This is a genomic window from Altericista sp. CCNU0014 (genome assembly GCF_044923475.1).
In the GTDB taxonomy this organism is placed as follows: domain Bacteria; phylum Cyanobacteriota; class Cyanobacteriia; order Thermosynechococcales; family Thermosynechococcaceae; genus JAAURS01.
Map to the genome: position 1 here is coordinate 507,501 of NZ_CP137338.1, position 56,115 is coordinate 563,615.

The following is a 56,115-nucleotide window of genomic DNA, read 5'->3' on the forward strand; positions in this document are numbered from 1 at the left end:
GGTTTCTCCCGCGAGAGGAACTCAACAAGTTTCCTGGTGTCCATGGCGTAGTGGCCCCACTCCGACCCATCTCGAACTCGGTTGTGAAACGCTACAGCGGCGACAATAGTTGGAGGGTAGCTTCCTGCAAAGATAGCTCGATGCCAGGTTTGTATTAACCATCAAAGCCCCGATTCTTTACTGAAGAATCGGGGCTTTGATGGTTGGGATAGTAGAGCTTACTCCGAACGCCAAGGTTCCTGCCAAGGACCGCCGCCCACCTCCACACAGCCCAGATCGCTTTGGGCGTCTACGATCGATTGCAGTGTTGGGCCAGTTTTTTGCCAAAGTTTAAGCTGCAGCTGTCCCCGAGTGGTATCTCGGCACACAAACGCCAGTCCTTCTGGGGTGGGCGCGCGCACCATCGTCCCAGGCTGATGGGGTGCTGTAGCTTCTATCGTTACGATGTGGCGATCGCTTTCGGCCTGCATCTGCCAATAGCCCCAGGGGTGGACCTCCCAACGCACCGTTGAATTCCAGGGCACGAACTCGTAAAACTGATGGTGGTAGTGGATGCCGATCGCCGCCGCTGACTCCATCCATCCCAAAACCTGCCGCCGACCGCCCCCTGCAGTGAGCGCGAGATCGGGCTGCAGGTCAAAGCTATTGCAGTTCATCCAAAACCACTTCTGGGGAAACGCTCCCCCCCAATTTTTCTCTGCGTAGGCAGGGACGCGATCGAAGCTGTACCGTTGTCCGTTCCAATCCACCCATCCCGTGGCTAAACCGTGGGCCATTAAAATCTGCCAGCCCGGTTCAAAAATTTGAAACTTCGATAGCCAGCCAGCGGTGGACTGTTGCGGGTGCTGGGGATGCCCCCACCCGTAGATGGGTTCTAGGGCAAACTGCCACCGCGCCGTCTTTGCCGAACCCGGATCCTGAAGGATGCCCTGATGCCAAGCGGCAGTTGCTTGATAGCCTTCTTGAACCTCTCGCTCGAACGCCTCAGGTTCTAGGAAACCAGCAGGCTGTTGAGGATGGGCTTTACGCCAGTGACCGTGCCCTAAAGCGTCCTTCCAGGCCCAGAACCGATCGACATCGGGAAACGTTCGACAGAGATATGCTTCGTCTAGCCCTAAAATCTGCGCTGCCCCGCCCCGGTTGGGTTCCCCGGCCACTGGGTTTTGAATGGAATACATAAACGCAAAGGTTTGTCTGACTTGGGGTAACGTGATGCGGTAGTACCACCCTTCAAAAAATTGGCGGTTTCCGGTCCAATGGAAGCCGCTGTGGGGAGTTTGGAGTGGGCTATTCAAAGGGTGCTGCTTTGACACGATTCAACTGCTCTGCTTCAATGGCCTCAAATAGCGCGCGAAAATTCCCCTCGCCGAAGCCCGTAGCCTGCGATCGCCGCTCGATCAGCTCAAAAAAAAAGTAGGTTCTTTGAAAATGGGCCGCGTAAAAATTTGTAGCAGCAAGGCAGCAGAGCCTTCTTGCCAATCCGCCAAAATCTGCTGGGCTTGAATCGCCTGCATTTCTTCTTGCAGTAATGGCATCCGACACCGGGCAAGGCGCGCTTTCATCTGGCTGTAGTAGGTTTTAGGGACGGACAAAAAAGACTGACCCATCTGTCGAAGTTGAGCGACAGTCTGGACAATGCGAGGCGTTCGCAGCGCAATGTGCTGAATGCCGGACCCGCCATTTGCCTCTAAAAATTCTTGAATTTGAGAGTTTGTCGATGTCGGTTCGTTGATGTTCAAGTATGTTTCTCCCCCCATTAAGGTCAAAACCTGGCTCTTCAACCCCGAGTTCTGGGTCTGAATGTCAAAGGTTTGGTGCGTTTGAAAGCCAAAGAGCTTGGTGTACCAGTCAACCGCCTGAGTCAGAGTGCCAGCCGCAACATTTAAGACAACGTGATCGATACCTGCAAAAACAGGCGTTGCGGCCATCGATCGATCCTCAGACAGAGAGGAAATATCTCGCACAATCGCACGATTCTGAGATGGATCGGTATCTCGATCGAGTAGGGTTTCGTAAAAAGGAGCTGAAGACCTGCGATCGATGAGCGTATGATTCAGAGACCCCCAGCCTTTAACTTTTGCCCACCTCAAATGTCCGGTAGAGTAGGTCGCGTCTTCAAGTGCATGAGACACTGGAATTGCTCGTGCAAACAGCTCCTCGAGATTTTCGACCCTGAACGCAATATCTGAAACGCCTGCTGGATGGGACTTTAAGTAGTCAGAGACCGGACTTTTGCACGTTAAGGGAGAAGACAAGACAAAATAAGTCTGTCCGTTCTGGACTGCTTCAATTTGGGTATGGCTGTTTGCAATGCTGAAAAGTCGTCGATACCCCAGTTTTTGGATAAACCAATCGCGCTGAGATGCTGCATCTTCAACATAAAAGTGGATGTGGTCGATTTCAATATTCAAAGTCACTTCACGAACTGATGCAAACGCGAGAGTACGATCGCGGACCGATGTAGCTTAACATTTATTATAGAACGACGGAATTTTAATCCCCAGCAAAACCAGGAAAACGACCTCAACCGCTTTCGCAATTGCGGTTGACGAACACATTAAAGTGCGATGATGCTCTGACGAAAGTGGGTAAAATAGCGCCCCTAGACCTTTTCAGGTTTTCCCGCACCCGGTCAGCTCGAAGCTTCTACAGACTCGACCGTGACGGACCCGGATGCATCAATCCATGCAATTCGTTGGATCTGGCGATGGCGAGCGTAAATGCGGGTTTGCTCTGGCGATCGCATCTCTAACTCAACCTCTACGCGAATCGGCTCGGCCGTATCCTCCTGGTGCCTCAACTGCTGAGCGTGACGGAACGCCGTTGCGATCGATTCAGCGGAATCGGGCACCACCAGCCAGTGACTGGCAGATGTCCGTTGGGGCAATTGACCCAAGAGCACCTGCTGCAAATCTTCCATATTGAGCGAAAATCCAATTCCCGGAATCATCTGGCCCTGGGGGTGGTATAGCTCCAACAGCCGATCGTAGCGCCCCCCTTGACCCAGAATGCGCTGACCGCTATGGCTATCGCTGACCACCTCGAATACCAACCCCGTATAGTAATCGAAGGTTTGAATGAGGCTGAGGTCTAGTGTGACAGATGGGTGCCCTTCAATTAAATTCACAGCGGATCTGAGCCGCCGAACGGCAGCGAGCTGGGTGGCATCCAACGACCATTGGCTGACCTGCTCCAGCACTGCAACGGGTTCGCCGCGCAGATCCATCAGTTTCAGGGCGCGGTTGCGTAGCGCGGGCTCCATGGGTAATTGCTCGAGCTCGACGCGGTTGAGCTGAGCGATCGCCTGTCGTACCTTTGCCCGCAGCGGCTTTGGAAAATCCCAAAGGAGCGACCGCGTCAGATCCGCATCTCCCAAGACCAGATGCCAGCGTTCCAATCCCAAACTAGAAAGCGCATCCGCCAACAGCAACAGTATCTCCGCATCGGCTGATACGCCCCCCGCCCCCAACAACTCCACCCCAGTCTGATAGAACTCGTGTTGCCCGTAGGTCTGCCCCGCCGGCTGACGTCGAAAAATATTAGCCGTATAGGAAAGCCGCTGAGGGTAGGTTTCCACCATGCGAGTTGCTGCTGCCCGAGCGATCGAAGCTGTCAGTTCGGGGCGCAGTCCCAAAATACCCTCGTCTGCATCCCACAGCTGAATGACCGTCTCCGGGCGCACCGCCTCCCCTGCTACGAGCGTGTCTAGGCGCTCTAGGGTAGGCGTGATGATAGGGTGATAGCTCCAGCCGCAAAATACGTCCTGAAGTTGACGATCGAGCCAATGCTTCTGCGCTACATCGATGGGCAATAAATCTCGAGCGCCAGTTGGAGGTTGATAAATCATAAATTGCTATTTCTTCGTACCGAACCATCCGAAAGGGCCCCGGCCTGGTATCTTAACGCCTGCTTGGGTCGCTTTAGTACCGGGTTGAGTTACCTTAGACACCGCAAGAGCTTCCTGCTTTTTCAGTTCGTTCATTAACTGCTGCAGCTCTGCGTTGGCAGGTTGACTCTTTTGCGCTTTTAGCAAGTATTCCTTGGCCATCTTAGGCTGTTTCAGGCGCAGATAGGTAGAACCCAGAAGTAAATTACCGCGAAAGTTTTGAGGATCGAGCTTCAGTGCCGCTCTTAATTCTTGAATCGCAGGCTGAGAAAGATTTTTTGAAATGTAGTCTTCTGCCCGCCGGATATACTGCCTAATGTACTCTTCCGAAGGCGAAACCACCGCTTGATCCATCGGCGTTTTGGTCGGCGTTTCGATCGACACATCGGGACTGCTCGGTTTTGCAACCACCGTATGAGGGGACTGCTCGGAGGAAGCTGGCTGGCTGCGAAGCGGTTGCATCAGTTCTCGCCGGAGCAAAAAAGCAAGATTTAGCTCGCTAATCTGCTCGATGACGTCTACAACTCGATCGAGCTGGCTGAATTGCGTCTGTGCTAATTCTTGAACCGTAGAGCGGTAAAAATCTTCATACCGATCGGATGTCAACAGATCTTTTGGAGTTTGGTAGCGAAATTTAGCAGAATCGAACTCCAAATTTGCGCGCTGCCCGACCAGCTTCAACAGCATGCCGTAATCCGCTCGCTCCTTCTCTTGCGATAAAAACTGGTAAGCCGGATTGACCAGCTTAGAGAGCACTTGACTTGCTTGCGCTTTGTTGAGGGATGCATCGCAGCTGTCGGGGTGAAGGATGCGCGCGAGCTTGAGATAGCGCTTGCGGATCTCTGCTGCGGAAGCGCTTACCTCTAAACCCAATACGGCAAAGTGGTCTGGGTACCCAAATTCGGCCAGTCCCCGTTTGATTTGAAAAGACATTGAGCTTATTCCACGGTCAGAATAGAAGGGTTCTTTAAATGCTAGTTTAATGGGTTAATTAATCTTGCGATAGGGCACCGCAAGAAAGTCATACAGAGGTCGTCATACAAGGGGGGTGTCATATAGAGGGCAATGGCATTGCCAAGGGCTTTACCTTGAGCAGCTCTGCGCTCAAAGCATCGTGCAGGTAACCGTTCGTGGCTAAAATGCGCCCCGATGCTAAATCTAAGGGCAGCCGATCGTAGGCGCTGACCCGACCGCCTGCTTCTTCCACTAAGACGATTCCGGCGGCTATATCCCAGGGAGAAAGTCCCCGTTCCCAATATCCATCTAGACGACCGCAGGCAACATAGGCTAGGTCCAGAGAAGCGGAACCGCCGCGCCGCACGCCCTGGGTGAGATGGGTGAGATGGCAAAATTCAGCGTAGTTGTTATCTGCAGTTTCTCGTCGATCGTAGGCAAATCCGGTGACGAGCAAGCTGTGAGAAAGAATCTTAGTCTGCGAAACGTGAATGGACTGACGATTGCGCGTAGCGCCTAACCCCCTTGCTGCGCGAAACAGCTCTTGATGAAAAGGATCGAAAATAACCCCGATTTGGGGAACTCCGTCTACCAGCAACGCAATGGAGGTGGCAGAAAACGGATATTGATGGGCGTAGTTTGTCGTGCCGTCTAGCGGATCGATCGCCCACAAAAATCGGCTGACTGTATCGCCCTGATGCCCTGACTCTTCGGCCAGAATTTGATGTTCGGGGAAGTGACGCTTGAGGATGGTAATGACGGCAGCTTCTGCGGCAGCATCGGCTTCTGTGACGAGATCGCCCGGTCGTCCTTTTTCTCGAACTGATTCTAGGTTGCCCCAAAACGACTGCAAGATCGCACCCGCGCTGAGGGCGGCTTCGGTGGCGATGTCTAGAAATTCTTCCAAGGGAGGGGTTTGGGGAGGCAAGGGTTCACTCTTCATCTAGGGGCAATCCACGACGCACGGGTCCTTTACCAAAGTAGCGGCCAAACTGTAGCTCGTAAACTTCATCTTCGTCTTGGGTTTCTACTACGAGGGGCGAGCGCGGGTAGCTCACGCACAGCAGGGCATAGCCCTGTCGCTGCAGGTGCGGGGATAAGCCCATGGCTTCAGGTTGGTAAAGCTCGCCTGCTATCACGCGCACGGCACAGGCGGTGCAGGCGCCATTGCGACAAGAGAAGGGGAGGCATGCGCCTTGATTCTCAGCCGTTTCGAGAATGTAGCGGTCTGCTGGAACCTCGACGATATGCTCGGTGTTGGTGCGGCGATCGCGGACGCGCACGGGAAAGGAGGGCACCATAACAGAATCTTTTTGGGGGAAGTTGTTTTTTTCAGCCTTGGATTCTGTTACCATATCTTACTTATGTGAACCAATTCCACAAGGAAAGTCACACCCACCTGGAGAGGTGGCCGAGCGGTTGAAGGCGCAGCACTGGAAATGCTGTTTAGGGCAACTTAACGAGGGTTCGAATCCCTCCCTCTCCGTTCCGTTAGGTTCTAAGATCGAAACCGCAGTGGGGCGACCTCCTGCGGTTTTTCGCGAGACAGAGGATTTTGTCGTGAAGGTTTTACCGCCGCTACCCCCTGCGATCGCTCTAGATCCCCTCTTGCAACAGTGGCTCTTGGAGGATTTGGGGCGGGGCGATCGCACCACGGATGCCATTTTGGTTGGGTCTGCCGCCATCGGATTGGCGGAGTTGCGGCTGAAGCAGACCGGAGTCGTGGCGGGGTTACCGTTGCTAGAGCGGGTCTTTCAACGGCTCGATCCCCACGTTGCTGTTAAATGTTTTGTCCGAGAAGGCGAGGCTGTAGATGCAGGCGCCACGGTAGCCACCATTGAGGGGTCTTTGGCGGCCCTTTTGACGGGAGAGCGAGTTGCACTCAATTTAGTCATGCGTCTGAGCGGGATTGCCACTCTAACGCGGCGCTACGCGGAGGCAATTGAAGATTTGCCCGCGCAGCTGGTGGACACGCGCAAAACTACTCCTGGCCTCCGATCTCTTGAAAAATATGCGACGGCCTTGGGTGGCGCTCGCAACCATCGCTTTGGCCTCGACGATGCTGTGATGATCAAAGATAACCACATTGCGGCTGCGGGAGGGATTGCGATCGCGATCCAACGGGTGCGTCAGATGTCTCCATTCCCGCTGGCGATCGAAGTCGAAACCGAAACCTTCGCCCAGGTAATGGAGGCCGTTACCCACGGTGCCGACATCATCATGCTGGACAATATGCCCGTCGAGCAGATGAAAGAAGCCGTCGAGTGGATTCGCGCTAAAAATCCGCTTATTAAAATTGAGGCTTCAGGGAATGTCACCTTGCACAACCTGCGACAGATTGCCCAAACAGGCGTTGATTTTGTCTCGACAAGTGCACCTATCACCCAAGCGACTTGGCTGGACTTTAGCTTGAGGATGGTCTAGGGAGTAAAGAGGAGCTTAAGCGGTTAAATTGCTTATTGGAATCAAGAATTTAGCTCTATCCTCAATATTTTCAAAATCTTAAAATCTTTGATACATAATAGTTTTAAAATTTTCTGCATTATTTAAGAATGTATTCCTTTTGAGTCTTGAAGTCTTTCAATCTATATGAAAATATGGATTGACAGTAATAGTAATTCAAAAATAAAGACTAATACACTGTGATTGGAATCGTAAAATAACGATCGCAGTTTTCGAATTAATTCAGGGGGAATATCGGACGAATGACTCAGAAAAAAGCCAAGCGCGCCCTGCAAGAGGAGGCTCTACACCTGAGTGAAATCATTCAGCTTCGGCGAGAGATTGCGCTAAAAAGTTCCAGCCTAGAGGAGACGATGGCCCTCATTGTGGAACGATCGCAGCAGCTCACCCATGCGGACGGAGCAGCTATTGAAATGCTCAATGGCGACGAACTCATTCGTCGATCCGCTAGCGGTAATGCTGCGCCTTCTGTTGGGCAGCAGTTGAGGGGGAAGGCGTGTTTATCTGGACACTGCCTCAAAATAGGTCAGGTTTTATATTGTCCAGATGTAGCCACCGATCCGCACGTCGATCTTGAAGCCTGTCGCCGCATTGGCATTCAGTCGATGATTGTGGTGCCAATTCAGACTCCCGAAGGGTGTCAGGGTGTGCTAAAGGTTTCTTCTTCAGCCCCACACACTTTCACAGAAAAAGATGTCCAGGCACTCCAGCTCATTGCTGACTTTTTGGCAACCTCGCTCAGGCTTGCGTCAGAGTTTGAGGCAAAAAATGCGCTGCTTCTGGCCTTGCGCGACACTGAGGAACGCTATCATTCCATCCTTGAGGCATTGGCTGAGGGCGTCACTCTACAAGATGCATCCTCTACCATTCTTGCCAGCAACACTAATGCTGCAACCATCTTAGGTCTATCCCCTGAGCAGATGATGGGACGCTCTTCCCTTGACCCTCAATGGCAGGCCATTCATGAAGACGGTTCACTTTTTCCGGGCGAACAGCACCCGACTGTAGTCACGCTTCGCACGGGTAAACCTTGCCGTAACGTTATCATGGGCATCCCTAAGCCCGATAACGATCTCACCTGGATTTCGGTCAACTCCCAGCCGCTATTTCGTCCTGACGAACAGAACCCCTATGGGGTGGTTGCCTCCTTCTCTGACATTACTGAGCAGAAGTGGGCAGAAGACGCGCTCAAAAAAAGTGAGGCAGAACTCCAAGCGCTCTTTGCCGCCATGACCGATGTTGTATTGGTGCGGGATGCGGAGGGTCGCTGCTTAAAGGTTGTTTCTACGAATACGCAGTACCTCTACAGACCCGTTGAAGAACTCGTGGGCAAAACGCTGCACGAAACCTTTCCTGCTGAACAGGCCGATGCGATCCTGGGCTACATTCAGCAGGCTCTAGCGCGGCAGCAAACCGTACAGGGCGAGTACAGCGTAGTAGATATTGAAGGTAGGAAGATTACTTTTTCAACCAACTTTTCGCCTATCTCCGCCGATGCGGTAGTGTTGGTGGTGCGGGATATTAGCGCCCAGAAACAGCTCGAGAAAGCTTTGTTTGAGGAAAAAGAGCTGGCTCAGGTTACACTCGCGTCTATTGGAGATGCGGTGATTACCACGGATGCGGAAGGCTGCATTGGTTACGTTAACCCTGCTGCCGAAAAATTGATGGGTTGGAACCCTCTGAATACGCTAGGTATTCCCTTTGATGAGGTCTTTAAGCTGCTTAATAAAGCGACGGGTAAACCTGTTGAAAATCTCTTGGAAAGGGCGCTTCAGAAAGACTATACGAATGATTTAGAGACCGTCTTAGTTGCAGCGGATGGTCGAGAGATTTCCATCAAAGAATCGGCTGCTCCCATTTGCGATCGCAGCGGTCAGAAAATTGGCGCGGTGATGATATTTCAGGACGTTACCCAAACGCGGCAGTTGTCCCAGCAGCTTGTTTGGGAAGCCAGCCACGATTCATTAACGCGCCTTGTCAATCGGCGTGAGTTTGAGCAGCGCGTGGAGGAAGCCCTTGCTGATGCCCAGTCACAGAATCAGGTTCACGCACTTTGCTATCTAGACCTCGATCAATTTAGAAGCATCAACGATAACTGCGGTCACGCGGGGGGTGACGAACTCCTTCTCCAACTCTCAGCAATCTTGCAAGTTCAAGTGCGCAGGAGCGATACTTTAGCGCGGCTGGGTGGTGATGAATTTGGCCTATTATTCAAGGAATGTACTCTAGAACAGGCTTTACGCATTGCGAATCAGATACGGGAATGTATCCAGAGTTTTCGATTTGTTTGGCAGGCCCAAGCCTTCAGTATTGGTGCAAGCATTGGCCTCACGGAAATTAATGCCGAGAGTACAAGCGTGTCTGACATTTTGAGCGTGGCGGATGCAGCCTGCTATACGGCCAAAAATAGAGGGCGCAATCGGGTTCATTTATTTCAAGCTAACGATCTAGCTGTGGTTCAGCAGCGCAATGATACTCAGTGGATCTCTCGGTTAAAGCGCGCGCTAGAAGAAGATCGATTCTGTCTCTACTATCAGCCGATTTTCGACGTTGCGGCAAGCTCTCAATCCGAACATTATGAAGTATTACTGCGCCTGCGAGATGAGACGGGTCAATTAGTACCACCAATGGCTTTTATCCCTGCGGCTGAGCGCTATAACCTCATGCATCTGATCGATCGCTGGGTCATCAAGACTCTGTTCAAGACCCAAGGCGCTCACTATCGAGACGTATGGCAGCGGCAGTGCCAACAAGAAGGGGACATCCCTAGCGCTCTGTACGCTATTAACCTTTCAGGCGATAGCATTAATGACGATCTGTTTATCAATTTTGTATACGAGCAGTTTGCCCTGCACAGCATTCCGACCCATCTGATCTGCTTTGAAATTACCGAAACGATGGCGATTGTAAACCTTACCAAAGCCAGCCAGTTTATTCGCGAACTTCAGGCAATGGGCTGTCGTTTTGCCCTAGATGATTTTGGCAGCGGTATGTCTTCCTTTGGCTATTTGAAAAACCTACCCGTAAACTACCTCAAAATTGACGGCAGCTTTATCCGCAATATCGTGACCGATCCCGTCGATGCTGCCATGGTCAAAGCCATGACGCAGATTGGGCAGGTGATGGGCATGAAGATCGTTGCGGAATTTGTAGAAAACGACGCGATTCTAGACTGCATCAAGGAATTGGGTATTGACTACGCTCAAGGCTATGGCATTGCAGCACCGCGTCCGTTGACTTAATGCAAGAGGTCTATTGCTTGGGCGGAAGTTTTTCAGGCGAGATCTGAGTCTGCTGCTGAAGCGATTCCGACCACTGTTTTGCCAGAGAAATAAAGTCTGATGGCATCATTAAGATCGTAGTGGTATTGTTCTCTGCTCCAATTTCGGTCAGCATTTGCAACCGCCGGAGTTCTAGCGCGGCTGGATTGGACATGATGCTTTTGGATGCCTCCCCAAGCTTGAGCGAGGATTCTTGCTCTGCTTCGGCTTTGATGATTCGGGCGCGTTTTTCGCGGATGGCTTCGGCTTCCTTTGCCATCGCCCGCTGCATCGTGGGCGGAATCTCTACGTCTTTGGTTTCGACTCGCTCTACGGCAATTCCCCAAGGTTCTGTCACTTCATCCACAATTTCCTGAATTTTGAAGTTGATCTTGTCTCGCTTTTGGAGAATATCGTCCAGAATGTTCTGGCCCACGACATTGCGCAACGTCGTCATTGCGGTTTGATAGACCGCCATTTGATAGTTTTCTACCCGCGTAATGGCTTTGCCAGGATCGATCACTCGATAATAGAGCACGGCATTGACGCGGATCGTCACGCTGTCTGCGGTGACCGTTTCCTGCGGCTCGATATCTACGGTTTTGGTGCGGATATCGACCTTTGCTTTCTGATCGACGGCTGGAATAATGCAGTACAGACCGGGACCTTTGACATCGCTCAGACGGCCTAGCCGGAAAATAACACCGCGCTCGTACTCGCGGTCTATCTTGATGCTGGAAAAGCTTAGGCCCAATAAGAAGAGAAGAGGAATGAGTAATTGTTCCATAGTAGTGAGAACGTTTTCCTCAGGGATGGTTCTATTCTATCCCAGGCTAAAAAACGCCTAAGCTAGAGATCCAACCATTTGGGAGTGAGGGTTTGATGAGACGACGAGATTTGTTGGTAGCTTCTGCGGGACTTTCGGCCACGGCTTTGGCTGTGTCGATCGGCTCGGTCTCAAGAACGTTGGCTGCGACGAACCGGATGCCGAAAGGTCGAAAGGTTCAACTCGATCGAGATTTGACGGGATATTACGTTACGCCTAGCACCAAGGGGCGGTACCCCGCAGTTGTTGTCATTATGGAAGCCTTTGGTCTCAACAGCAATATCAAAAGCGTGTGCGATCGCCTCGCGCAAGCGGGCTATGCGGCACTGGCTCCAGATTTTTACCACGGTGCAATCTACCCCTACACGGATATCGACGGGGCCGTTGCAAAGCTCAAGACCCTTAAAGACGATGTCGTCATGGCAGAGTTTGGCAAAGGAACCGATTTTTTAGGGAAGCGACGGGAGGTCAAACCGGGTGGTGTGGGCGCGATCGGTTTTTGCATGGGAGGTCGCTACGCGTTTTTGGCCAATGCAGTACAGGCTAGCACTGTAAAAGCCGCCGTCAGTTTTTACGGCGGCGGAATAGCGGCAAATCCAGATCCGCTCGGACGGGCGAATTTGCTGGATCGGGTCGAACGGATGATGGCCCCTATTCTGCTGATCTACGGCGCAGAGGATGCATCGATTCCAGCGGAAGAGCATCAGCAAATTGCAGCGGCCCTATCGAAGGCAAAAAAACAATATTCTCTCAACGTGTTTTCCAAAGCAGGACATGGTTTCTTCAGCGATCGCCGGGATAGCTACAACCCTACAGCTTCTTCGGAAGCTTGGGCGATGACTTTAAGCTTCTTCAATCGCCATTTGAAAACCAGATCGTAAGCACCGCCAACTTCTCTTGAATTCCAACCAAAACAGATGATTCGCGCCATAATAACGCACGCATTCAAGCTGCTTGCCACGATTGGCATTGTAGCGCTCCTCATCGGCAGCCAGATGGGGTTGGCACCCGTGGCACTAGCAACGGTCACGCAGCATGAGGAATTACCCGGACAAATTTTATTTAAGGCGAAGCAAACCTTCGCGGATCGCAATCACTATGCTTGGCAAGCGATCGCCTTCCGACAAATTTATCCCAATCGCCACGATGACTTTTACCTGCGACTGGTCGGTTTCCCTGGCATTGTCGCTGTCGATCGCGATCGGCCTCTAATTCTAAAAAATAAAAAAGGAGACTCTTTCCTGGCGCTACCCGATTTTGGCGAATTGACCAAAAATCGCCTTTCACCCGATCTTCATGTGGGGCAGTACAACTTGGAAGGAATCGTAGAGCAACTCGACGCCAGTGTAGATTGGCAGGCGATTATTCCTACAGAAAACAAGAGCGAGAGAGTTCTCGAGATTCCAGGTACCCAAATTCAGGAGTGGCAAATTGCGGCGGCGGCGGGGAGTCGATAGCGACCGTGTTTTACTGCCGAACGACTAACATTTCATTTCCCCCTTTTTGGAGTTCGTACGTTACCCGCACCACGTCCGCCCGATAGCCTAACTGCCGCAGCTCGACCAGGAGCGGATCTAGGTGGGGCGATCGCTCTAGCATCAGGGTCAGTAACGGAAAAATCCGCACCTCCTGACTCACCCGCAGCATTTCTAAAATTGCACTGCGGTGAAACGCGTAATCGAGATGCTCGGAATAGAGAAACAAGAGGTGGGAACACAGCCCTAAGTCAAAGGACCTATCGGGAAAATTGAGGGTCGGCAATTCGCCTGTTCGATAGCGATCGCCCCGTTTGCCCTCGTCATAGTCGGCCAAGAACTTGCGAATGACCTGTTCTCGGTTGTGACGCAGATCTTCAGGGGATTTGTGATACTGCCACACGTAGTCCTCGGCAGTGGCTTTAACCTGACCGATGATGTCATCCACTACGGCATCGAATCGCTGCAAAATCTCCGCACCCGTAAAGCAATAAATCGGATCCACAGAAATTACTGTTCCGCACTGCTGCGTGGCTTCAGCATTAAAGCTAGCTGGGCCGTCGCCAACCCCCAGAATCCGCTGCGACAAATCCGCCGCAGTGAGGTCAAACATGCGGGTATATTCATCCAGCGATCGCCCAAATGGAACGACTGCATCGAGTTTCATCGCCATAGAACTTGTATTTCCGCCTGCTTAGAAATTCCGAGAGTATTGTGGCATGGTTTCCCGAAAGGATTCTGAAGGATTAAGCTATTAGAGAAACGTTTATAAAGAAATGTAACGATGATAACCAGTCGTCAGCTCGGACAGCACGGCCCGGTGGTGTCTCCGATCGGGATCGGGACCTGGGCTTGGGGAGATAGGCTCTTTTGGGGCTACGGCGATCGCTATGGTGCGGCAGAGGTGGAGGCTGCGTTTCAATCGGCTGTAGGGGCGGGTATTACGTTTTTTGATACCGCTGAGGTTTACGGAATGGGTGAATCGGAGCGGTTGTTGGGGCAGTTTTGTCGGGAGGTTTCGGTGCCCGTGCAAATTGCAACTAAGTTTGGTCCGGTGCCGTGGCGATTTACTCAATCGTCAGTACTGGATGCGGTGCGGGCCAGTTTAGATCGGCTTCAAGTTGAGACGATCGATCTGTATCAGGTTCACTGGCCGTTTAGTTTTTTGCTCGGTCAAGACGCGTTATTTGAGGCGTTGGCGGAGTCGGTCCAAAAGGGTTGGATTCGGGCGGTGGGGGTGAGCAATTACAGTGCGGATCAGATGCAGAAGGCCCACGATAGTTTGGCGCGCTTTGGCGTGCCGCTGGCGGTCAATCAGGTGCGCTATTCTTTGGTGACGCGCCAGATCGAGAAGCAGGGGCTGTTGGAGCGATCGCGACGGCTCGGCGTTACGATTTTGGCCTACAGCCCGCTGGCGCAGGGGTTGCTGACGGGCAAGTATACCCCGGACAGTCCGCCTCAAGGGGCGCGTCGTTTTGACGCGCGCTTTAGCGCGCAGGGGTTGGCGAAACTCGCACCGGTGCTGAACGTATTGGGCCAATGTGCCGAAGCGCACGATAAGACGCTGGGGCAGGTTGCGCTGAACTGGCTGATAAATCGGGAGGGGGTCATTCCGATTCCAGGCGCAAAAAATCAAAAACAAGCGCGAGAGAATGCGGGTGCGATGGGTTGGTCTTTGACGCCGCAGGAATGGGATGCCTTGGATAGGGTTACGCGTCCTTGGATGGAGTAATGCCCTTTCTCGATTATCGGACGCATTGCATGACGGCAGGCGATCGGCAACATTCGTTTGGCTTCAGTTCAGCGGGGATCTTCTGTTCAAATCCATTCATAATTAAAAGGAAGTCACTTTCATCCTGTAATTTAATGACCAGAGACCTGCGCGGATTTATCAAGCTCCTCGAAGAACGCGGACAGCTCCGCCGCATTTCAGCGCTGGTTGACTCGGATCTGGAAATCTCCGAAATAGCCACCCGCATGCTGCAAAAAGGTGGCCCAGCACTGTTGTTTGAGAATGTGAAGGGCTACGAGACGCCCGTTGCCGTCAATCTCATGGGGACCGTGGAGCGGATCTGCTGGTCCATGAACGTCGATAAGCCTGAAGACCTAGAAACCCTCGGCAAAAAGCTGGCACTCCTGTATCAGCCCAGACCGCCCAAAAAGATTTCCCAGGCCATCGACTTTGGTAAAGTTTTGTTTGACGTGCTCAAGGCAAAACCCAGTCGAGATCTATTGCCGCCCTGCCATCAGGTCGTTTTAAAGGACGATGCCGTCGATCTCACCAAAATCCCGATGCTGCGCGTGTATCCGGGGGATGCGGGCAAAGTGCTCACCCTCGGCCTGATGATTACCAAAGATCCCGAGAGCAAAATCCCTAACGTTGGCGTCTATCGACTTCAGCTCCAGTCTAAAAACACCATGACCGTTCAGTGGCTTTCGGTGCGCGGCCCCACCCGTCACCTGCGCAAAGCAGCCGAGCGCGGCGAGAAATTGGAAGTGGCGATCGCCCTTGGGGTAGACCCTCTTGTCATTATGGCGGCTGCCACCCCCGTCCCCGTGGATCTATCGGAATGGCTCTTTGCTGGACTCTATAGCGGTTCCGGCATTCATTTGGCCAAATGCAAAACGGTCGATCTAGAAGTCCCCGCCGCTGCCGAAATGATTTTAGAGGGCACCATTACCCCTGGCGAAACGGGTGTGGATGGCCCCGCTGGCGATCACATGGGCTACTACGGCGGCGTCAACGAAAATGCGCCGCTGCTGCGTTTCCACTGTATGACCCATCGCAAAAATCCGATTTACCTGACCACCTTCAGCGGTCGTCCGCCTAAAGAGGATGCCATGATGGCGATCGCCCTCAACCGGATCTACACACCCATCCTGCGGCAGCAAGTCCCCGAAATTATCGACTTCTTTTTGCCTATGGAAGCCCTGAGTTACAAGGCGGCGGTACTATCTATCGATAAAGCCTACCCAGGCCATGCTCGCCGCGCCGCCCTAGCCTTTTGGAGCGCCCTGCCGCAGTTCAGCTATACCAAATTTGTGATTGTGGTGGATAAAGATATCAACATCCGCGATCCGCGCGCTGTAGTGTGGGCGATTACCTCCAAAGTCGATCCCGCTCGCGACGTGTTTATTTTGCCGGATAACCCCTTCGATTCTTTGGATTTTGCCACGGAAAGAGCGGGATTGGGCAGCAAAATGGGCATTGACGCTACTACTAAGGTTTATCCAGAAACCGATCGCGTTTGGAACGATCCGCTGATTTCAGATCCCGATACTGCTGCAATGGTCGATCGACGCTGGGCAGAGTACGGTCTAGCGGATTTACAACTTGCAGAAGTAAATCCAAATTTATTTGGTTACGATATTCGCGCGTAAAAAAATCCCCGCAGAGGAGAAAACTGCGGGGATAAAAACAAACCTAAGCGTTAGAAATTAAACTGCATCCGCAAGTTACCCACAAAGACAGTAGGGTTGCTGTTGTAGTTATTCGGGTTAATAATGGCGTAAAACGCTGGAACTAGAGCAACATTGTCATTAATGGGATAGAAGTAGCTGGCCTCAATATCGTACTGGGTCCCCCCATCTCCGCCGCCTGAAATAAGCTTGCTGCGACCGCTGATGACATCCGACGGGACGACAAACGAAAGCGTACCTTGCGCGCCTTGCTTGCCCAAATCGGGGAATGCCAAACCAAACTGGATCGATTGATTGTTGACGTCTGCTTTAGGAATTAAAGGATTCTCCGGCGTGAGGTTCACATTGCCAAAGGTATAGCGACCGAATACGCCAAACCCTTTGGTTACCAGCCAATCGAAGTTAAAGCCAAAGGTATTGGCTGTGGCTGGCCTGAGGTTTCCGCCAAACCCATCGTCTGCCAAACCCCATAGCGGCAACCCAGCCGTTCCTCCAATGAGACCGCCAAAGCTCGTTGTAATGTTGCTTCGCGTGTAGAGAAACCTCAGATTGAGGGTCTTAAGGGGAGAATAGGTTACTTCGCCCGTCAGGGTATTCGTGCCATCAAACAAACCCAAATTCGGGTTTTCTGCTGAATTGAGGAAAGAAGGCAAAAATTCAATACTTTGGCTGAGATAGCCCAATTTAATCTGCAGTTGTTTGCTCGGAGACCAGATGGCAATTGCCCCTGCGCCTCGCTTGCTCGCATTCAACAGGGGACTGCCGATAGAATCGAAACTGGTACTCCCGTTCAAAAAGAATGTGAACCGATTGTTGTCAAAGTAACGATAGAAATTAATGCGCGGGCCGACAACCATCTCAAAATTTTTCGCTACTGGAAAACTGTAGTTCAGTTCCCGCAACACAAAATCTCCTAAACCATTTGTCGTTCCTGCAGTTTGGTCTGTAAAAGGAGTCCCCCACGTGTTGTACAGACCCGCAGAAGCAAAAGCGTTAGTAGGGGAGTCGCCCGTACCCGAGGCAAGCTGAACCCGCAGCAGATCTTTGCCCGTAAAGGACGTGTTGAAATTCAGCCACACCAACCCGCTGAAGGTGACATTCGGATCGTTCGCAATACGAGTTCTGGGCACGCCATTAATGCCGCGATCCGGTTGATTGATCGCCCTAAACGGAAGGATGCCGTCGACACCGTCGGCAGTAACGCCCCTACCAGCAACTGCGCCAGTAATATTAAAGAAGGCATTGCCGCTGAGTTTTGTGGTGGTCGAAAATTGCTGTGCTTCTAGGGTTTTGGTGCGGGCTTCGAGTCCATCTACGCGCCCTTTCAGAGTCGCGAGTTCGGCCTTGAACTCTTCTTGGAGTGCTTTGACCGCAGCAAGGTCTTCTTTCGTGGCAAAGCGATCGCTAATCTGATCCAAGCAAGCATTGAGCGCCGCAGCTAGTTCGTAGCGCGTTGCCGCGCGATTGCCACGGAACGTGCCATCGGGATAACCTGCAATGCAGCCATAGCGCTCGACCAGCGACTGGAGCGCTTGAAAAGCCCAATCGGTCGGCTGTACGTCGGACAGTTGAGAAACGGATGTAACTTGACCTGCATCGCTGTCGTCTACAGCCTGAATCAACGGAGCGTTGGACGTGAAAGCTGGCGCTGTAGCGTCAGGGTTGCCGAAATCGACTTGCTGAGAAATTTGCGAGACGGGCTGAATATCGGTCAATTCTTCCGCTTGGGCTGTCTGCGATCGCCCTTCCATCATTGCGCTCATCACGCCAAACAATACCGTCCACACGCACACCTGCACGGCCAATCGGGATTTCCGATCCGCCTGGAAAGCACTAAACATTACTTTTTCCTCACACACATATAAAATCGACTCAAAAAGCCCCTCGTAGCAGACATAAAGTCACTTTGAAGCAACCTATCCTATCCAGAAGAACTTTAAGAGAAGATTAACGAGACTGTATACAACATGCAGAGTATGATGCTAATTTCTTTTGGAAATGTATAAAGCTATACTTTTCAATAATTTTGTTCTGAAGCGTTGACAGACGTTCGAGCGTCACGGTCTTGTATATTTTTGTTGCAAAAAGTCGCGCATATTCTCTTTGGGAACAGGCATGTTGAAATACCCTAAGCCGAAAGAACATTACGAGCAGGCTGGCAAAATTTCATGGCAATACGCGCGATGCTAAAAAGCTGATTTTCAATTTGTTAAAGGAGTACTGAAATAAAGTTTAGAGAAAATTGTACTCGTGCAGAGACGAAAAGGCAGTCCCTATCTTTCTCCGTCTTTCTTATCAAACGAGTCAATCAATATGTAACCTCTTATACCTTTTGCTGCGAGAATACTCTATAAATTGTACCCTGTATACACGATCTGGCTTCTAGCTTGTAAACACTGAGATTAGCGGCTGAATTTGCGCGGCTAGAAAAAGCAAGGTGCTCTTCACGATATAAACGGTTGTTTAAGTGTTCTATAAGGGTTTAAAGCTGATTAAATTATCTTTTTCAAGAAAGTGTAAGGAGTTTGATTAAGTGTCAACTAGACGATCTCTTTATTTGCCTCGTCGCCAGGTTGTCCGAGGGATTTTAGCTGCGACAGCATTTGGCCTTACTTCTCGATTGGTGGGCTGTAGCGCTTCGTCGGAGTCTGTCTCCGAAGGGGGCGATGGAGGAGATAAGCCCCTCGTGGTGGGATTTATCTACGTGGGTTCCAAGGATGACTTTGGCTACAATCAGGCTCACGCAGAGGGAGCAGCGGCGATCGCCAAGCTGCCGGGGGTTAAAATTGTGGAACAGGCCAACGTCCCGGAAACGACCGAGGTTCAGGAAGCCATGCGCAACATGATCGAGCAAGATGGCGCGACCGTATTGTTTCCCACCTCCTTTGGCTACTTTGACCCTCACATTACGAAAATTGCGGCAGAGTTTCCAGAAGTTCAGTTTTTTCACTTCGGTGCCCTTTATCAAGAAGGTAAAACGCCTAAAAATGTCGGCAGTTTCTTTGGGGATGTCGATGAAGGTCAGTACGTAGCAGGCCGAGTGGCGGCCCAAACGTCCAAAAAAGGGAAGCTCGGCTTTGTGGCGGCTAAACCCATCACTCCCGTGCTGCGCAACCTCAACAGCTTCGTTTTGGGAGCGCGCAGCGTGAAACCCGACATCAAAGTCCAGGTTATTTTCACAGGGGACTGGTCGTTGCCTGTTAAGGAGGCAGAAGCCACCAACAGTCTGGCAGACCAGGGCGTTGACGTCATTAGCATGCACGTCGATAGTCCCAAGGTCGTGATTGAAACCGCTGAAAAACGCGGCATTTACTCCAGCGGGTTCCATGCGGTGCAGTCTAGCTTGGCCCCTAAGGGCTACCTGACCGGGACAGCCTGGGATTTTCCGAGCGTTTATACTCAATATGTCGAACAGATCAAAGCGGGTAAAAAGCTGATGGATGGAGGGATCGCGCACCTCATCCGAGGCGGGCTGAAAGAGAAGTTTGTCAAACTCGCTCCCTACGGTCCCGCTGTCAGCGATGCGATCGAGAAAGATGCCGATGCCACCCAGGCCAAACTCATCGACAGCAGCCTATACATCTATAAAGGCGAAATTAAGGACAATGCGGGCAAGGCTGTGATTCCGGCAGGGAAGAACTTGAAAATTACCGATGCTGCCCTCGATAAGATGGATTGGTTGGCAGCGGGCGCTCTTGGCAAGGTAGGAGGATAATCCGCAATGCAAACACGCCGCCAACCTCAGCACTGGGGTAAAACCCTCGAATCGATTTGTTTGCCCGTCGCGGCCATTTTGTTCTCGCTTTTTTTATTCGGCCTGTTCTGTGCGGCGGTGGGTTCTAACCCGTTTGCAGTGTATGCCTCCATTCACAAGGCTGCGTTTGGCAATTGGCGCTCTTTCCAGAACACTTTGATTCGCGCCGCACCGCTGATGCTGACGGCGCTCTGTACTGCCTTGCCCGCCCGTTTGGGACTGGTGATTATTGGTAATGAAGGCGCGCTGGTGATGGGCGGCATTGGCGCAATTCTGGTCGGATTGGGTCTAGGGAGCAACGCACCACCGCTCGTCGTCCAAATTGTAATGGCTTTAGCGGGGTTGCTGTTTGGGGGATTGTGGATTGGCGCGGTGGGCGCGCTGAGGCACTATCGGGGCGTAAACGAAACCATCAGCAGTTTGTTGATGAATTATATTGCGATCGCCCTGCTCAATCACCTGGTCAACGGGCCGATGAAAGATCCCGCTTCTCTCAACAAGCCCTCCAGCTTTCCCATTCCCGACGCCGCCATGCTGGGCGTTTTGCCGGGAACGCGCATCCATTACGGCTTGATCTACGGCATCGTTGCCTGCGCGATCGCCTACATCTTAATTCAGCGCACCACCTTCGGGTTTGCGGCGCGGACGGCGGGGGGCAACATTCGCGCGGCTCGGATTGCGGGGCTGCCCGTAGGCCAGCTGACGATGGCCATTTGCTTTTTGGCGGGATCTTGCGCGGGGCTGGCTGGCATGGTGGAGGTCGCAGCGGTGCACGGTCGCGCCAACGAGTCTCTGAATGCAAACTACGGCTACAGCGGAATTTTGGTTGCTTTTATCGCTCGCTATAACCCTTTGGCGGCCACTGTGGTAGCGGTTTTGCTGGGGGGCATTCTCGCCAGCGGCGGCATTTTGCAGCGGGTGCACGACCTGCCGGATGCGACGGTTTTGGTTTTTCAAGGGCTGGTCTTTTTGGTGGTCATGTACAGCGAGTCCCTCTACGGACGTTTGGCAATTTTCAAAGAGCGGTCTGAAGTCAAATCCACTCGTCAGCCTGCGGCTGTCGTCTAAATCTATTGTTTACTTTTGGATGGAGCGCATTCGATGGCAGCAGAAAATGTGGGTTGGTGGGGCGTTCCGCTGGCGATCGCCGCTGGCACGATGCGAGGCGGCACGCCCTTTCTCTTCGTCAGTTTGGGCGAGTGCCTCACGGAAAAAAGCGGCAAGATTAACTTGGGCTTGGAGGGGACGCTCCTCACCGGAGCCATGAGTGCCTATGCCATTTCTTACCTGACGGGTTCTCCGTGGTTGGGCGTGTTGATGGCAGGGGTGGCGGGGATGGCCTTGGGGTTCGTTCACGCTTGGCTGACGCAGCAGCCGAAGGTAAACGATGTGGCAGTCGGCATCGCGATGATTATTTTCGGCAGCGGTATTGCCTTCTTTTTAGGGAAGCCGTTCATCCAGCCCTCGGCTCCGCAACTGCCCACCTTCGATCTCGGCAGCTGGAGCAGTATTTCATCGCTTCAAGAAGCGTTGAGAATCAGCCCGCTGTTTTTGCTTGGGGTGGCCTTGGCGCCGATCATGACCTGGTTTTTCAAGTCCACCCGCTGGGGTTTGTTTATTCGAGCGGTGGGCGACAGTCCCGATGCGGCCTTGGCAATGGGGGTTTCCATTAAAAAGGTCCGGATGCTGTCGATTATTGCGGGGAGCTTTTTGGCGGGAATTGGCGGTGCGTCGCTGTCGCTGTACTATCCCGGCATTTGGAGCGAGCGCATTTCGACGGGGCAGGGGTTAATGGCGGTGGCGCTGGTTATTTTTGCCCGCTGGCAGCCGATGCAGTGTTTGTACGCGTCTCTGCTGTTTGGCGGGGCGCAGGCGATCGGCCCTGCCCTTCAGTCGGTGGGGATTACCGAGGGCTACTATTTGTTCAATGCGGCCCCTTACATCCTGACGTTGGGGATTATGATTTTGACTTGTTCTCCGACGCGGACGATTTCCGGCGCGCCGGGAGCGTTGGGATCGACGAGCTAGCTCGGCTTTTGGCGGCAGAGGGCGCGCGTCGGCGCGCCCCTACGAGGGGATTGGAATGGATATTGTGGATCTTGCGGTGAATGGGACGTTGATGCGGGGGTTGGTGCTGAATCCCAATTTGATTGGGGTTGGCGCGATTTTTGTGCGAGAAGCTTTCACCGAGCCTGTTTATCGACTGTGGTCGATTGGGGACATTCATCCGGCGATGGTGCGGGTGCGAGACGGAGGCGCGGCGATCGCCGTTGAGGTCTGGCAAGTTCCATCGGCGGGATTGGGAATGCTGCTGTGGCAGGAGCCGCCGGGGTTGAGCGTCGGGAAGGTGCGTTTGGCGGATGGCGAAATGGTCTTGGGCGTCCTCGGCGAACCCATCCTGTGCGAAAACCAACTTGAAATTACAGAGTGGGGCGGATGGCGCGCTTACATGGCATCCAAACACCCGGTCTTCAGTGTAAAAGGAGTCTAACTATGGATCGCTTTGTCCGCTCGGAGCCTTATCCCTATCCCTACAATGGCGAGCTGCGCCCCGACAATACGGCCCTCATTATCATCGACATGCAGACGGACTTCTGCGGGATTGGGGGCTACGTAGACCGCATGGGTTACGATCTGTCCCTCACTCGCGCGCCCATCGAACCCATCAAAAAAGTGTTAGCGGCCCTGCGCGATCGCGGGTTCTACATCATTCACACCCGCGAAGGCCATCGACCGGATCTGGCGGATTTGCCGCTGAATAAGAGATGGCGATCGCAGCAAATTGGTGCGGGCATTGGCGACCCCGGTCCCTGCGGCAAAATTCTGGTGCGCGGCGAACCGGGATGGGACATCATTCCAGAACTGGCTCCCCTGCCTGGGGAACCCATTATCGACAAACCCGGCAAAGGTTCCTTCTACGCGACGGATCTCGACCTGCTCCTGCGGTTGAAAGGCATCCAAAATATTGTTTTGACGGGCATCACCACCGATGTCTGCGTCCACACCACCATGCGCGACGCCAACGATCGCGGTTACGAATGCCTGATGCTGTCGGACTGCACGGGCGCGACGGACTATGGCAACCACCTCGCCGCCCTCAAAATGATTCAAATGCAGGGAGGCGTATTTGGCGCGGTAGCCGATTCCGATGCGTTGCTTGCCGCCATTCAAGATATCCCGTCCGTATCGAAAATTCCGCAACCCGTTTTATAACCCGCTCTCATCGACCCATCCATATCCAATCCCCAGAACCGCAATTTGGATGTAACCCATGACGACCGCTACCATCAATACCCAAATGGAAATTACGCAACCGCCAGACCTTGAAGTCATTAATATGACCAAACGGTTTGGAAGCCTGACCGCTCTAGATAACGTTTCCATGCACCTCAAGCCCGGCACCTTCCACGCTCTATTGGGAGAAAACGGAGCGGGCAAAAGCACCCTCGTGAAATGCATCATGGGGTTTTATACTCCCGATCGTGGAGATGTGCTGATCGACCGACATTCCCGCACGATTGCCAGCCCCCGCGATGCCCACACCTACGGTATTGGGATGGTGTACCAGCACTTCACGTCCGTCCCCGCCATGACCGTAGCCGAGAATCTGGTGCTGTCTCGATTTGAAAATACCAATCTAATTAACTGGAAGCAAGAGTACGAAAACCTCAATGCCTTTATGGCTCAGGCTCCTTTTAAGGTGCCCTTGGATATGCCCGTCGCCCAACTGGCAGCGGGGCAAAAGCAAAAGCTGGAAATCCTCAAACAGATTTACCTGAAGGTGCGGATTTTGATTCTGGACGAACCCACCTCCGTCCTCACGCCCCAGGAGGCCGATGAGGTCCTGGGGTTGCTGCGAGAAGCCGTGACTGCCAAACACCTCAGCGTCTTGATCATCAGCCATAAGTTCCGGGAAGTAACCGCCTTTTGCGACGAGATTACGGTGCTGCGCAAGGGGGCCTTTGCCGGATGCGGTGCGGTTAAGAACCTGTCCATTGCCGATATGTCCGAGATGATGATGGGCGAGCGCCGCGAACCCAAGCAGGTGGAGAAGGTGGTGCATCCCGAACCCAAGGTGGTTCTAGAGGTCAAAGACCTCCGCGCTGAGAAAGACAATGGCGTGGAGGCGCTGGCGGGTATCAACCTTCAGGTGCCCAGCGGCTCCATTATTGGCATTGCAGGCATTTCGGGCAACGGCCAGCGGGAGCTGGTGGAAGTTTTGGCCGGACAGCGCCCTGCGACGGGCGGGCAGGTTCTGGTGAATGGAGAACCCTACAGCGCCACCCGCGCCGAAATGTATCGCCATAAAGTCTTTACGCTGCCGGAAGAGCCCCTTCGCAACGCTTGCGTGGCCCACATGAGCGTTGCCGAAAACCTGGCGCTCCGCACGTTCGACCGTCCTCCCCAAGCCAAGGGCGGTATTTTTCTGATCCTGAAGGCCATTCGGGAGATGGCGTCGGGATTGATTGCCACGTTCAAAATCAAGACGCCTTCGCCGGAAACCCCCGTGGGTAATTTATCCGGGGGCAACGTCCAGCGCACGGTGCTGGCGCGGGAGCTGTCTTCCGATCTCATTCAGCTTTTAATTGCGGCCAATCCCTGTTTTGGCCTCGATTTTGCAGCGGTGGAGTACATCCACGGTCAGATTGTGGAGGCCCGCAACCGAGGCGTGGCCGTGCTGTTGGTCAGCGAAGATCTCGACGAGCTGCTCAAGCTCTCGGATCGGATTTTGGTAATCAGCGAAGGGAAATTCTCCTACGAAAGCGCGATCGCCGATGCGGATTTTGCCACCATTGGTCGCAGCATGGCGGGTCACTGATGGAAAAATCCCTGGTCCTCAGGAATTTGCTCGAACTGGGCGATCGCCCGGAGCAGCTCCCTTGGCAACCCTTCCGCGATGGAGTCGAGATCTATCGCCTGTATAGTGACGGCGATGGAGGCGCTTCTGCCGCGCTGTTGCGCTACCAACCGGGCGCCAGCGTCCCCCATCACAGCCATCCCGGATTCGAGCATATTTTTGTCTTGTCCGGCTCCCAGAGCGATTGCAACGGCACCTACGAAGCCGGAACCCTCGCGATCAACCCACCCCAAAGCAGCCACAGCGTCGCCAGCGCTTCGGGTTGCATCGTCCTTGTTATTTGGGAGAAACCTGCCGAGCTATGGTCTTAATTCCCGCCCAGCCCTACGACTACGAACTGCCCGCTCCCGGTTGCTTGGCCCTCATCATCATCGACATGCAGCGCGATTTCATGGAACCGGGAGGCTTTGGCGACGCTCTCGGCAATAATGTCGGGTTGCTTCAGGCGATCGTGCCCACTCTCAAGCAGCTTTTAGAGGCCTTTCGCGCCAACGGACTGCCCGTTTTCCATACCATCGAGTGCCATCGCCCCGATCTCTCTGACTGCCCGCCCTCCAAGCTGCATCGCGGCGGCGAAGGATTGAAAATTGGCGATCGCGGTCCCATGGGACGCATCCTCGTTGTCGGCGAACCCGGCAATGCCATCATTCCAGAACTGGCCCCCCTGCCCGGCGAAACCGTGATTGAGAAACCGGGCAAGGGTGCCTTTTGTCGCACGAACTTAGAGGCGATGCTCCGCGAAAAAGGCATCACCCACTTGCTGATTACGGGCGTCACCACAGAAGTCTGTGTCCAAACCACCATGCGCGAAGCCAACGATCGCGGGTTTGAGTGCTTGATGGTGGAAGACGCCACAGAAAGCTATTTCCCCGAATTCAAGCAGGCGACTCTGGAGATGGTTCGCGCTCAGGGCGGAATTGTGGGCTGGACTGCCCCTGCCGCGAATATCGTGGCAAAGTTAACCCAGGCGAGCACTAATCTGAATTGAACGTAACGCGGCCAGTGCCTATATAGTGGCCAGTCGTGCTTTCTCCCACTGGATAGACCGTCACCCCAAATTGGTAAATGCCGCCACTTGTGGGATTCCGCTCGGCTTCCACCGCAACGGTAAAGGTTGTCCCCGGTACGACGGGCTGGGCAAAGGCGAGGGTGAGCGCTCCCGTCTCATCTTCGGGTCCGCCAATGGCAGAGAGCGGTATGGCTTCGCTATTGCGAGTCACCCGCGGACCGATGACGACTTTACTTTCGTTCGCCTCAAGGTCGATGATGCGATCGCCCCCTGGAATTTGACTGATGCGAATGGCTTCTATGGACTTGCCGTAGCTAGCGGGCACGGCGATGGTGAAATAGAAGGTGCCCATCCCTGCTGGTTCCAAGTGCAGGGCAGAAACCTTGAGCAAACGCGGTGCTTCTACCTTTGTAACGCTGTAATTACTCATCTCAGCCGCTGCGGGCGCGTTGGGTAAAGCAGCAAACAAGACTCCTCCTCCCAACAAAACCACCCCAAAACCAAGTCCAGAAGCGATCGAAATGGCACGCTGTTGTATGGACATTTCTACAAACCTCAACTTTTTTATACAAAAGCTCGAACTGACGCCGGGGCAAAAGCTCGGGCGCGCAGAACCGAAACAGCAATTTGCTGTTTCAGCATCAAACAGTTCTAAAATCTTGGCGCTCGACCCTTACGAGCAGACGGGCGGCACCGGATACGTCTTCGTCCGCAACAACCTGAGAAGGACTAAACTTCGCATCCCCCCACTATCGAACGGTTCTTAGGTTCTTTTCTATTTTAGTATTTTAGAATACCGAATAGCAGTAAATTTTTGCGAACGACTTAACAACCGATCGCTCGATCTATCTTTAACTCGCCCAAAAGGCATGAATCAAGTTGAGTTGCAAAGCGATCGTACCCGCACGTTCTTAAATTTTGCTGAGAAATTCATAAGGGTTTTTGGGGCAAAAAATCAGCTTTCTGGACTTGGATCTTTAGCACCCCATCATCTTTCAATCCTCATTTCACATGACAATCAATATAATTCTTAGATGAGTTCAACGCGACGTTTGGCGCTGCCAAATTGAGCGGTCAATCAAAGGAGAACGCTCATGACACTTGAAGGTAAAGTTGCACTCGTTACAGGTGGCAGTCAAGGCATCGGTCAGGGAATTGTTTTGCGTCTGGCTCAAGCAGGGGCAGATGTTGCGATCAACTATCGATCTCATCCAGAAGGGGCAGAGGAAACCCTGGCAAAGGTTCAGGAAATTGGCGGCAGTTGCTATACAGCAATGTGTCCTCATTCGACGGGGTACACAATCCAGGCAGATTTGGGCAGCGTGGAGGAGGTGCGCCAACTGATTGCGGACAGTATCCGGCATTTTGGCAAGCTGGATATTTTAGTGAACAATGCCGGAATTGAAAAACATGCACCCTTCTGGGAAGCGACAGAAGAGGATTACGATGCTGTGATGAATGTCAACTTGAAGGGTGTGTTCTTCGCTACCCAAGCGTTTGTTCGGCATCTGATTGAAACGAAGCGTCCTGGGAAAATCATCAACATTAGCTCGGTGCATGAGGAACTGCCTTTTCCCAATTTCACGGCCTACTGTGCAAGCAAAGGCGGAATGAAGATGTTGACGCGCAATCTAGCTGTTGAGCTGGGTTCGCTGGGTATTACGATTAACAACGTAGCTCCAGGCGCAATTGAAACGCCAATCAATACCAAGTTACTCAACGATCCGCAAAAGTTGGGCGCACTCCTCCAAAATATTCCTTTGGGGCGGCTGGGTCAACCTCAAGATGTTGCGTCGCTCGTGGCGTTTCTGGCTTCAGAAGATGCAGGCTACATCACAGGCAGCACGCTCTTTGTGGATGGCGGATTGCTTTGGAATTATCAGGAGCAGTAGCGCGATCTATGAATACCCATTACGACATCATTATCATTGGAACTGGCGCAGGCGGCGGCACCTTGGCTTATCGTCTAGCTCCCACAGGTAAGAAAATCTTAGTTCTAGAACGAGGTTCTTTTCTACCCAGAGAGAAAGAGAACTGGGATGCCGTTTCTGTCTTCCAGCAAGACCGCTACCATACGACCGAGGTTTGGCGCGATAAGACGGGTCAAGAGCTGCATCCCGGTACTGGATATTTTGTCGGCGGCAATACCAAGGTCTACGGTGGTGCTCTCTTTCGCTGGCGGGAACGGGACTTTGAGCAGGTGCAGCACAAAGGCGGGATTTCTCCAGAATGGCCGCTGAAATATCGCGATTTCGAGCCTTACTACACCCAGGCCGAAAAGCTCTACGATGTCCACGGTCAGCATGGTTTAGATCCCACAGAGCCGATCGCCCAAGAGGACTATCCATTTCCGCCGCTCAAACACGAGTCGCGCATTCAAGAAGTTCACGATGCGCTGCAAGCGAAAGGATTCCATCCTTTCTATATTCCGCTAGCGATTAAGTTTAATGAGGTCAATCGCCGCTTAAGCGCCTGCATTCGCTGCAACACCTGCGATGGGTTTCCCTGCTTAGTGGATGCGAAAGCAGATGCGGATCTCAACTGCGTGCGCCCTGCCGACGATCGCTATGAAAATCTGACGTTGCTGACGGAAGCGAAAGTTTTGCGGTTGCACGCGAGTCCATCCGGGCGCGAGGTCACATCGGTGGAGACTGAAATCGCAGGACAGATTCACCAATTCTCTGCCGATATTGTCGTGGTCGCTTGTGGTGCGATTAATTCTGCTGCGTTGCTGCTCCGCTCGGCAAACGACCAGCACCCCAACGGCTTAGCCAACCGTTCCGACCAGGTGGGGCGGAATTTTATGAAGCACCAAAACGGGGCCATTGTGGGCTTAACGAAAAAACTGAATCCAACTGTCTTCCAGAAGACGATGGCGGTGAATGACTTTTACTGGGGAGAGGAAGGCTTCGATTACCCGATGGGGCACGTGCAATTGCTGGGCAAAGTGAGCGCCGACATGATTGCCGTAGATTCGCCCGCAGTGGCCGGGGTTTCGTTTCAAAACCAGGAGGTCTTTACTGCCATGGCGAATCGCTCGGTAGATTGGTGGTTAACCTCTGAAGATTTGCCGGATGCAAATAATCGTGTCTTAGTGCAGGACGACACAATTCAGCTTCACTATTCTGACAATAACGCTGAAGCGTTCGATCGGCTGCTCCAGCGCTGGACAGAGGTGCTGAAGTCCATCGACTGCGGCGATCGCATCCTCCCTTGTTCGTTCTATTTCCGCAAAAAAATTCCGCTCCAGGGCGTAGCCCACCAGTGCGGTACCTGTCGCTTCGGGGAAGATCCCCAAACCTCGGTTTTGGATATTAACTGCCGCACCCATGATGTGGACAATCTGTATGTGGTGGATGGGAGTTTTTTTCGATCCAGTGCGGCTGTGAATCCTACCTTGACAATTATTGCTAATGCTTTACGGGTGGGCGATCGTCTGATAGAGCGGATTAAATAGGCACTAGCAGGGTTGATGATGAAATCAATGGCGATCGCAACAATCCCGATCAAACTCTCAGCAACCATTCAGACGAGTCACAGTAACCGTTTAGCCCAGCATCATTCAACGTTCAGCGCAGCCCATTAGACTACAGGGACGTCTAGAAGAGGTGAATTATGCCAGCCAAAGTTGCGGTGAACACCGAACAAATCGCTATCAGCGATGGGTCTTCTTTCCTCGTGACCGCTCGCGATGGTTCCATTAACGATCGGCTTCCTCAAGGGTTCTTTGTCCGCGATACTCGGTTAATTTCATATTATGAAATTTCCCTTAATCGAACCCCCTTAAAACTTCTAGCTTCTAGTATTCTGACTCATCGGGTTGCGTTGTATCAATTCACCAATCCAGAACTGCGAACTGTAGGCGGAAACTTCCCTGAAGGTCGTCTGATTGTCACCTTGCGACGCGATGTCGTGGGTGGTCTCCATGAAGATATCCACATTACCAATCACCACATGCAGCGGGTTGAGTTGCAACTCATGCTGTCCATGCGTTCCGACTTTGCCGATATTTTCCAGGTCAAAGGGAAGCAGCTTCTGGCGCGGGGTCAAATGCAAACCGTTTGGGGCGAGGGCAAACTGATGACCGATTATCAAAATGGCCCCTTCCGTAGAGGGTTGATCACGGCGATGGAGCATTCCGATTCGCCGCCCTATTACGCCAACGGTCGCTTGATCTTCGATGTGGCGCTTGAACCGGGCCAAACCTGGGGTGGATGCATCAACCACATTGCCCTCGCCGATGGGGATGTCTTAGAACCCCGTCACACCAGCGCCGATATCGATGTCACCGAAGCAGGCAAGGTGCTGGCTAACTTCCTGGATATTTCGACGCAGCTCCAATCTTCCAATGAAGAAGTCGCCAGTACCTATCGACAAGCGCTGATTGACATGGGAGCATTGCGAATTGCCTTTGAAGATAATGAGAAATCTTACTGGATGCCCGCCGCCGGACTCCCCTGGTTTGTCGCCGTGTTTGGCCGTGACTCGATTATTGCCGGATTGCAAACCATGGCCGTGAATCCTGAGTTTGCCAGAGGAACACTGGTGCGCTTAGCCCAACTTCAGGCCACAGAGGTAGATGACTGGCGCGATGCCCAGCCCGGTAAAATTCTGCACGAAATTCGGCGGGGTGAACTGGCGCAACTCCATGAAGTGCCCCATACGCCCTACTATGGCACGATCGAAGCCACCATTCTCTGGATTATCACCCTGGCGGAAGCCTACCACTGGAATGCAGATACTTCCATACTCGAAGATTGCGAGGTGGCTCTGGATCGAGCGTTGACCTGGATCGATCGATACGGCGACTTCGACGGCGATGGCTTTGTGGAATATGTGACTCGTTCTAAAGACGGGTTACGCAACCAGGGCTGGAAAGATTCTGGCGACTCAATCGTTTATCCCGATGGGAGTCAAGTTGAACCGCCGATCGCCTTGTGCGAAGTACAGGGCTATGTCTATGATGCCTGGAAGCGTGCCGCAGGGATCTACGAACTTTGGGGGAAACCAGAGCGTGCTCAGACACTACGGCAGAAAGCCGACGAACTGTATCAACGGTTCAACGATCGCTTCTGGATGGAGGAAGAAGGATTCTACTGTCTGGGACTAGACAAAGACAAGCAGCAAATTCGCTCTATTACCTCCAATCCGGGGCATCTGCTCTGGGCGGGCATCGTACCGCCAGAACAGGCAGGGCGCATGGTAGAACGTCTATTCCAGCCCGATCTGTGGTGCGGTTGGGGAGTCCGAACGCTCTCCTCGCTGAATCCGGCCTATAACCCGATTAGCTATCAGCTCGGTAGCGTTTGGCCCCACGACAACTCGTTTATTGCAGCCGGATTGAAGTGCTACGGATTTCACGAAGAAGCCAATCGCATTGCCGAAGCAACCTTTGCGGCGGCGAGTTACTTCGAGTCAGGACGAATGCCAGAACTATTTGCCGGAATTGAACGCAAATCGGAAAGTTTCCCGGTTCCCTACCCAGATGCGAATATTCCTCAGGCGTGGGCCGCTGGGTCTATCTTCTTTTTCATTCGCACGATGCTGGGCCTTGAGGCAGATGCGCCCAACGCAAGCTTGCGACTCCATCCTGTTTTACCGGATTGGTTACCCGATCTCGCGTTAACCAATCTGGAAATTGGCCAAGCGAAGGTTGACTTACGCTTCTGGCGCGAAGGAGAACGGACTCATTGGGAAGTGACCCGACAAACAGGCCAGTTGGAGGTTTCCGAGTTGTCATGAATACGCTGCGTCGTCACTATCCCGAATATCTCATGGAGGCAGCGGGGTTGGGGCTGTTCATGATTTCGGCAGCGGTGTTCACCACGCTACTGGAACATCCAGGTTCGCCTATCCACCAGGCGATCGCCCTTCCGCTCCTCCGACGATTCCTAATTGGGGTGGCGATGGGGCTGACAGCGATCGCCATTGTCTATTCCCCGTGGGGCAAGCAATCCGGTGCCCATCTCAACCCAGCGTTCACGCTCACATTCTTTCGGTTGGGCAAAGTGAAACCTTGGGATGCATTTTATTACATCTGGTTTCAGTTTTTTGGCGGACTCATCGGGCTTTTGCTAGCAGGGGGGATCTTGAGAGGGGCGATCGCAGATCCGTCCGTGAATTACATTGTGACCGCGCCCGGAGCGGGTGGTGTCGGGGTTGCATTCCTGGCTGAACTGGCGATTTCCTTTGGGATGATGCTGATGGTTTTGTTTGTATCGAACAACCCCAGCCGAGGGCGCTATACCGGGCTGTTTGCCGGGGCCTTAATTGCAACTTATATCACCTTAGAAGCACCGCTTTCAGGCATGAGCATGAATCCGGCCCGAACTACGGCATCAGCCATCTTAGCTCGCAACTTTACAGCGCTATGGGTGTACTTCATCGCTCCTTTGGTCGGAATGTTACTGGCCTCGGAAGTATATGTGCGGTGGAAAGGCCGAAATGCTGTGCGTTGCGCAAAGCTGCATCATGAAAACAATAAACGCTGTATCTTTCGCTGCGGTTATCGGCGACAGGGAATAGGCTATGAACCGATGTCGCTGAGCGATCGCCTACCGCAATAGAATGACCGCGATAGAAATTATTTCCTCTCAAAAATTAAGGAGACGACTGTGCTAGAGAGTTTAGGACGCATTCAAAATCCATTAGTTAGAGGCTTGACGGCGGCTGCGACGGTTGGATCGATTGTTACCTTTGCCAGTGCGATCGCCATTGGTGTAACTAACCCCAAGGATAAAGCCGCTTACCAGTGGGGAGTCTACGCCGCTCTGCTGGCAACGGGTGGTGGCGCAGCGCTGGGGTTGGCGTATAAAGGAAAGGTAGAGCAGCGATCGCCCCAAAGCGCTAGCACTCTCTCGATACCGAATGCTGCTACACAGGACTGGAAAGATTGGCGCAATTTTGTCGTCGTGCGCAAGGTGAAAGAGAGCGAGGAGATTACCTCGTTTTACCTGAAACCTGAAGACGGCAACGAAATCCCCGGCTTCCAACCCGGCCAATTCTTGACCATTAAGCTAGAGATTCCCGGACAAGCAAAGCCTGTCCTGCGAACCTATTCCTTGTCCGATTATCCCGAACCCTGCGACACCTATCGCCTGTCGATTAAGCGCGAACCTGCGCCCAGAGATTTAGATGTGCCACCGGGACTTTCCTCTAACTTCATGCACGATCGGGTTCAGGAAGGCTCCGTCATTTCGGCCAAGCCACCCAGCGGTAAATTTGTGCTGGATGTCCGCAAATCTAGCCCCGCAGTATTAGTGAGTAATGGGGTCGGAATTACACCCACGATCGCGATGGCAAAAGCCTGTAGCCGTCTGAATCCTAACCGTCCCATCTGGTTCTTGCACGGTGCGCGAGATGGCCGCTACCATGCCTTCCGAGATGAAGTGCTGCATCTTGCCGAGCAGAATCCCAACTTACAGGTGCATTTTGCCTACAGCCGTCCTCGCCCAGAAGATGAAGGTCAATTTCACAGTACGGGTTATGTCGATACGGCGCTGATTCAATCCCTAGCGAGTCAGGACGCGGAGTTTTTTCTGTGCGGTTCGCCGCCCTTTATGAATGCCATTAGGAAAGGACTTCAAGAGTGGGGGGTGCCTGACGTTCGGGTCTATTTTGAATCGTTTATGAAGGCACGCACCGCTCCGGCTGTGAGTGTCTCTCCTGCACCCGCATTGGATGAGCGCGCTGAGATTGTCTTTGCGAAGTCGGATCGGACTCTGCCTTGGGAATCGGAGCATGACAGTATTCTTGAGTTTGCAGAGGCCAATGACCTTAACCCTGACTACAGTTGTCGGGCAGGGATTTGCGGAACCTGCATGTGCAGAATTCTTGAAGGGGAAGTTGAGTACCAGGAAGAACCAACGGCTGCGATCGCAGAGGGTTCTGTGCTAATTTGTATTTCCAAGCCTAAAACCTCCCGCGTGGTGCTTGAGCTTTAGCTGCTGCTTTTCAAATGAGAGGCGATTGCTGTCCTGATGGGGGTCGGAAGGCGATCGTGCTGGAAAAGTCTTTCAACAAATCTCAACATAGTATTTATTGCGCGATCGAAGCCTATTATTGTAGCTTACCCATAACGACCAAGTTTAGCGGGTTGAGTAACCTTGGTATCTCCACCAACAATCTCTATTCCGCCTCTGCAACGACTTGTTCGGCTCTGGTACTGATAGATTGCCTGAGCTTCACTCTCCCACCTCTTGAAGCGTCTGGTCATAGAGCGCTTGACTGACTCGAAAGCCAGCTTGGTCGATCAACCGATCGAGAATTGGCTTGAGAACTGGGATAAGCCCCTGTTGTTTAGCATTAATGAGAATACCCAGAAGACCTCTGAGTTTCAGTCCATAACTTGCTGCAATACTTCTGCCAAGGCGTTCATCAATCAGAAGCCTATCTGCACTTAGCTCAACTGCAAGCGCGATCGCTTCAGCTTCGCCTGGATCGAGCGTCTGGTTTAGTGTATTCAGAAGTTTGAGATTGGTCGGTGCCTGGATTTTCAGCCAACCAGCCTCAAGCAAAGAAAACATCGTCGGTTGGAGAGTTGATAAGCGAGTGAGTTCTGAATGCACGGCGGGAGGAATGAAGACTTTTGGGTAAATTTGCTGCAATAGAGAAATCTCACCGATGACGATCGGATTGCTAATCGGTGAAGTGTTACTCACAACGATCATTACCAGCCTTCCTCTCGCAGGCTTTTAAGGTCTTGCTCTAAGTCTTCAACATCGTAGTGAACGCAGATGCCACGACTGGCAATTAATTGCTGAAATTCAATTTGATGCAAGCCCGCGAGTTGACTGGCGGTACCGAGGGTAATGCGTTCTTGCTGAAACAATGAAATTGCCAGTTCGGTGCGGAGGTCTGCTTCACTAATTTGGAGGGCATCGGGAAGGTCGAGCATGATTTGCATGGGTTAGGCTCCTCGATCGGGGGTTTCGCTGAGTTTGTCGATGTAGGTTAGGATGGCTTTTGCCCAAAAGCTGTCTTCAAGATAGTGCTTTGCTGTTTCTCCTAAACCAGCGTCCAAGGCTATCGATGCGCTCAGTAAATGAAAAACGTTGACCGTCACGCATTAGCTGCCGCCTGATCTGGAGTTGTCTAGCGGTCATACATTTGGCCTCGCTGCGCCTTTTTCCTTTTATTTTAGCTGGAGAAGGCGATCGCTGAATTTAGAGCTGGCGATCGCTGAATTCAGGAATTGTATTGAGTTTCGAGATGCCCCCACGAAACTAGAACGATCTATCTTCAGATTGAGTACGGGATTGCATTAGCTACCGTTTTTTAAATGAGAGGCGATCGCTGTCTTGATGGGGGTGGGAAGGCGATCGCGCTGAAAAAGTCTTTCAACAAATCTCAACATAGTTTTATTGCGCGATTGAAGCTTATTATTATAGCTTGCGCATAACGATTAAGCTCACTGGACGCAGATAAGCCAACAATTCCAAATTCATTTTGTGATTCTGAAGCGAGTAGGGTTGACATTGCCCACAACCATGTTTAAAAGTCACAAACCCGATCGTTCGCACCTCCAGAATCACCGGATCCTCATCGGTTGGGTGCAATGCATTCCTCCTCGTTGCTGCGAGAACAACATCCTACATCGCCTCGCAAAATCGCTATGATTGAGGTGGTAATTTCTCGACAAACTCAACCCATGACCCAAATCACCCTCAGCGAAGCTCAACAGCGCCTTCCCGAAATCATTTCAGGCCTCCAACCCGGCGAAGAAGTGCAAATCATTCAAGACGATCGCCCGATCGCCCGTCTTGTGATAGATGGTCTACGATCGATTGAAGGTCATCGGCCAACCCAGCATCACCCCCGAAGTCCTGGTCAATATGAAGGCAAATTCATTGTTCCAGACAATTTCAACGATCCCTTGCCCGATGATGTCCTGGAAGGGTTTCTCAATCCTGCCGATCTTCACTAATCCATGAGAGCCATACTCGATACCCATGCCATCCTCTGGTGGGTTACCAACAATCCCCAACTTTCTCAAACGGTTCGCGACATTATTGCTGATTCTGATAACACTCTCTATCTCAGCGTTGCCAGTAGTTGGGAAATTATCATTAAATTCAATACCGGGAAATTGCTACTTCCAGAGCCACCGACCCAATTCATCCAATCCTGCCTGAGTGTCAACCGCTTCGAGAGTTTGGCGATCGACCTACCCCATGTTTTCCAAATCAATACCCTGCCCGACCATCATAAAGATCCGTTCGATCGCATCCTCATCGCACAGGCTCAAGTCGAAAATATTCCGATTTTGACAGTGGATAGGATGATTATTGAGTATCCCGTGCAAACTATTTGGTAGCCACAAGGGTGGTGCCCAAAAAAACACACCTCGAACGATCTAAGTACTAATTTTATGCCCCAATAGGCAAGTATTCTGGCTGTGCTCCAACGCGATCGCCCGCCAGAGTTCTACCAAAACAATGCGATCGCCTGCTCCCATGGCAAGGGCGATCGCATTACCCAAGGGAAGGGCTTGATTGAAAGATGCGATCGCCGAGGGTTCTGTACTGATGTGTATTTCTAAACCCAAAACTGTAAGAGTGGTACTTGAACTCTAGCCACACTTATGCAGATTTCGGTCAATTCATCCTCAGAGGGGATATTCATCCCCCCAATCTCAAAATTTGACTCACTGCTCTTTTTGGATGCTTGTCTCTGCCTCAGCAATATTTATACTAATTCAAAGGATTTATTCAGCGCTTACTCATCTAGTACTCCTAGAGTGAAATCACTGAGATTGGTATATCCACCATGCAACACAAAGCCATAGCCCGAACTTTCTTAGCTAGCGTCGCGATTCTAAGTTTAAGCCTTCCCAGTATCGCCCTTGCTGGCCCAAACACCAAAACACGAGGGCCTCATGGAGCAGCCTATATAGATACCATGGATGCATCTTTTCCTGCGATGGCGGCTAAAGTTAAAATGACCGTAACCCCCTTCAACCTTGTTTTTCTTGGCTTCCAAGGCTTTTTCGCTAGCGAAAAGATCCCATCGGCATTAGGCTTTATTCAAGGTGCCAGAGATGGAAAGATCACCCCAGAAAAGCTCACGCAGGCCGCGATTAAAATGAATCGCCTTTCCCCAGATACGCTTCAAGACAAAGATTATCTGGATAGCGTCAGATCGGAGCTAGATACGATTGTTCGAACCAGTAATAATTAAAATCAGAAATAAGCTAGCAAGTGGATGTGTAAAAACATCCACTTGTTATGTGTTTTTAGCTCAGCATCTTACGGAAAATAATCTTGTCAACTCCAGCCGTGTAAAATTCTCGAATGCGTGCTTCCTCCTCATAACCACTCTTGCGGTAGAATTCCCGAACGTATTCAAAGTCCTCCGTTCCAGAGGTTTCCACCAGTAATACCCGTTCTCCCCGCTCGGTCAGCATCTGTTCGACATACCGCAGCAGAGACGTTCCGCGCCCTTGTCTCTGGCGAGAAGGATCACCGCAATCAGATACAAGTTCCATGTCCCCTCAGTCATTCGTTCTGGGGCAACGTATGCCATACCCACTGGTTCCGTATCGTAATCGGTAAACCAGAGGTCTTGAGTTTTATCCTTTTCGCTGAAGTGCCGATCGATCATTTGAGCAAGATACTCTGTTTGGCTTGGCTCGAACAGGCCACTCGCTTCTGCTAACGCGATTAACGCAGTGACGTCATTTAGGGTGGTTAATCTAATCATAATGTTTAGAAGCAGGGGAGCCAAAGAAAAGGGGCTTTCGCCCCATGTGTGGTGTGAGGAGTTTACAGGCACTCCTAAGAATCAGTTTAAAGATTAATGATTTAACTGAAATTAGAAGAACCTAAGTTTTTTATGAGAAAGGAATTTAAGCTGCGTTTAGAGGAGTCTTACCCATCTGTCAACAAATAGCCTGCTTAGGCATTGCGAAGATCGGTTGCAGTAATGCCCTCTAAAGCCAGACCATAGCCAATCCCTTCATTAACCAGCCGCTTAAGTCGTTGCGTCAAAGCAACACGGGTATATCGCAGCGTCAGTGTGGGCTGTTTGGCAAGTTGTCGTGCAAGTTCCCAAGCCCGCTCCATTAGCTTACTTTGCGGCAGCACTTCATTGACAACATTCAGGTCATAGGCTTGCTGAGCCGTAAGCGTTTCTTGAGTCAGCAAGAAATAGCGTCCGCGAGAAAGCCCAAGAGCCAACTGCCACAGTACATGTACGCCATCGCCCGGTACGATCCCTGCATTTAAATGAGGCATGTCTTGAAACGAGGCATTTTCCGAGGCCAGAATAATGTCCGTCGTCAGAATGTATTCGCTATGGAGTAAGGCTGCGCCATTGACAGCAGAGATGACTGGTACCTCGATATCCAATAGATTTTGCAGCACCTTCTTGCCTTCCCAAAAGGTCTTATCCCACTCGCGGGGATTGGTTACATCTCCCAGACTAGGGAAATCGATTTCAGCCATCCAAGCATCGCCCGTTCCCGTTAGAATTACAACGCGGTTATCTCGGTCTCGGCTAATGTCGTAAAATGCATCGGGAAACTCTCGATGCGTCTTTCCTGTGAAAATAAGCGAGCCATCATTTGTGTGCATTCTCACTTCTAGAATTCCATTATCATCTCGATAAAAATTTAGGTTCTCGTACTTGCTGAAATAGTCTGGTTGACTCGTCGTCATGATTTGCTCCGTTCTTCAACTTGACATGCGCTGCAAATATCCGCAGCTCAATCTATGCTTTTGGCTCAGAGACTGATTTGCTTGAAATCAAGTTTGAGATAATTCTTAACAGTGTGTGATTTTTAGATTAAGGTTGAGCTGATGCTTGAAGTAAGACGATTTGCCGTTTTTTGCGGCTAATGACACCCTCTTTTTGAAGCTGACTCAAAACGCGAGACAGTGCCTCCTGACTCAGCCCGATCTCTTCAGCGATATCCTTCAGCGATTGATTCAAATTGACGGTGTTTCCCTTCAGGTGGGCTTCAATTTCAAGATAATGCAGCACGCGATCGCGGGCAGAGCGAATACTCCGCAGTGCTAGCAAGACCTTTGCTTGATGGAATCTTCGGGCAAGCTGAGCGATGAGTCCTTCTGATAACTCTGGATGCTGGCGCAATGTTGAGAGAAAGGCTTGCTTCGGAAAAATAGCAATACGAGAAGGGACATCTGCGATCGCAGTGCAGTCATAAACCTCATTGAACAATGCTGCTTCAGCAAAACTCTCACCCGTCCTCACTTCATAATGCTTGATGGCTCGACCCGCTTCGGTATAGTGCATTAGGCCGATCTTGCCAGATATCGCTACAAAAATGGCTCTCGTGCAGTCACCTTGATGAAAAAGGGACTGACCAGCCGCCAAATTCTCGTAGGCGATCGCCATAGCTGTCTGGATATGGTCTGGAAGTTCGTCAATTTTCAAAAAAATCATAATCGAGAAGATCGTTTTTTGGCTCTGGGTTTTTGAGCGTAATTAATGAGAACATTAATGATTAGAAAGCTTTGCTTTAATTAGCTTGATCCCTAGAATGAATGAAAGGAATAGGATGCAACATAGGGCGGACAGCAAATTTTCTTGAAGCTTTGGCGATATAAATACAACAAACCCTTGTCCTTTAATCAAGGCAGAGAAGCTTGAGACACAGAAGGGCATGAGATATAGCCGAAACGTTTGCCAACGATCGCTTTCACCTGAATTTCCAGAAGAAACGCTTAATAAAAGACCTGTGCCAATTACAGCACTAATACCAATTGAGTTCAGCCATATTTTAATTGAAGGATCGAAGTAAAAATAAACTATCGCAATATACCAAATGAGATAGCACCAAAGAATTGCCTTGTCTATTTTTATTTCGTAAAAATATTGGATTAATCCTTTCATGAATCCATTGAGCTTTGTAAAACTTTATCTTAATGTAAATCCCAGAAAGAGGGATGGCGAGGAATATAGAAACGGCTTCTTCAGAACCAACCATAAGTGTCAGGTTGTGGATTGCATCGCCTTAATTTTTAGATTTATCCATAGAACCAACGGGAGGCTGAACGGTACAGGGCTTTTGATTGCACTGAAGCTCGTAAAGCCTCTGCACATAGGGTTCCTGCCAATGAAGTGGAACCTCCCGCAAAGACTGTGTCCCGGTGATGCCCTGACCGATAAACAGAAATTTTATCCCCCTGTCCTATGTAACGCCCACGTCAGGGGGATGCCTTGAAATCTTGCTTGGAAGCTGCGATTACTTCACTTCAGCGGCAGCAAACTTGGTGATTTTGCCTTGCTTGACCGCAACAATGACATCGAAAGTGGTGCACAGAGAAATGGTGGTGTTGTCCTTTTTGCTATACAGGTTAACCACCATGCCTGCGCCACCGGGCTGAATTCCGATGGGAGTTAAATCCTTAACATATAGCTTGCGTGCTAAATCTGCACTGCCTGGCTTACCCTTGATTGCGGTAAGCTGAGCGATTTTTTGTTGACTGGTCTCACTAGCGGCAATTTTGACTTGTTGAGCAGATGCCTGAACTAGAGAAGGGTTAATGGCCTTGAGGGGTACATCCCAGACCGTTACTAAACCGAGTAAAGCAACAGTAGTTAAGGCAGAAGTAAATTTCATGTTTTGTTCTCCGAAGGTAGCGACTGTTCACATACTGCTGTGAGGTGCTGAAGTGCATCTGAAGTTAAACCAGGAGTTGTCTTAATTTATGGCGTTAGGAAGCTCAGTCCTAACTTATCTGGTTCTCAGAAAAGTGTGGTGTAGTTAAATTTTGTCTAGCTTAGGGTTCTCTCCGTGAATTCTGCTCTAAAGCCTGACTTGGAATCCTACGCTAAGACAGAGGGACTGTATTCTTTACTTCGGACTGCGCTATGGTGACTCAACTCAAACAACCCCATTCGTTCTTCCGCAAGATTCCAGGGCAAGCCTTTCTCTGGGCTGCTGTCACAATTTTTGGGGCATCAAGCGCCGTGACGCGGCGGCTCACAGAAATTGGCGCGCAGCACTTCATGGGTGGGAGCAATCCCATTTCGCTATGCAATGTTTTATTTGTTGGCAATCTTTGTGCCCTATTCGTATTGGTGACGATCCACTGGCGACAACTCGATCGATCGACCTTAGGACGACTATCGCGCAAAGAATGGACAGGCTTGCTCCTCGTGGCTTTTTTGTCGGGTGCACTTGCCCCTGGCTTGATTTTTCAGGCGCTTTCGCAAACGGCAGTCAACAACGTTGTGTTGGTTGGGCGGCTAGAACCGCCGCTGACGCTGGCGCTATCGGTCTGGCTGTTGCGGGAACGGGTGAATGTTTGGGAGGTGATGGGGGCGATCGCAGCCTTCATCGGCGTAACCCTAACGATCGTCCTTCAGCCGCCCACTGCAGCCATGATGACAATGGGTCATTTTGGGATTGGAGTGGGGGAACTACTTGCCGCAGTGGGGGCGGTTGCCTTATCTGTCTCAGCGATCGTTGGCAGGGAACGACTTAAGCGTGTCTCTTTAGGTCTTTTTAGCATCGTTCGTACTGCTTTAGGGACAGTCATTTTCTTTTGCTTAGCGCTGATTCTCTACGGACGAGATCACTTTATGGGCGTGCTTTCGCCGTTTTTGTGGCAGTGGATGCTGTTGTACGGTGCCGTGATTGTGGTGGTGGGTCAGTCTTTCTGGCTGACGGGGTTACGGTCTTCTAACCTTTCAATTGCTGCCTCGATCGCCTCGTTTACGCCAATCGCCGCTATCTTGGCGTCCTATTTTATCTTGGGGGAAGCGCCAACACAGGCTCAGTATATTGGCGGTAGCGTTATTGTGTTGGGCATTTTTCTGGGGCAAGTTGGCATTCAGCGCCGGAACCTTACTCAAGGACGGTTAAGTAACACGATCTCTACTTCCGTCCTACAAGCAGTTGAAACTCAGATGGGATTTAAAGGAATCTGAATATAGAAAATTTCACTCAAATTGCTTAACCTTCGATATTGTCAATATTTTCTCAGCAAGGTATCAGAGTTTTTCTAGACTTTTTTCAGGCATTCATCATGCCTGACCCAGCTTTGGCAAATAGATTGTTGGTAGATAGCTAATCCCGAAGCGGTTGGAGCAATTCTATGGCAGCTAACCATTACGATCTCATCATTATCGGTACAGGGGCTGGCGGCGGTACCCTCGCCTATAGCATAGCGCAAAGGGGTAAAAAGATTTTAATTTTGGAACGTGGGTCGTTCTTGCCGAGAGAAAAAGATAATTGGAACACTAAGGTTGTGTTTAATAGCGATCGCTACCATAATCCTGAAGTTTGGTATGACAAAAACGGTAGCGAGCTGCACCCCGGCATGAGCTACTGTGTTGGCGGCAATACTAAGGTCTATGGTGCAGCGCTGTTTCGCCTGCGGGAGAAAGATTTTGAAGCTTACCCACATAAAGATGGCATCTCCCCAGCATGGCCCTTGAAGTATAAAGATTTTGAACCCTATTACATCCAAGCTGAAAAGCTCTATCAGGTCCATGGCAAGGGCGGAGAAGATCCGACTGAACCGTTCCGCAGCGAGGAATATGCCTATCCCGCCGTGAGCCATGAACCTCGCATTCAGGAAGTTTCAGATATTCTCAAATCTAAAGGGCTGAACCCCTATCACACCCCCGTCGGTATTCGCCTCAACGAAGCCCAACAGTACTTGAGCGAATGTATTCGTTGCAATACCTGCGACGGTTTTCCTTGCCTAGTTCGAGCCAAATCCGATGCTGAGGTCAGTGCTGTGCGCCCCATTATGGGGCAAAACAATGTGACGCTACTGACCGAGGCCAAGGTACTAAAGCTTCACACCAATCCTTCAGGGCGAGAAATCTCCAGCGTGGAAGTTGAAATCCGCAATCCTGAGTCGGGACGGGCTGAGATTCAGGCCTTTTCTGGGGATATCGTGGCGATCGCCTGCGGGGCCGTCAACTCCTCTGTACTGCTGCTCAAATCCGCTAACGAGAAACATCCCAATGGTCTAGCGAACAGTTCCGGCTTGGTGGGGCGCAATTTTATGAAGCATGTGTTGGGTTCTATCATTGGTGTGAGCAAAAAGCCAAATCCGACATCCTTTCAGAAAACCCTATCTATCAACGATTTTTATTGGGGGGAGGAGGGTTACGACTATCCCCTCGGCCAAATCCAAACCCTCGGGAAGGTAAGCAAGGAAGCCTTAGAAGGCAATGCCGAAGCTTACTCGCCGCTTACCCCTGAAGAAGTCGCCAGCCATTCGATTGACTGGTGGTTGACGGTGGAGGATCTGCCCGACCCGAATAACCAGATTCGCATTGATGGCGACAAAATTATTGTCGATTACACCGAAAATAATTCCGAACCCTACGATCGCCTCGAACAACGTTGGATTGAAATTCTCAAGTCTATCGAATGCGGGCAGGACATTATGCCCAATTGTTCCTACTTTGTGGGCGCTGGTAAAACCTATACGGGCAGATTACCGCTGGATGGGGTAGGGCATCAGGTCGGTACCTGTCGTTTTGGCGAAGATCCAACCACATCAGTCTTAGACCTAAACTGCCGCACCCACGATATCGATAACCTCTATGTGGTGGATGGTAGCTTCTTCTGCTCCAGTGGAGCCGTGAATCCCACATTGACCATTATTGCCAATGCGTTGCGCGTCGGCGATCGCCTCATCGAGCGGATGACATAAGCTCAGATATCCGCGTACTCTTGCTTCTGCAATCCGCTCATCAACACCAAAAAATCCTTAACCATAAATATTGTAATGAATACCACTTGGCAAATTTTAGACACAATCAATACCAAAGATTTTACTGAAGCTAGACTGCAATTGCACTATGGAATTCAGTTTATTGCTGCAACGGGTTCGGCTCTGGCTGAACCGTTGCCAGACTTCAGCCATACCAGTCTTCATTGGAATTCTGATTTAAATGTGTTCATCGGCGCACCCATGGTGACTGCCAGACCGTTTCGGGTTGCACTGGATCCGATCTCGCTCACCTCAATTTTGCTCGACAAACACGGCGAAACGATTTCAGTATTTCCGCTGCATCAAAAAACACTCGCGGAGGGAATAGCTTGGCTAAAGGGTGAGGTTTCTCAATTGGGTGGCGATGCCAGCAAGATTGAATTGTTGTCCTATCCAGAGGATTTTCCCGATCATGCGATCGCCCACGGTACTCCCTTTAATGTCGGCAAAGCAGAAGCTGAACGACAGGAACTTTCACGTTATTACGCCAACACCCAGCTTGTCTTGCAGAAAATTGTAGCGGATATTGAAGACGTCTCTCCCATCCATATTTGGCCGCACCACTTCGACATGGCAACTTTGATTTTCATGCCCATCCAAAAGAAAGGCGAGCCAAGCACCATAGGCGTGGGGCTTTCTCCTGGAGATACCAATTATGCGGAGCCGTACTGGTATGTATCTCCCTATCCTTATCCTGCCCCAGAGAATTTACCGTTACTGGATGGCGATGGGTTCTGGCATACCCAAGGATGGTTGGGCGGCGTTTTGCCTGCCTCTCGACTGACGCAGGATTCGGGTGAAGCTCAAGTCAAGCAAGTTAAATCTTTTTTACAGTCTGCGATTGATGCGTCAAAACAATTGCTACAAGCTTCAGCGTAGATCGCAAATTGTAAAATTCCAGAGAATGTCGAAAAGTCAAATTCAAGTAAAGCTTTAATCAGTCAACCCCAAACCCCTATGAAACAGCGATTAGCCCGAAGACTAGCCAGCCTCGTGCTGTCCGTAGGCGCATGGGTTAGTGTTGGTGTAACTCACAATCCAGCATACCCGCAGCACCTTCAGCTCCACAATCAAACCTCAGTTCTGGCTCAAGCGCAAACTCAGTCTGCGGTCACTGCGATTGAATCCGTGGGAATGACGGTCGCCGATATGGATAAATCGATCGCCTTTTACTCCCAGGTTCTATCCTTCCAGAAAGTCTCCGATGTCGAAGTGTTAGGAACTGAATACGAGCAACTCCAAGGACTCTTCGGCGTGCGTTTGAGAGTGGTCAAGATGCAGTTAGGCAGCGAGTCGATCGAACTCACGGAGTACTTGACGCCCAAGGGCAAACCCTTCCCTATCGATTCGCGCAGCAACGATCGCTGGTTTCAGCACATTGCGATTGTAACGAGCGATATGGATAAGGCTTATCAGCGTTTGCGGTCTTTCAAAGTACAACATGCTTCTACGGCTCCTCAAACCATTCCCGCCTCAAATAAAGCCGCTGCCGGGATTCGGGCGTTCTACTTCCGCGATCCTGATGGTCATTATCTGGAAACAATTTATTTCCCATCTGGTAAGGGCGATCCGAAATGGCAGAAACCCGCCAATCAACTCTTTTTGGGGATCGATCATACTGCGATCGTCGTTTCTAACACCGCAGCCAGCTTAAAGTTTTACCGCGATGTACTGGGGCTGAAATTAGCTGGGGAAAGCATGAACTTTGGCACAGAGCAAGAGCATCTTAATAATGTGCAAGGGGCACGATTGCGCATCAGCGGATTGAGAGCACCGATTGGCCCTGGCATTGAGTTTTTGGAGTATTTGCAGCCCAAAGATGGAAGACCTTTGCCTCCCGATGCGAAATCTAATGATGTCTTGCATTGGCAAATAACCTTGGTGGTGAAGGATGCCGATGCGGCGGCTCAAACATTACGACTCAATCAGGTTTTATTTATTTCTCCAGAGGTTGTGGCCATTCCTGGGCAAAAACTGGGTTTCAAAAAAGGCTTTTTAGTGAGAGATCCCGATGGTCATCCGATGCGGATTGTGGAAAAGTAACCGATTCGGAAGGTAGCAAATCAGTCGTCTATGACTATTTAGTTGAGCAAAAGTAGCCCAGCGATTGAAATCGTGGCTACAGGAACAAAATCTGCCTCCGCAGGTTAAATCCAGAGTATTGTTAGTCCGCGCTTGCGTAGCAGCTGTTAGGCTTAGGCGGATATCGTTCTTGTAGCTGCGTTGGCGTAGCCTGTCCCTAGGACTTATTTAATCGCCAGATTCCAAAGTGGGATGCTCTCGCCGACTAGGCTACAGCTAGTACTTGATGCTTCCTTCGATCGGACATCTGGCGATCGCACTGTCCATCATTGCAATAGTCTGTGTCGCCGTTGTTGGTTCTAGGCGATCGCTATTTTTTGTAGTATTCAAAGGGTTTTGTAGGATGGTTGTCGCAGAAGTTTAAGCTGGATCGAAGATGGCTTGCAAGGGGGGCGGTCAAATTGGCATAATATTAATGAAGTCTGCACTCTGGTATTCATTGGTGTATTTCACGACTGGAAATCCTCTAAAACATCATGAGCATTACATTAACTTCCGAACAAGAGAAATTAGTTCAAAATCTATTATCAACTAGACATTACCAAAAGTCAGAAGACGTGATTCAAGCTGCCTTGAATTTACTTGAAGAATATGGCGTTCAGTACGAACAGTGGGTCAACGAGACACGGAAAAAAGTTGAGGTTGGCCTACAGGAACTGGAGCGAGGAGAAGGAATTGAACTCGATGTTGTAATGGAGCAACTGAAGACCAAAGTTCAGAATGCACGCGAACAAACGTTATGAACCGTCGCTGCATTATTGCGCCAACAGCGAGTAAAGATTTGGCAAAAATTCTCGATTACTTTTTGGCCAAAAATGTAGAAGCAGGCGATAAATTTGCCATTAAATTTGAACAAAAATGTCGGTATTTGGCGATGTTTCCCATGATGGGGAGAAGCTACCCTGAACTAGGGTCGAGCTTACGGGGTATTCCACTAGATGACTATGTCATTTTCTATGCCGTAACCGATCTCTGCATTGAAATTGTCCGGGTTGTTAGCGGTTATCAGGACTTGCGATCGCTATTTCCGATAGAAGAATAAATACCTGGTAGCCTTACCCTACTCATTCAAATCCGAAGATGATGCGTATGATGCAGTCTAAGTTCTGTTAGTTAGAGCCAGATGGGCACATGATGCGATTGGTAGAAAATAGCCTAGCGACAATAACAACCTGGAAGCGGAGACACAAAAAATGGGTCTAACCGGAAGCCATCTACTAACGGTTAGACCACTGTTAAACTCACTCATCTCTAGCCAAAACGTGGTTTCGCTCGCTAATCAGCAATTTGAGCCGCACCGTGGCTACCAACCGTAACCAACTTTGGAAAGGAATGGGCTTTTGCCATTGGCTTTGTCTCAGTAGACTCACTGACGATGTGAGCGGCACCGCCAGGGCCACGGGTAACTAATTTAGGGGCATCGTGGCTGGGTGCTGTAGGGAGAACGGTTGCACCGAGGGGAACTTCATCGACAATTGAGGTAGCACCGTGGGGGCCACGAATGACAAGCATAGGCTGAGCAGAAGCGGCGTGACCAGTAACGCCTAGGCTAAGAACCGTAACGGTAGCAAAAACTGCATTGGTAAAAACTTTGGTGTTTAACATGGTGTATTGCTCCTTTTTCGATAATTTCACTTTAGGGGCGGAGTCTGAAGGCCAAATGATGGGATTCTGTGCGCGAGCAAGAATATTACTGAATCTAGAGTTAGCGTTTTCTGAGAAGACTGAGTGGCTATGCTCAAACGCTTAATGGGATTGTTGTCGCTGAATTTTGCGACTAAAGCGATCGCCTTGTCCATAGAGATTCAGCACCTCTTATGTCAGGTTAAGGAAGTGTTCAGGGCAACCTCAGAGCGCTGACTTACGCTATGTCTAGTCAAGAATTATCGTGTTAAAAATTTCAAACGAGCGCAAATGAGACCCCATGACAGCCCATATACTTTTAATTGAGCCCGAATCCAAGCTGGCAAAGTTCATCGCGTTAGAGCTAAAACAGGCAGGCTACCAAGTGACCGAATGGCTGAGCGAGTTTCCAGACTTAACGCGGTTGTCGCTGAAACCCTTCTCCTTAGCAATCTTTGACTTACAACGCCTAAAATTCTCAGGGCTAGAAACCCAGCGTCAGGTTCAGGCGATCGCCCAGCGAATGCCCGTCATTTGGCTGAGCGCAATGGATCGAGATGAAGTCTGCCAAAGCTTCAATCAATTTGACAGTGAAATCAAAGACCATTTATTGTTCAAGCCATTCTCAATCGAAGAATTGCTCCTAAGGATTTACACCCGACTCAATCGTTAATAATTTCATCTTCACTACGTTCTTTTGCGATTCCAATCATAAAATAACTCCATGACTGCCCCTCTTGCGCTCCTGCTTCTGGAAGATAACGAGGCTGATGCTTGTTTCATCATGGAGATGCTGCAAAAAGCAGACGACCCATTGTGGCAAATAACCTGCGCCCAAAGACTCAGCACAGCGCTAAAACTCTTGAGTCAGACTCAGTTTGATGTGGCACTGCTAGACCTATCTCTTCCTGATTCTCAGGGATTAGATACGCTTGTTCGGGTGCGGGAAGCTGCTCCAAATTTGCCCATTATTGTTCTCACTGGCATGGAGGATCGGCAGGTTTCGCTCCAGGCATTAAGTCAAGGTGCCCAGGACTGTCTTGTTAAAGGCGAAATAACGGCGGGCATCTTGACGCGGGTGATTCGCTATGCCATCGAGCGGGGACGCATTTTACAGCAGCTTCAGGCAGAAGTAGCAGAACGCCAGCGCTCCGAGCAAACCCTGCGCCTTATTGTGGAGGGCACCGCCTCCGTGACTGGAGAGGAATTTTTTCGCTCCCTGGTGCGATCGCTCTCGACAGCGCTGAACGTCCGCTATGCTTTGGTGAGCGGATGCATCGACGCTCCCCCCACCCGTGTCTGTACCTATGCGTTTTGGCAGGGCAATGAGTTTGGCGAAAATACAGAGTATGACCTCTACGGCACCCCCTGCGAGCAGGTTTTTAGCGGTCAAGGCTGTCAGTACTTTCCCGAAGGCGTCCAGGCTTTGTTTCCTTTGGAAAAAGAGCTGGTTGAAATGGAAGCAGAAAGTTATGCTGGCATCCCACTGCTGAGTTCGGGAGGCGATCTGCTGGGGCACCTGGCCGTATTAGACGACAAAGTGTTTGGTGACGAACCGCGACACACGGCCATCCTAGAGATTTTTGCGGCACGGGCGGCAGCGGAGATTGAGCGCCAGCAGGCGGAAGAAGCCCTGCGGATTTCTCAGGAGAAGTTCTCTAAAGCCTTTAGTTCATCACCCAGCGCCATTACCATCAGCACGCTCAAAGAGGGCCGCTATATTGAGGTGAACGAGAGCTGTCTGCAAATGTTGGGCTACAGTCATGCTGAAATGCTGGGGTCTAGCGCGGTTGAGCTTAAAATTTGGGTCGATCCTGAAGCGCGGGAAGCAATGAAGCGCAGTATTCAGGAGGATGGAAGGGTTGCCAATTTAGAAATTGAATTTCGCAAAAAGTCAGGGGAAGTGTTTTTGGGGCTAATGTCGGCAGAGGTCATTCAGCTAGAAGATGAACCTTGCCTGCTAGCGGTCACAACCGATATCACCCTGCTCAAGGAGGCCACCAAAGCCCTAGAGCGTCTGGCAGAAATTGGCGAACTCGCTTCGATGATTGTCCATGAAATCCGCAATCCGCTCACCACTTTACTATTGGGACTCAATGCTTTCAAGCGACTTGAGCTACCCGCACAATACCAAACCTATCGATCGCTTGCCTTAGATGAGGGCGAACGACTTCAGCGACTTCTGAATCAAATTTTGCTGTACGCGAAGCCCCAGAATTTAGCACAGTCGAAATTAGAGTTGAATCATTTTGTGACTGAGATGCTGGGTACTCTCCGTGAAATGCCAGCGGCGGCTGGGAAACATCTTAGATTTACGGGAACTCCCTCACCTATTCAGATTCTGGCGGATCCAGACAAGCTCAAGCAGGTGGTCATTAATTTGGTTACAAATGCCTTTGAAGCGGTGGAGGAAGCAGACGAGATTAATATTTCCCTTCACACGGAAGAGGCCCATCGAGTCTGTCTCCAAGTACAGAATGGCGGTGCGCCGATTCCGGCAGATGTATTGCCTAAGCTCACTAAACCTTTTGTCACGACAAAATCGAGCGGGACTGGGTTGGGATTGGCGATCGTAAAGCGGATTGTGGAAGCCCACGGCGGGGAATTAAGGATTGAATCTTCAGCGGCGGTGGGGACAACCGTCACCGTACAGTTGCCAGCAAGATGAGACAAGTATGAGTCTTGGCTGAGCCAAAATTTAGCGGTATTTATCCAGCTCTAATTTTTGCCTCAGAATGACTACAGGAAAGTAATCGATACTTCCAATCGTACGTTCATTTAACTCAGCTTTGCACCGATAGGCAACCCAAGAGAGCAACCCATCATGAAACCTAAAACGGCTGAAGCATTAAGGTTAGAAGAATCGCACACCCAGACGATGCCCTGGAAGAAATGGGGTCCCTACCTGAGCGATCGCCAATGGGGCACTGTCCGCGAAGACTATAGCCCCTCCGGCAGCGCTTGGGACTTCTTACCCCACGATCGCGCGCGTTCCTGTGCTTACCGTTGGGGGGAAGATGGCATCGCTGGAATTTCTGACGATCGGCAACTGCTATGTTTTGCGATCGCCCTTTGGAATGGCGAAGACCCGATTTTGAAAGAACGACTCTTTGGGTTAACGGGTAATGAAGGCAATCACGGCGAAGATGTAAAAGAATACTACTTTTACCTCGACAGCACCCCAACTCACTCTTACCTAAAAGCACTCTATAAATATCCCCATCAAGCCTATCCCTACGACCAGCTCGTCGCAGAAAATCAGCGCCGCAGTCGGCAAGACCCTGAATTTGAGCTACTTGACACTGGGATTTTTAATGAAAATCGCTACTTTGACGTGTTGGTTGAATACGCGAAGCATTCGCCAGAAGACATCCTGATTCAAATTACGGTGACGAATCGAGGGCCAGAAGCAAAAACGCTGCACTTGTTACCCACCCTCTGGTTTCGCAACACTTGGTCTTGGGACAAAAATACCGAAAAACCCAGCCTGAAGTTATGCCAATCCGATACTGAGGCAGCCATCATCGAAGCTTCGCATCCCAGCTTGGGGCAGCGTTGGCTGTATTGCCAAGGGAATAGCGATCGCCTTCCAGTCCATTTCACTGAAAATGAAACCAATCAACACCGCCTGTTTGGGATTGAGAACCCTACCCCCTACGTCAAAGACGGGATTAACGATGCTGTCGTGAAGGGGCAGCTCGATCGCGTCAATCCTAAGCAAGTGGGAACAAAATGCTCCGCCGATTACGTATTGAACCTAGCGCCCCATGAAACCCGAACCATCCGCCTCAGACTCAGCAACCAATCAGACCTAGCGCCAGCTTTTGGCAGCGAATTTGAGGGCACTTGGCAAACGCGCGTTCGAGAAGCGAACGAATTTTATCAACAGCTCGCCCCTTTTGCCATGAGCGACGATCTGCGAAACATTCAGCGCCAAGCCTTTGCCGGAATGCTCTGGAGCAAACAGTATTACGCCTACAGCATTGAAAATTGGTTAGAAGGCGATCCCGCCGTTCCGCCACCGCCACCAGAACGCAAACGCGGGCGAAATGCCCAGTGGGTTCACTTCGATGCCGCTGAAATTCTTTCTATGCCGGACAAGTGGGAATACCCCTGGTTTGCGGCTTGGGATCTCGCCTTTCATACGATTCCCCTAGCCTTGTTGGATCCAGGCTTTGCCAAAGCGCAACTGGATGCGATCACGCGGGAATGGTACATGCATCCCAACGGTCAGCTCCCAGCCTACGAATGGGCCTTCGGGGACGTGAATCCGCCCGTCCATGCCTGGGCCACTTGGCGAGTCTACAAGATCGAGCAGAAGATGAATGGAAAAGGCGATCGCCAGTTCCTAGAGCGCGTCTTTCAAAAATTGCTGCTGAACTTTACCTGGTGGGTGAACCGCAAAGATATTCACGGTAACAATGTCTTTGAAGGCGGCTTTTTGGGTTTAGATAACATTGGCGTCTTCGATCGCAGCGCTCCTCTACCGACAGGTGGACACCTAGAGCAGTCCGATGGCACGAGTTGGATGGCGATGTATGCCCTCAATATGCTGACGATTGCTCTAGAGCTAGCCCTCGAAAATCCCGTATACGAAGATATTGCCACCAAATTCTTCGAACACTTTATCTATATTTCGGCAGCAATGAGTCGGATTGGGATGGATCGAGACGAACTTTGGGATGAAGAAGATGGTTTTTTCTACGATGTGCTGGAGCTGCCCAACGGTCAATCCCAACGCCTCAAGGTTCGCTCTATGGTGGGATTGATTCCATTATTTGCAGTCACAAGCATTGAACCTGAGCTGTTGAATCGTCTCCCTGCCTTTAAGGAACGACTGGAGTGGTTTATTCAAAATCGACCGAATCTGGTCCATAGTATCGCCTGCATGGAAACGCCGGGAATTGGCGCAAGACGGCTGTTGGCGATCGCCTCCCAAACCAAACTCCGACGCATTCTGCAAAAAATGTTGGATGAAACCGAATTCTTGAGTCCCTACGGCATCCGTGCCCTATCCAAACTCCACGACGAGTACCCGTATGTTTTCGACGTGAATGGCACTCAATTTCGAGTGAATTACGAGCCTGCCGAGTCGAGCAGCGGCTTGTTTGGCGGCAATTCCAATTGGCGCGGCCCAGTGTGGTTTCCGGTCAATTTCTTGCTCATCGAGTCACTGCAAAAATTTCACCACTATTTGGGAGATGAGTTCAAAGTGGAATGCCCAACTGGATCGGGGCAAATGATGACGCTTTGGGAAGTGGCATCCGAACTCTCTCAACGCCTCATTCAAATTTTCGCAAAGGATTCGATGGGCCAAAGGCCGCTGTACGGAGGAACCCATCTCTTCCAACACGATCCGCACTGGCAGAATTTGATTTTGTTCTACGAATACTTCCACGGCGATAACGGTGCGGGCATTGGAGCGAGCCATCAAACCGGATGGACGGGGTTGGTCGCTAAGCTGATTCAGCAGTTTGGCGAATATGAAGAACAGCAGAAAGCCCGTGATTGAAGAAAAAAGCTGATTAATTAGGGCTTGCTGAAAAAGTATAGAACGTAGGGATTACAGTTCATCTGTCCGAATTGGACTTTAGACTAAACAGGAAGGAAAAGCGGTCAGCCGAAGAAGACTGACCACTCGATGATAGAAGCTGAAAGTTGGAAAACATATCGGCTTCATCATGACCAGTTTGCAGAATCTTGAGATATTTCGCCATCGCACCTATCTGTTATTGGGAAACGGGAGGGATGCGCTGTTCGATTTGATGGACGCAGTGTTGACAACCCGGAGCGTTGCATCCTTCGTAGAGCTGTCATTAAGTCCCGTCTTTCGTCGAGAATGGCCGAGCATCTATGAAGCGCTCCAAGATGGTCGGCCCTCGCGTCAAGCCTTGATGAAAGAATGTGTGCGGCACATCCCTACATCAGAAGTGGTGGTTCTGGCAGGAGACCATACGGCGTGGTCACGGCCCTATGCAAAAACGCTCCAAGACCGTACCTATGAACACCAACCATCGGTGCTGTCTGGAGGCAAACCCGTTGCCGTCGGTCAGGGGTATAGCACGATCGCCTGGATACCCCAGGAGCAAGGCAGTTGGGCTTTACCCCTGCGCCATGAACGGATCACCAGCTTTGATACCCCCCTTGGCAAAGCCGCAACTCAGTTACGCCAAGTCTGCGCTCAAATTCCAGGACATGTCCTGTTCTTAGGAGATGGAGAGTATGGGTGTGCCCCCTTTCTCAAACAGACCGCAGACATCCCCTGCGACAAGCTGCTGAGGTTACGACCGAATCGAGTGCTCTATCATGCCCCACAGCCCTATCAGGGGAAGGGCAGACCCCATCGACATGGCCCAAAATTTAGCCTCCAAGCGCCCGATACTTGGACAGTCGCTCAAGAAGAGATGACGACCCACGACCCCAAATTGGGACGAGTGAAAGTGCGTCGATGGGAAGCACTTCATTTAAGACAAGCTGCCGACGCTCCCTTTGACCTGATTCTGGTTCAACGACTTGATGCCCCTGACTCAAAACCGTTGTGGCTGATTTGGATGGGACAACAGAAGGCTGTGCTGGGTCAAATCTGGCAAAAGTACCTGCGTCGCTTTGCCATTGAGCATTGGTATCGATTTGTTCGACAACGGTTCCATTGGACGGTGCCTCAACTGTCTACCCCAAAACAGATGGAAACTTGGTCTGACCTAATGCCGTTGCTCACTTGGCAATTATGGCTCGCTCGTGAGGTCGTGGAAGATTCCCCTTTGCCCTGGCACAAACCCATGACCAAATTGACCCCAGGACGCATTGCAAATTCATTTGCTTCACTTTTAGCTAGGATTGGCTCTCCTGCCTCTGACCCGAAACCTCGTGGAAAGTCTCTTGGTTGGCCTACAGGTAAACCTAGGAGCCGTCGTCCTTTCTGTCCAACGGTCAAAAAAAGGTTTGCCAAGCCCAAGGAAACGGCTGATACAGCAGCCTAAACCTTAAACTTCTTCCCTTTGATTCTCGGTCTCGAATGCTGAATGCTTTCGAGTTACTTTCTCGTGAACGTACTTCCTGTTTAGTCTAAACTCCAATCCGAACAAGGGGGTTGAAAAGTGCAAGAAAAAAGGCGAAAAATAGTCAAACCCCTTGCACTTGAGTCGGCATGTATCGGACTTCACCCCCAGGCCAACTGTCCTTTGAGAACTTCTACCTGCCCTTCGGCGGCAAATTGTCCCGTGACAATCGCTGGGTAAAGCTGGCTAAACTCATCCCGTGGGAAACAGTAGAAGCGAGTTATGCCGACCAGTTTAGTGCCACGATGGGCGCACCAGCCAAACCGTTTCGAGTCGCATTGGGAACCCTCATCATCAAAGAGAAGCTCGGCACCAGCGATGAAGAGACCGTGGAGCAGATCCGCGAGAACCCATACTTGCAGTACTTCTTGGGATTTAGCGAGTATCGGGATGAAGCGCCATTTGACTCATCCCTGTTGGTTCACTTTCGCAAACGCCTGAGTCTGGAGCTAGTGGGTCAGGTCAACGAAGCCGTCGTGCAGAAGATGCAAGGAGTGGCAGAAGCTACTGAATCACAGATGGCGGTATCGAGTGAAGCAGCATCTGAATCAGACCGTGATGACGATGAGCCACCCTCCCCCAATCAAGGGCAGCTCATCTTAGATGCGACCTGTGCCCCTGCGGATATTCGCTACCCGAGCGACTTGAGCTTATTGAATGAGGCTAGAGAGCAGAGCGAAGCCATCCTAGATGCCCTCTACGTCCAAGTGAGCGACCAATTTAAGACCAAGCCTCGCACCTACCGAAAGCTCGCGCGCAAAGCGTATCTATCCATCTCGAAGCAACGAAAACCCAGCCGTCAACTCAGGAGAAAAGGGATTCGTCAGCAACTCAACTATCTGGGTCGCAATCTCAAGCATATTGATATCCTCATAACAGCTGGGGCATCCTTGGCACAACTGAGTCGGCGTCAGTATCGCCTGCTGTTGGTCATCACTGAAGTCGTCAGGCAACAACGAGCCATGTTTGACGCCAACATCCGTCGCATCGATGACCGGATTGTGAGCATCGCCCAGCCCCATGTGAGGCCCATTGTGCGTGGCAAAGCAGGCGTGCCCGTGGAGTTTGGTGCAAAGCTATCGGTCAGTTGTATCAACGGCTGTGTGTTTCTAGACCGGCTCAGTTGGGACAATTTCAATGAGTCGACCCATCTCCAAGACCAGGTGGAAGCTTATCGGGCTCGGTTTGGCTGCTATCCCGAGTCGGTTCATGCCGACCAGATTTATCGCACTCGCGCCAATCGCAGTTGGTGTAAGGCGCGTGGTATCCGATTGAGTGGCCCGCCTTTGGGCAGGCCGAAGCAAGACCCATCGGTGCAGGCTCAACTCAAGCGACAGGCGCGTCAAGATGAGAAAGTCCGGGTCTGGATTGAAGGTAAGTTTGGTCAGGCCAAGCGACGCTTTTCTCTGGCACGGGTGATGGCGAAATTGGCCCACACGGCTCAAAGTGCCATTGCGATTACGTTTCTCGTGCTCAATTTGGAGCGTTGGCTCGCTGGGCTCTTAGCCTTGCTTTTTTGGCTTTTCGATCTGTGTCTGCAAGTCCTTCATGGCGGGATGGAGCGTGACGAAGCCGCTCAGCTGACGATGGGAGAATCGATGTCCTTTGTGTCCATTACTGAGCATTCATATCCAGCTATGTCTGAATTGGCGATCGCGTTGCCAATCTCAGTCTGAAATGACTTTTTCAGCAAGCCCTAATTACTTGGCTGCTCAGCTTACACCAACCTCGCAGCAGCTTTTGGA

At 51.2% G+C, this 56,115-nt stretch carries 56 protein-coding genes, 1 tRNA gene and 1 rRNA gene; 37 read left to right on the forward strand and 21 right to left on the reverse strand.

The window, feature by feature from the left end:
- Window positions 1-32: 32 nt before the first annotated feature.
- A 5S ribosomal RNA gene (gene rrf, locus R6H26_RS02505) occupies window positions 33-149 on the forward strand.
- Between the two features lie 69 nt (window positions 150-218).
- Here the strand turns inward: rrf and R6H26_RS02510 are convergent.
- The 6 genes from R6H26_RS02510 to R6H26_RS02535 all read right to left on the reverse strand — a co-directional run bounded on the left by R6H26_RS02510 (window position 219) and on the right by R6H26_RS02535 (window position 6,141).
- Complete coding sequence (locus R6H26_RS02510; protein ID WP_404788040.1) at window positions 219-1,313, reverse strand: tocopherol cyclase family protein; 1,095 nt, start codon at window positions 1,311-1,313, stop codon at window positions 219-221.
- An 84-nt stretch (window positions 1,314-1,397) separates the two neighbouring features.
- Complete coding sequence (locus R6H26_RS02515) at window positions 1,398-2,417, reverse strand: 4-hydroxyphenylpyruvate dioxygenase family protein (RefSeq protein ID WP_404788042.1); 1,020 nt, start codon at window positions 2,415-2,417, stop codon at window positions 1,398-1,400.
- A 215-nt stretch (window positions 2,418-2,632) separates the two neighbouring features.
- A complete protein-coding gene (locus R6H26_RS02520) occupies window positions 2,633-3,847 on the reverse strand; it encodes an ATP phosphoribosyltransferase regulatory subunit (protein WP_404788043.1) in 1,215 nt (404 codons plus the stop codon).
- Between the two features lie 6 nt (window positions 3,848-3,853).
- Window positions 3,854-4,819, reverse strand: a complete 966-nt coding sequence (locus R6H26_RS02525; RefSeq protein WP_404788045.1) for a DnaJ domain-containing protein — start codon at window positions 4,817-4,819, stop codon at window positions 3,854-3,856.
- A gap of 118 nt (window positions 4,820-4,937) precedes the next feature.
- The gene (locus R6H26_RS02530) at window positions 4,938-5,783 is read right to left on the reverse strand and encodes an inositol monophosphatase family protein (RefSeq protein WP_404788047.1); all 846 of its coding nucleotides are present in this window, start codon (window positions 5,781-5,783) and stop codon (window positions 4,938-4,940) included.
- Window positions 5,773-6,141 carry a 2Fe-2S iron-sulfur cluster-binding protein gene (locus tag R6H26_RS02535; RefSeq protein WP_404791184.1) on the reverse strand — a complete coding sequence of 123 codons (369 nt, stop codon included), beginning with the start codon at window positions 6,139-6,141 and terminating at the stop codon, window positions 5,773-5,775. Before R6H26_RS02535 ends, R6H26_RS02530 begins: the two co-directional genes overlap by 11 nt.
- 100 nt (window positions 6,142-6,241) lie before the next feature.
- On the opposite strand from R6H26_RS02535, the gene R6H26_RS02540 reads away from it, so the two are divergent.
- The 3 genes from R6H26_RS02540 to R6H26_RS02550 all read left to right on the forward strand — a co-directional run bounded on the left by R6H26_RS02540 (window position 6,242) and on the right by R6H26_RS02550 (window position 10,545).
- Window positions 6,242-6,326: transfer RNA gene (locus tag R6H26_RS02540), tRNA-Ser, on the forward strand.
- Window positions 6,327-6,400: 74 nt separating this feature from the next.
- Entirely contained in the window at window positions 6,401-7,264 is an 864-nt protein-coding gene (nadC, locus tag R6H26_RS02545) for a carboxylating nicotinate-nucleotide diphosphorylase (RefSeq protein WP_404788049.1), read from the forward strand.
- 281 nt (window positions 7,265-7,545) lie between these two features.
- Window positions 7,546-10,545 carry an EAL domain-containing protein gene (locus tag R6H26_RS02550; RefSeq protein WP_404788051.1) on the forward strand — a complete coding sequence of 1,000 codons (3,000 nt, stop codon included), beginning with the start codon at window positions 7,546-7,548 and terminating at the stop codon, window positions 10,543-10,545.
- Between the two features lie 10 nt (window positions 10,546-10,555).
- Here the strand turns inward: R6H26_RS02550 and R6H26_RS02555 are convergent, their stop codons facing one another.
- Complete coding sequence (locus tag R6H26_RS02555; protein ID WP_404788053.1) at window positions 10,556-11,350, reverse strand: slipin family protein; 795 nt, start codon at window positions 11,348-11,350, stop codon at window positions 10,556-10,558.
- A gap of 95 nt (window positions 11,351-11,445) precedes the next feature.
- On the opposite strand from R6H26_RS02555, the gene R6H26_RS02560 reads away from it, so the two are divergent.
- Both R6H26_RS02560 and R6H26_RS02565 read left to right on the forward strand, forming a co-directional pair.
- Window positions 11,446-12,270, forward strand: coding sequence for a dienelactone hydrolase family protein (locus R6H26_RS02560; protein ID WP_404788054.1), 825 nt, complete (start codon window positions 11,446-11,448; stop codon window positions 12,268-12,270).
- Window positions 12,271-12,306: 36 nt separating this feature from the next.
- A complete protein-coding gene (locus R6H26_RS02565) occupies window positions 12,307-12,846 on the forward strand; it encodes a DUF3122 domain-containing protein (RefSeq protein WP_404788055.1) in 540 nt (179 codons plus the stop codon).
- 10 nt (window positions 12,847-12,856) lie between these two features.
- Here R6H26_RS02565 and R6H26_RS02570 read toward each other — a convergent pair whose 3' ends face one another.
- Window positions 12,857-13,537 (reverse strand): SAM-dependent methyltransferase, encoded by a 681-nt coding sequence (locus R6H26_RS02570; RefSeq protein ID WP_404788057.1) that lies wholly within the window; start codon window positions 13,535-13,537, stop codon window positions 12,857-12,859.
- Window positions 13,538-13,648: 111 nt separating this feature from the next.
- On the opposite strand from R6H26_RS02570, the gene R6H26_RS02575 reads away from it, so the two are divergent.
- Entirely contained in the window at window positions 13,649-14,596 is a 948-nt protein-coding gene (locus R6H26_RS02575; protein WP_404788058.1) for an aldo/keto reductase, read from the forward strand.
- Window positions 14,597-14,730: 134 nt separating this feature from the next.
- Entirely contained in the window at window positions 14,731-16,245 is a 1,515-nt protein-coding gene (locus R6H26_RS02580; RefSeq protein WP_404788059.1) for a UbiD family decarboxylase, read from the forward strand.
- 50 nt (window positions 16,246-16,295) lie between these two features.
- Here the strand turns inward: R6H26_RS02580 and R6H26_RS02585 are convergent, their stop codons facing one another.
- Entirely contained in the window at window positions 16,296-18,125 is a 1,830-nt protein-coding gene (locus R6H26_RS02585) for an iron uptake porin (RefSeq protein ID WP_404788060.1), read from the reverse strand.
- A gap of 692 nt (window positions 18,126-18,817) precedes the next feature.
- Between R6H26_RS02585 and R6H26_RS02590 the strand changes: the two genes are divergently transcribed.
- The 8 genes from R6H26_RS02590 to R6H26_RS02625 are packed head-to-tail and all read left to right on the forward strand — an operon-like array spanning window position 18,818 to window position 25,884.
- Window positions 18,818-19,999 (forward strand): BMP family ABC transporter substrate-binding protein, encoded by a 1,182-nt coding sequence (locus tag R6H26_RS02590; RefSeq protein ID WP_404788062.1) that lies wholly within the window; start codon window positions 18,818-18,820, stop codon window positions 19,997-19,999.
- A 6-nt stretch (window positions 20,000-20,005) separates the two neighbouring features.
- Complete coding sequence (locus tag R6H26_RS02595) at window positions 20,006-21,106, forward strand: ABC transporter permease (RefSeq protein ID WP_404788064.1); 1,101 nt, start codon at window positions 20,006-20,008, stop codon at window positions 21,104-21,106.
- Between the two features lie 33 nt (window positions 21,107-21,139).
- Window positions 21,140-22,066, forward strand: coding sequence for an ABC transporter permease (locus tag R6H26_RS02600; protein ID WP_404788066.1), 927 nt, complete (start codon window positions 21,140-21,142; stop codon window positions 22,064-22,066).
- 55 nt (window positions 22,067-22,121) lie between these two features.
- Window positions 22,122-22,529 carry a glutamyl-tRNA amidotransferase gene (locus R6H26_RS02605; RefSeq protein ID WP_404788067.1) on the forward strand — a complete coding sequence of 136 codons (408 nt, stop codon included), beginning with the start codon at window positions 22,122-22,124 and terminating at the stop codon, window positions 22,527-22,529.
- A gap of 2 nt (window positions 22,530-22,531) precedes the next feature.
- Window positions 22,532-23,251, forward strand: a complete 720-nt coding sequence (locus R6H26_RS02610; RefSeq protein WP_404788068.1) for a cysteine hydrolase family protein — start codon at window positions 22,532-22,534, stop codon at window positions 23,249-23,251.
- Between the two features lie 58 nt (window positions 23,252-23,309).
- Entirely contained in the window at window positions 23,310-24,857 is a 1,548-nt protein-coding gene (locus R6H26_RS02615; RefSeq protein ID WP_404788070.1) for an ABC transporter ATP-binding protein, read from the forward strand.
- Window positions 24,857-25,207 (forward strand): cupin domain-containing protein, encoded by a 351-nt coding sequence (locus tag R6H26_RS02620; protein WP_404788072.1) that lies wholly within the window; start codon window positions 24,857-24,859, stop codon window positions 25,205-25,207. Before R6H26_RS02615 ends, R6H26_RS02620 begins: the two co-directional genes overlap by 1 nt.
- A complete protein-coding gene (locus tag R6H26_RS02625; protein WP_404788074.1) occupies window positions 25,198-25,884 on the forward strand; it encodes a cysteine hydrolase family protein in 687 nt (228 codons plus the stop codon). The genes R6H26_RS02620 and R6H26_RS02625 overlap by 10 nt, the downstream gene beginning before the upstream one ends.
- On the opposite strand, the gene R6H26_RS02630 is transcribed toward R6H26_RS02625, so the two are convergent.
- Entirely contained in the window at window positions 25,871-26,449 is a 579-nt protein-coding gene (locus tag R6H26_RS02630; RefSeq protein ID WP_404788075.1) for a DUF2808 domain-containing protein, read from the reverse strand. The two genes, R6H26_RS02625 and R6H26_RS02630, sit on opposite strands and share 14 nt — an antisense overlap.
- Here R6H26_RS02630 and R6H26_RS02635 point away from each other — a divergent pair.
- From R6H26_RS02635 to R6H26_RS02665, 7 genes are all read left to right on the forward strand, one after another.
- Window positions 26,442-26,672, forward strand: coding sequence for a hypothetical protein (locus tag R6H26_RS02635; protein ID WP_404788077.1), 231 nt, complete (start codon window positions 26,442-26,444; stop codon window positions 26,670-26,672). The two genes, R6H26_RS02630 and R6H26_RS02635, sit on opposite strands and share 8 nt — an antisense overlap.
- A 102-nt stretch (window positions 26,673-26,774) precedes the next feature.
- Complete coding sequence (locus R6H26_RS02640; RefSeq protein WP_404788078.1) at window positions 26,775-26,939, forward strand: hypothetical protein; 165 nt, start codon at window positions 26,775-26,777, stop codon at window positions 26,937-26,939.
- A gap of 60 nt (window positions 26,940-26,999) precedes the next feature.
- Window positions 27,000-27,797 carry an SDR family NAD(P)-dependent oxidoreductase gene (locus R6H26_RS02645; protein WP_404788079.1) on the forward strand — a complete coding sequence of 266 codons (798 nt, stop codon included), beginning with the start codon at window positions 27,000-27,002 and terminating at the stop codon, window positions 27,795-27,797.
- Window positions 27,798-27,805: 8 nt separating this feature from the next.
- Window positions 27,806-29,362 carry a GMC oxidoreductase gene (locus R6H26_RS02650; protein ID WP_404788081.1) on the forward strand — a complete coding sequence of 519 codons (1,557 nt, stop codon included), beginning with the start codon at window positions 27,806-27,808 and terminating at the stop codon, window positions 29,360-29,362.
- Between the two features lie 158 nt (window positions 29,363-29,520).
- Window positions 29,521-31,647: a glycogen debranching N-terminal domain-containing protein gene (locus R6H26_RS02655; RefSeq protein ID WP_404788083.1), complete on the forward strand. Its 2,127-nt coding sequence runs from the start codon at window positions 29,521-29,523 to the stop codon at window positions 31,645-31,647.
- Window positions 31,644-32,471 carry an MIP/aquaporin family protein gene (locus R6H26_RS02660; protein WP_404788085.1) on the forward strand — a complete coding sequence of 276 codons (828 nt, stop codon included), beginning with the start codon at window positions 31,644-31,646 and terminating at the stop codon, window positions 32,469-32,471. The genes R6H26_RS02655 and R6H26_RS02660 overlap by 4 nt, the downstream gene beginning before the upstream one ends.
- 48 nt (window positions 32,472-32,519) lie before the next feature.
- Complete coding sequence (locus tag R6H26_RS02665; protein ID WP_404788086.1) at window positions 32,520-33,848, forward strand: 2Fe-2S iron-sulfur cluster-binding protein; 1,329 nt, start codon at window positions 32,520-32,522, stop codon at window positions 33,846-33,848.
- A 240-nt stretch (window positions 33,849-34,088) separates the two neighbouring features.
- Here the strand turns inward: R6H26_RS02665 and R6H26_RS02670 are convergent, their stop codons facing one another.
- Genes R6H26_RS02670 through R6H26_RS02680 form a run of 3 tightly spaced genes read right to left on the reverse strand, consistent with a single transcriptional unit; the run spans window position 34,089 to window position 34,969 of the window.
- Window positions 34,089-34,574: a DUF3368 domain-containing protein gene (locus R6H26_RS02670; protein WP_404788088.1), complete on the reverse strand. Its 486-nt coding sequence runs from the start codon at window positions 34,572-34,574 to the stop codon at window positions 34,089-34,091.
- Entirely contained in the window at window positions 34,574-34,810 is a 237-nt protein-coding gene (locus R6H26_RS02675) for a UPF0175 family protein (protein ID WP_404788090.1), read from the reverse strand. The genes R6H26_RS02670 and R6H26_RS02675 overlap by 1 nt, the downstream gene beginning before the upstream one ends.
- A 3-nt stretch (window positions 34,811-34,813) precedes the next feature.
- Complete coding sequence (locus R6H26_RS02680; protein ID WP_404788092.1) at window positions 34,814-34,969, reverse strand: hypothetical protein; 156 nt, start codon at window positions 34,967-34,969, stop codon at window positions 34,814-34,816.
- 549 nt (window positions 34,970-35,518) lie between these two features.
- Here R6H26_RS02680 and R6H26_RS02685 point away from each other — a divergent pair.
- Together R6H26_RS02685 and R6H26_RS02690 are read left to right on the forward strand one after the other, a co-directional pair.
- A complete protein-coding gene (locus R6H26_RS02685) occupies window positions 35,519-35,830 on the forward strand; it encodes a type II toxin-antitoxin system Phd/YefM family antitoxin (RefSeq protein ID WP_404788094.1) in 312 nt (103 codons plus the stop codon).
- 3 nt (window positions 35,831-35,833) lie between these two features.
- Entirely contained in the window at window positions 35,834-36,220 is a 387-nt protein-coding gene (locus tag R6H26_RS02690; RefSeq protein ID WP_404788096.1) for a type II toxin-antitoxin system VapC family toxin, read from the forward strand.
- A 39-nt stretch (window positions 36,221-36,259) separates the two neighbouring features.
- On the opposite strand, the gene R6H26_RS02695 is transcribed toward R6H26_RS02690, so the two are convergent.
- Window positions 36,260-36,451, reverse strand: coding sequence for a hypothetical protein (locus R6H26_RS02695; protein WP_404788098.1), 192 nt, complete (start codon window positions 36,449-36,451; stop codon window positions 36,260-36,262).
- A gap of 221 nt (window positions 36,452-36,672) precedes the next feature.
- On the opposite strand from R6H26_RS02695, the gene R6H26_RS02700 reads away from it, so the two are divergent.
- A complete protein-coding gene (locus R6H26_RS02700; RefSeq protein ID WP_404788100.1) occupies window positions 36,673-37,083 on the forward strand; it encodes a hypothetical protein in 411 nt (136 codons plus the stop codon).
- 55 nt (window positions 37,084-37,138) lie between these two features.
- Here R6H26_RS02700 and R6H26_RS02705 read toward each other — a convergent pair whose 3' ends face one another.
- The 6 genes from R6H26_RS02705 to R6H26_RS02730 form a co-directional block, all read right to left on the reverse strand.
- A complete protein-coding gene (locus R6H26_RS02705) occupies window positions 37,139-37,309 on the reverse strand; it encodes a hypothetical protein (protein ID WP_404788101.1) in 171 nt (56 codons plus the stop codon).
- Window positions 37,303-37,605: a hypothetical protein gene (locus R6H26_RS02710; RefSeq protein WP_404788103.1), complete on the reverse strand. Its 303-nt coding sequence runs from the start codon at window positions 37,603-37,605 to the stop codon at window positions 37,303-37,305. The genes R6H26_RS02705 and R6H26_RS02710 overlap by 7 nt, the downstream gene beginning before the upstream one ends.
- 194 nt (window positions 37,606-37,799) lie before the next feature.
- On the reverse strand, window positions 37,800-38,561 hold the full coding sequence (locus R6H26_RS02715) for an enoyl-CoA hydratase/isomerase family protein (protein WP_404788105.1): 762 nt from the start codon (window positions 38,559-38,561) through the stop codon (window positions 37,800-37,802).
- A 127-nt stretch (window positions 38,562-38,688) separates the two neighbouring features.
- A complete protein-coding gene (locus tag R6H26_RS02720) occupies window positions 38,689-39,309 on the reverse strand; it encodes a Crp/Fnr family transcriptional regulator (protein WP_404788107.1) in 621 nt (206 codons plus the stop codon).
- A gap of 54 nt (window positions 39,310-39,363) precedes the next feature.
- Entirely contained in the window at window positions 39,364-39,759 is a 396-nt protein-coding gene (locus R6H26_RS02725; RefSeq protein ID WP_404788109.1) for a hypothetical protein, read from the reverse strand.
- A 352-nt stretch (window positions 39,760-40,111) separates the two neighbouring features.
- Window positions 40,112-40,489 (reverse strand): hypothetical protein, encoded by a 378-nt coding sequence (locus R6H26_RS02730; protein WP_404788111.1) that lies wholly within the window; start codon window positions 40,487-40,489, stop codon window positions 40,112-40,114.
- 251 nt (window positions 40,490-40,740) lie between these two features.
- Between R6H26_RS02730 and R6H26_RS02735 the strand changes: the two genes are divergently transcribed.
- From R6H26_RS02735 to R6H26_RS02760, 6 genes are all read left to right on the forward strand, one after another.
- Entirely contained in the window at window positions 40,741-41,802 is a 1,062-nt protein-coding gene (locus R6H26_RS02735; protein WP_404788113.1) for a DMT family transporter, read from the forward strand.
- Window positions 41,803-41,969: 167 nt separating this feature from the next.
- Window positions 41,970-43,547 carry a GMC oxidoreductase gene (locus R6H26_RS02740; RefSeq protein WP_404788115.1) on the forward strand — a complete coding sequence of 526 codons (1,578 nt, stop codon included), beginning with the start codon at window positions 41,970-41,972 and terminating at the stop codon, window positions 43,545-43,547.
- 75 nt (window positions 43,548-43,622) lie between these two features.
- The gene (locus R6H26_RS02745; RefSeq protein ID WP_404788117.1) at window positions 43,623-44,486 is read left to right on the forward strand and encodes a hypothetical protein; all 864 of its coding nucleotides are present in this window, start codon (window positions 43,623-43,625) and stop codon (window positions 44,484-44,486) included.
- 78 nt (window positions 44,487-44,564) lie between these two features.
- Window positions 44,565-45,650: a VOC family protein gene (locus tag R6H26_RS02750; protein ID WP_404788119.1), complete on the forward strand. Its 1,086-nt coding sequence runs from the start codon at window positions 44,565-44,567 to the stop codon at window positions 45,648-45,650.
- Window positions 45,651-46,165: 515 nt separating this feature from the next.
- Window positions 46,166-46,432, forward strand: coding sequence for a type II toxin-antitoxin system ParD family antitoxin (locus R6H26_RS02755; protein ID WP_404788121.1), 267 nt, complete (start codon window positions 46,166-46,168; stop codon window positions 46,430-46,432).
- Window positions 46,429-46,731, forward strand: coding sequence for a type II toxin-antitoxin system RelE/ParE family toxin (locus R6H26_RS02760; protein ID WP_404788122.1), 303 nt, complete (start codon window positions 46,429-46,431; stop codon window positions 46,729-46,731). The genes R6H26_RS02755 and R6H26_RS02760 overlap by 4 nt, the downstream gene beginning before the upstream one ends.
- A 233-nt stretch (window positions 46,732-46,964) precedes the next feature.
- Here the strand turns inward: R6H26_RS02760 and R6H26_RS02765 are convergent, their stop codons facing one another.
- Window positions 46,965-47,294 (reverse strand): hypothetical protein, encoded by a 330-nt coding sequence (locus R6H26_RS02765; protein ID WP_404788124.1) that lies wholly within the window; start codon window positions 47,292-47,294, stop codon window positions 46,965-46,967.
- Between the two features lie 319 nt (window positions 47,295-47,613).
- On the opposite strand from R6H26_RS02765, the gene R6H26_RS02770 reads away from it, so the two are divergent.
- The 5 genes from R6H26_RS02770 to R6H26_RS02790 all read left to right on the forward strand — a co-directional run bounded on the left by R6H26_RS02770 (window position 47,614) and on the right by R6H26_RS02790 (window position 56,046).
- Complete coding sequence (locus R6H26_RS02770) at window positions 47,614-47,985, forward strand: response regulator transcription factor (RefSeq protein ID WP_404788125.1); 372 nt, start codon at window positions 47,614-47,616, stop codon at window positions 47,983-47,985.
- 51 nt (window positions 47,986-48,036) lie between these two features.
- The gene (locus R6H26_RS02775; protein ID WP_404788127.1) at window positions 48,037-49,980 is read left to right on the forward strand and encodes an ATP-binding protein; all 1,944 of its coding nucleotides are present in this window, start codon (window positions 48,037-48,039) and stop codon (window positions 49,978-49,980) included.
- Window positions 49,981-50,136: 156 nt separating this feature from the next.
- Window positions 50,137-52,824 (forward strand): MGH1-like glycoside hydrolase domain-containing protein, encoded by a 2,688-nt coding sequence (locus R6H26_RS02780; protein ID WP_404788129.1) that lies wholly within the window; start codon window positions 50,137-50,139, stop codon window positions 52,822-52,824.
- Window positions 52,825-52,993: 169 nt separating this feature from the next.
- Entirely contained in the window at window positions 52,994-54,292 is a 1,299-nt protein-coding gene (locus tag R6H26_RS02785) for an NF041680 family putative transposase (RefSeq protein ID WP_404788131.1), read from the forward strand.
- 167 nt (window positions 54,293-54,459) lie between these two features.
- A complete protein-coding gene (locus tag R6H26_RS02790; protein WP_404783413.1) occupies window positions 54,460-56,046 on the forward strand; it encodes an IS5 family transposase in 1,587 nt (528 codons plus the stop codon).
- Window positions 56,047-56,115 lie beyond the last annotated feature (69 nt).

Excerpts from the sequence above, each read along its gene's own strand:
- R6H26_RS02720 (WP_404788107.1), bottom strand. The coding sequence starts at position 39,309 with ATGATTTTTTTGAAAATTGACGAACTTCCAGACCATATCCAGACAGCT.
- R6H26_RS02685 (WP_404788094.1), top strand. The coding sequence starts at position 35,519 with ATGATTGAGGTGGTAATTTCTCGACAAACTCAACCCATGACCCAAATC.
- R6H26_RS02790 (WP_404783413.1), top strand. The coding sequence starts at position 54,460 with ATGTATCGGACTTCACCCCCAGGCCAACTGTCCTTTGAGAACTTCTAC.
- R6H26_RS02565 (WP_404788055.1), top strand. The coding sequence starts at position 12,307 with ATGATTCGCGCCATAATAACGCACGCATTCAAGCTGCTTGCCACGATT.
- R6H26_RS02560 (WP_404788054.1), top strand. The coding sequence starts at position 11,446 with ATGAGACGACGAGATTTGTTGGTAGCTTCTGCGGGACTTTCGGCCACG.
- R6H26_RS02635 (WP_404788077.1), top strand. The coding sequence starts at position 26,442 with ATGGACATTTCTACAAACCTCAACTTTTTTATACAAAAGCTCGAACTG.
- R6H26_RS02555 (WP_404788053.1), bottom strand. The coding sequence starts at position 11,350 with ATGGAACAATTACTCATTCCTCTTCTCTTCTTATTGGGCCTAAGCTTT.
- R6H26_RS02730 (WP_404788111.1), bottom strand. The coding sequence starts at position 40,489 with ATGAAATTTACTTCTGCCTTAACTACTGTTGCTTTACTCGGTTTAGTA.
- R6H26_RS02745 (WP_404788117.1), top strand. The coding sequence starts at position 43,623 with ATGAATACCACTTGGCAAATTTTAGACACAATCAATACCAAAGATTTT.
- R6H26_RS02530 (WP_404788047.1), bottom strand. The coding sequence starts at position 5,783 with ATGAAGAGTGAACCCTTGCCTCCCCAAACCCCTCCCTTGGAAGAATTT.
- R6H26_RS02700 (WP_404788100.1), top strand. The coding sequence starts at position 36,673 with ATGCAACACAAAGCCATAGCCCGAACTTTCTTAGCTAGCGTCGCGATT.
- R6H26_RS02605 (WP_404788067.1), top strand. The coding sequence starts at position 22,122 with ATGGATATTGTGGATCTTGCGGTGAATGGGACGTTGATGCGGGGGTTG.
- R6H26_RS02755 (WP_404788121.1), top strand. The coding sequence starts at position 46,166 with ATGAGCATTACATTAACTTCCGAACAAGAGAAATTAGTTCAAAATCTA.
- R6H26_RS02775 (WP_404788127.1), top strand. The coding sequence starts at position 48,037 with ATGACTGCCCCTCTTGCGCTCCTGCTTCTGGAAGATAACGAGGCTGAT.
- R6H26_RS02650 (WP_404788081.1), top strand. The coding sequence starts at position 27,806 with ATGAATACCCATTACGACATCATTATCATTGGAACTGGCGCAGGCGGC.
- R6H26_RS02645 (WP_404788079.1), top strand. The coding sequence starts at position 27,000 with ATGACACTTGAAGGTAAAGTTGCACTCGTTACAGGTGGCAGTCAAGGC.
- R6H26_RS02520 (WP_404788043.1), bottom strand. The coding sequence starts at position 3,847 with ATGATTTATCAACCTCCAACTGGCGCTCGAGATTTATTGCCCATCGAT.
- R6H26_RS02615 (WP_404788070.1), top strand. The coding sequence starts at position 23,310 with ATGACGACCGCTACCATCAATACCCAAATGGAAATTACGCAACCGCCA.
- R6H26_RS02580 (WP_404788059.1), top strand. The coding sequence starts at position 14,731 with ATGACCAGAGACCTGCGCGGATTTATCAAGCTCCTCGAAGAACGCGGA.
- R6H26_RS02550 (WP_404788051.1), top strand. The coding sequence starts at position 7,546 with ATGACTCAGAAAAAAGCCAAGCGCGCCCTGCAAGAGGAGGCTCTACAC.
- R6H26_RS02535 (WP_404791184.1), bottom strand. The coding sequence starts at position 6,141 with ATGGTGCCCTCCTTTCCCGTGCGCGTCCGCGATCGCCGCACCAACACC.
- R6H26_RS02785 (WP_404788131.1), top strand. The coding sequence starts at position 52,994 with ATGACCAGTTTGCAGAATCTTGAGATATTTCGCCATCGCACCTATCTG.
- R6H26_RS02750 (WP_404788119.1), top strand. The coding sequence starts at position 44,565 with ATGAAACAGCGATTAGCCCGAAGACTAGCCAGCCTCGTGCTGTCCGTA.
- R6H26_RS02620 (WP_404788072.1), top strand. The coding sequence starts at position 24,857 with ATGGAAAAATCCCTGGTCCTCAGGAATTTGCTCGAACTGGGCGATCGC.
- R6H26_RS02625 (WP_404788074.1), top strand. The coding sequence starts at position 25,198 with ATGGTCTTAATTCCCGCCCAGCCCTACGACTACGAACTGCCCGCTCCC.
- R6H26_RS02640 (WP_404788078.1), top strand. The coding sequence starts at position 26,775 with ATGAATCAAGTTGAGTTGCAAAGCGATCGTACCCGCACGTTCTTAAAT.
- R6H26_RS02670 (WP_404788088.1), bottom strand. The coding sequence starts at position 34,574 with ATGATCGTTGTGAGTAACACTTCACCGATTAGCAATCCGATCGTCATC.
- R6H26_RS02630 (WP_404788075.1), bottom strand. The coding sequence starts at position 26,449 with ATGTCCATACAACAGCGTGCCATTTCGATCGCTTCTGGACTTGGTTTT.
- R6H26_RS02715 (WP_404788105.1), bottom strand. The coding sequence starts at position 38,561 with ATGACGACGAGTCAACCAGACTATTTCAGCAAGTACGAGAACCTAAAT.
- R6H26_RS02710 (WP_404788103.1), bottom strand. The coding sequence starts at position 37,605 with ATGATTAGATTAACCACCCTAAATGACGTCACTGCGTTAATCGCGTTA.
- R6H26_RS02595 (WP_404788064.1), top strand. The coding sequence starts at position 20,006 with ATGCAAACACGCCGCCAACCTCAGCACTGGGGTAAAACCCTCGAATCG.
- R6H26_RS02780 (WP_404788129.1), top strand. The coding sequence starts at position 50,137 with ATGAAACCTAAAACGGCTGAAGCATTAAGGTTAGAAGAATCGCACACC.
- R6H26_RS02705 (WP_404788101.1), bottom strand. The coding sequence starts at position 37,309 with ATGCTGACCGAGCGGGGAGAACGGGTATTACTGGTGGAAACCTCTGGA.
- R6H26_RS02610 (WP_404788068.1), top strand. The coding sequence starts at position 22,532 with ATGGATCGCTTTGTCCGCTCGGAGCCTTATCCCTATCCCTACAATGGC.
- R6H26_RS02760 (WP_404788122.1), top strand. The coding sequence starts at position 46,429 with ATGAACCGTCGCTGCATTATTGCGCCAACAGCGAGTAAAGATTTGGCA.
- R6H26_RS02660 (WP_404788085.1), top strand. The coding sequence starts at position 31,644 with ATGAATACGCTGCGTCGTCACTATCCCGAATATCTCATGGAGGCAGCG.
- R6H26_RS02740 (WP_404788115.1), top strand. The coding sequence starts at position 41,970 with ATGGCAGCTAACCATTACGATCTCATCATTATCGGTACAGGGGCTGGC.
- R6H26_RS02690 (WP_404788096.1), top strand. The coding sequence starts at position 35,834 with ATGAGAGCCATACTCGATACCCATGCCATCCTCTGGTGGGTTACCAAC.
- R6H26_RS02735 (WP_404788113.1), top strand. The coding sequence starts at position 40,741 with ATGGTGACTCAACTCAAACAACCCCATTCGTTCTTCCGCAAGATTCCA.
- R6H26_RS02570 (WP_404788057.1), bottom strand. The coding sequence starts at position 13,537 with ATGGCGATGAAACTCGATGCAGTCGTTCCATTTGGGCGATCGCTGGAT.
- R6H26_RS02655 (WP_404788083.1), top strand. The coding sequence starts at position 29,521 with ATGCCAGCCAAAGTTGCGGTGAACACCGAACAAATCGCTATCAGCGAT.
- R6H26_RS02765 (WP_404788124.1), bottom strand. The coding sequence starts at position 47,294 with ATGTTAAACACCAAAGTTTTTACCAATGCAGTTTTTGCTACCGTTACG.
- R6H26_RS02770 (WP_404788125.1), top strand. The coding sequence starts at position 47,614 with ATGACAGCCCATATACTTTTAATTGAGCCCGAATCCAAGCTGGCAAAG.
- R6H26_RS02600 (WP_404788066.1), top strand. The coding sequence starts at position 21,140 with ATGGCAGCAGAAAATGTGGGTTGGTGGGGCGTTCCGCTGGCGATCGCC.
- R6H26_RS02725 (WP_404788109.1), bottom strand. The coding sequence starts at position 39,759 with ATGAAAGGATTAATCCAATATTTTTACGAAATAAAAATAGACAAGGCA.
- R6H26_RS02585 (WP_404788060.1), bottom strand. The coding sequence starts at position 18,125 with ATGTTTAGTGCTTTCCAGGCGGATCGGAAATCCCGATTGGCCGTGCAG.
- R6H26_RS02575 (WP_404788058.1), top strand. The coding sequence starts at position 13,649 with ATGATAACCAGTCGTCAGCTCGGACAGCACGGCCCGGTGGTGTCTCCG.
- R6H26_RS02525 (WP_404788045.1), bottom strand. The coding sequence starts at position 4,819 with ATGTCTTTTCAAATCAAACGGGGACTGGCCGAATTTGGGTACCCAGAC.
- R6H26_RS02675 (WP_404788090.1), bottom strand. The coding sequence starts at position 34,810 with ATGCAAATCATGCTCGACCTTCCCGATGCCCTCCAAATTAGTGAAGCA.